43 protein-coding genes and 4 pseudogenes (1 of these 47 running past the window's edge) are annotated in these 57671 nt (G+C 41.2%); 14 read left to right on the top strand and 33 right to left on the bottom strand.

The window, feature by feature from the left end:
- The 3 genes from ACKTT2_RS27675 to ACKTT2_RS27665 all read left to right on the top strand — a co-directional run.
- Positions 1–706, top strand: partial view of a M16 family metallopeptidase gene (locus tag ACKTT2_RS27675; RefSeq protein ID WP_407892694.1) — the 3' end only. The gene continues 710 nt to the left of window position 1, outside the view; only the last 706 of its 1416 coding nucleotides appear in the window; its start codon lies beyond the left edge, outside the window; it ends in the stop codon at positions 704–706.
- 575 nt (positions 707–1281) lie between these two features.
- Positions 1282–1494 carry a hypothetical protein gene (locus ACKTT2_RS27670; RefSeq protein ID WP_407892643.1) on the top strand — a complete coding sequence of 71 codons (213 nt, stop codon included), beginning with the start codon at positions 1282–1284 and terminating at the stop codon, positions 1492–1494.
- 406 nt (positions 1495–1900) lie between these two features.
- Positions 1901–2104: a hypothetical protein gene (locus tag ACKTT2_RS27665; RefSeq protein WP_407892641.1), complete on the top strand. Its 204-nt coding sequence runs from the start codon at positions 1901–1903 to the stop codon at positions 2102–2104.
- A 229-nt stretch (positions 2105–2333) separates the two neighbouring features.
- Here ACKTT2_RS27665 and ACKTT2_RS27660 read toward each other — a convergent pair whose 3' ends face one another.
- The 4 genes from ACKTT2_RS27660 to ACKTT2_RS27645 all read right to left on the bottom strand — a co-directional run bounded on the left by ACKTT2_RS27660 (position 2334) and on the right by ACKTT2_RS27645 (position 8319).
- Complete coding sequence (locus tag ACKTT2_RS27660) at positions 2334–3116, bottom strand: peptidylprolyl isomerase (protein ID WP_407892639.1); 783 nt, start codon at positions 3114–3116, stop codon at positions 2334–2336.
- A gap of 186 nt (positions 3117–3302) precedes the next feature.
- Positions 3303–4841: a beta-barrel domain-containing protein gene (locus ACKTT2_RS27655; protein ID WP_407892637.1), complete on the bottom strand. Its 1539-nt coding sequence runs from the start codon at positions 4839–4841 to the stop codon at positions 3303–3305.
- A gap of 88 nt (positions 4842–4929) precedes the next feature.
- Positions 4930–7713, bottom strand: coding sequence for a peptidase domain-containing ABC transporter (locus tag ACKTT2_RS27650; protein WP_407892635.1), 2784 nt, complete (start codon positions 7711–7713; stop codon positions 4930–4932).
- Positions 7714–7725: 12 nt separating this feature from the next.
- Positions 7726–8319, bottom strand: a complete 594-nt coding sequence (locus tag ACKTT2_RS27645; protein ID WP_407892633.1) for a helix-turn-helix domain-containing protein — start codon at positions 8317–8319, stop codon at positions 7726–7728.
- Positions 8320–9447: 1128 nt separating this feature from the next.
- On the opposite strand from ACKTT2_RS27645, the pseudogene ACKTT2_RS27640 reads away from it, so the two are divergent.
- Together ACKTT2_RS27640 and ACKTT2_RS27635 are read left to right on the top strand one after the other, a co-directional pair.
- Positions 9448–9642: pseudogene (locus tag ACKTT2_RS27640) on the top strand (insulinase family protein); the annotation flags it as partial.
- A 550-nt stretch (positions 9643–10192) separates the two neighbouring features.
- Positions 10193–11050, top strand: a complete 858-nt coding sequence (locus tag ACKTT2_RS27635) for a hypothetical protein (protein WP_407892631.1) — start codon at positions 10193–10195, stop codon at positions 11048–11050.
- A 109-nt stretch (positions 11051–11159) separates the two neighbouring features.
- Here the strand turns inward: ACKTT2_RS27635 and ACKTT2_RS27630 are convergent, their stop codons facing one another.
- Positions 11160–12902, bottom strand: a complete 1743-nt coding sequence (locus tag ACKTT2_RS27630; protein WP_407892629.1) for a GNAT family N-acetyltransferase — start codon at positions 12900–12902, stop codon at positions 11160–11162.
- On the opposite strand from ACKTT2_RS27630, the gene ACKTT2_RS27625 reads away from it, so the two are divergent.
- Positions 12897–13304 (top strand): PEP-CTERM sorting domain-containing protein, encoded by a 408-nt coding sequence (locus ACKTT2_RS27625; RefSeq protein WP_407892627.1) that lies wholly within the window; start codon positions 12897–12899, stop codon positions 13302–13304. The two genes, ACKTT2_RS27630 and ACKTT2_RS27625, sit on opposite strands and share 6 nt — an antisense overlap.
- A 202-nt stretch (positions 13305–13506) precedes the next feature.
- Here the strand turns inward: ACKTT2_RS27625 and ACKTT2_RS27620 are convergent, their stop codons facing one another.
- The 26 genes and pseudogenes from ACKTT2_RS27620 to ACKTT2_RS27495 form a co-directional block, all read right to left on the bottom strand.
- Positions 13507–13866 (bottom strand): hypothetical protein, encoded by a 360-nt coding sequence (locus tag ACKTT2_RS27620; RefSeq protein ID WP_407892625.1) that lies wholly within the window; start codon positions 13864–13866, stop codon positions 13507–13509.
- 364 nt (positions 13867–14230) lie between these two features.
- A complete protein-coding gene (locus ACKTT2_RS27615) occupies positions 14231–14431 on the bottom strand; it encodes a hypothetical protein (protein WP_407892623.1) in 201 nt (66 codons plus the stop codon).
- 3 nt (positions 14432–14434) lie between these two features.
- Positions 14435–14659, bottom strand: coding sequence for a hypothetical protein (locus ACKTT2_RS27610; RefSeq protein ID WP_407892621.1), 225 nt, complete (start codon positions 14657–14659; stop codon positions 14435–14437).
- Positions 14655–14906, bottom strand: a pseudogene (locus ACKTT2_RS27605) (radical SAM protein); the annotation flags it as partial. The gene ACKTT2_RS27610 and the pseudogene ACKTT2_RS27605, both read right to left, overlap by 5 nt.
- Positions 14907–14932: 26 nt before the next feature.
- Entirely contained in the window at positions 14933–15268 is a 336-nt protein-coding gene (locus tag ACKTT2_RS27600; RefSeq protein ID WP_407892620.1) for a hypothetical protein, read from the bottom strand.
- Positions 15269–15304: 36 nt separating this feature from the next.
- Positions 15305–15760 (bottom strand): Nif11-like leader peptide family RiPP precursor, encoded by a 456-nt coding sequence (locus tag ACKTT2_RS27595; protein ID WP_407892618.1) that lies wholly within the window; start codon positions 15758–15760, stop codon positions 15305–15307.
- Positions 15761–15829: 69 nt separating this feature from the next.
- A complete protein-coding gene (locus ACKTT2_RS27590) occupies positions 15830–16276 on the bottom strand; it encodes a nitrogen fixation protein (RefSeq protein WP_407892616.1) in 447 nt (148 codons plus the stop codon).
- Positions 16277–16325: 49 nt separating this feature from the next.
- Positions 16326–16604, bottom strand: coding sequence for a hypothetical protein (locus tag ACKTT2_RS27585; RefSeq protein WP_407892614.1), 279 nt, complete (start codon positions 16602–16604; stop codon positions 16326–16328).
- Positions 16605–16960: 356 nt separating this feature from the next.
- Complete coding sequence (locus ACKTT2_RS27580; protein WP_407892612.1) at positions 16961–17866, bottom strand: ATP-grasp domain-containing protein; 906 nt, start codon at positions 17864–17866, stop codon at positions 16961–16963.
- 114 nt (positions 17867–17980) lie between these two features.
- Positions 17981–18319, bottom strand: a complete 339-nt coding sequence (locus ACKTT2_RS27575; RefSeq protein ID WP_407892610.1) for a hypothetical protein — start codon at positions 18317–18319, stop codon at positions 17981–17983.
- 149 nt (positions 18320–18468) lie between these two features.
- Positions 18469–18831 carry a hypothetical protein gene (locus ACKTT2_RS27570; protein WP_407892608.1) on the bottom strand — a complete coding sequence of 121 codons (363 nt, stop codon included), beginning with the start codon at positions 18829–18831 and terminating at the stop codon, positions 18469–18471.
- A gap of 217 nt (positions 18832–19048) precedes the next feature.
- Positions 19049–19276 (bottom strand): annotated as a pseudogene (locus ACKTT2_RS27565) (MvdC/MvdD family ATP grasp protein); the annotation flags it as partial.
- A 141-nt stretch (positions 19277–19417) separates the two neighbouring features.
- A complete protein-coding gene (locus ACKTT2_RS27560; RefSeq protein WP_407892606.1) occupies positions 19418–20395 on the bottom strand; it encodes an MvdC family ATP-grasp ribosomal peptide maturase in 978 nt (325 codons plus the stop codon).
- Between the two features lie 192 nt (positions 20396–20587).
- Positions 20588–20716, bottom strand: coding sequence for a hypothetical protein (locus ACKTT2_RS27555; RefSeq protein WP_407892604.1), 129 nt, complete (start codon positions 20714–20716; stop codon positions 20588–20590).
- Positions 20717–21098: 382 nt separating this feature from the next.
- Positions 21099–21389, bottom strand: coding sequence for a hypothetical protein (locus ACKTT2_RS27550; protein WP_407892602.1), 291 nt, complete (start codon positions 21387–21389; stop codon positions 21099–21101).
- 458 nt (positions 21390–21847) lie between these two features.
- Entirely contained in the window at positions 21848–22630 is a 783-nt protein-coding gene (locus ACKTT2_RS27545; RefSeq protein WP_407892599.1) for a peptidylprolyl isomerase, read from the bottom strand.
- Positions 22631–22741: 111 nt separating this feature from the next.
- Positions 22742–24301, bottom strand: coding sequence for a beta-barrel domain-containing protein (locus ACKTT2_RS27540; protein ID WP_407892597.1), 1560 nt, complete (start codon positions 24299–24301; stop codon positions 22742–22744).
- 141 nt (positions 24302–24442) lie between these two features.
- Positions 24443–27517, bottom strand: a complete 3075-nt coding sequence (locus ACKTT2_RS27535; RefSeq protein ID WP_407892595.1) for a peptidase domain-containing ABC transporter — start codon at positions 27515–27517, stop codon at positions 24443–24445.
- A gap of 85 nt (positions 27518–27602) precedes the next feature.
- Positions 27603–27758, bottom strand: a complete 156-nt coding sequence (locus ACKTT2_RS27530; protein ID WP_407892593.1) for a hypothetical protein — start codon at positions 27756–27758, stop codon at positions 27603–27605.
- Positions 27759–29096: 1338 nt separating this feature from the next.
- Complete coding sequence (locus ACKTT2_RS27525) at positions 29097–29852, bottom strand: peptidylprolyl isomerase (RefSeq protein WP_407892591.1); 756 nt, start codon at positions 29850–29852, stop codon at positions 29097–29099.
- Between the two features lie 281 nt (positions 29853–30133).
- On the bottom strand, positions 30134–30607 hold the full coding sequence (locus ACKTT2_RS27520) for a HetP family heterocyst commitment protein (RefSeq protein WP_407892589.1): 474 nt from the start codon (positions 30605–30607) through the stop codon (positions 30134–30136).
- 234 nt (positions 30608–30841) lie between these two features.
- Positions 30842–31597, bottom strand: coding sequence for a hypothetical protein (locus ACKTT2_RS27515; protein WP_407892587.1), 756 nt, complete (start codon positions 31595–31597; stop codon positions 30842–30844).
- A gap of 1053 nt (positions 31598–32650) precedes the next feature.
- Positions 32651–35812: a cysteine peptidase family C39 domain-containing protein gene (locus ACKTT2_RS27510; RefSeq protein ID WP_407892585.1), complete on the bottom strand. Its 3162-nt coding sequence runs from the start codon at positions 35810–35812 to the stop codon at positions 32651–32653.
- Between the two features lie 390 nt (positions 35813–36202).
- Positions 36203–38605: a GH116 family glycosyl hydrolase gene (locus ACKTT2_RS27505; protein WP_407892583.1), complete on the bottom strand. Its 2403-nt coding sequence runs from the start codon at positions 38603–38605 to the stop codon at positions 36203–36205.
- Between the two features lie 87 nt (positions 38606–38692).
- Complete coding sequence (locus ACKTT2_RS27500) at positions 38693–38887, bottom strand: hypothetical protein (RefSeq protein ID WP_407892581.1); 195 nt, start codon at positions 38885–38887, stop codon at positions 38693–38695.
- A 1500-nt stretch (positions 38888–40387) separates the two neighbouring features.
- Positions 40388–40933 carry a GIY-YIG nuclease family protein gene (locus ACKTT2_RS27495; protein WP_407892579.1) on the bottom strand — a complete coding sequence of 182 codons (546 nt, stop codon included), beginning with the start codon at positions 40931–40933 and terminating at the stop codon, positions 40388–40390.
- A gap of 215 nt (positions 40934–41148) precedes the next feature.
- Here ACKTT2_RS27495 and ACKTT2_RS27490 point away from each other — a divergent pair, with 215 nt between their 5' ends.
- The 6 genes from ACKTT2_RS27490 (at position 41149) to ACKTT2_RS27465 (ending at position 54279) form a co-directional block, all read left to right on the top strand.
- Positions 41149–42207: a threonine aldolase family protein gene (locus ACKTT2_RS27490; RefSeq protein ID WP_407892577.1), complete on the top strand. Its 1059-nt coding sequence runs from the start codon at positions 41149–41151 to the stop codon at positions 42205–42207.
- Between the two features lie 605 nt (positions 42208–42812).
- A complete protein-coding gene (gene rpsT, locus ACKTT2_RS27485) occupies positions 42813–43121 on the top strand; it encodes a 30S ribosomal protein S20 (RefSeq protein WP_407892575.1) in 309 nt (102 codons plus the stop codon).
- Positions 43122–43247: 126 nt separating this feature from the next.
- Entirely contained in the window at positions 43248–44033 is a 786-nt protein-coding gene (locus ACKTT2_RS27480) for a TatD family hydrolase (protein WP_407892573.1), read from the top strand.
- A 686-nt stretch (positions 44034–44719) separates the two neighbouring features.
- Complete coding sequence (rpoB, locus tag ACKTT2_RS27475) at positions 44720–48067, top strand: DNA-directed RNA polymerase subunit beta (RefSeq protein ID WP_407892571.1); 3348 nt, start codon at positions 44720–44722, stop codon at positions 48065–48067.
- Between the two features lie 132 nt (positions 48068–48199).
- On the top strand, positions 48200–50077 hold the full coding sequence (locus ACKTT2_RS27470; protein WP_407892568.1) for a DNA-directed RNA polymerase subunit gamma: 1878 nt from the start codon (positions 48200–48202) through the stop codon (positions 50075–50077).
- 89 nt (positions 50078–50166) lie between these two features.
- On the top strand, positions 50167–54279 hold the full coding sequence (locus tag ACKTT2_RS27465; protein ID WP_407892566.1) for a DNA-directed RNA polymerase subunit beta'': 4113 nt from the start codon (positions 50167–50169) through the stop codon (positions 54277–54279).
- A 75-nt stretch (positions 54280–54354) separates the two neighbouring features.
- Here the strand turns inward: ACKTT2_RS27465 and cofG are convergent, their stop codons facing one another.
- Together cofG and ACKTT2_RS27455 are read right to left on the bottom strand one after the other, a co-directional pair.
- Entirely contained in the window at positions 54355–55332 is a 978-nt protein-coding gene (gene cofG / locus ACKTT2_RS27460) for a 7,8-didemethyl-8-hydroxy-5-deazariboflavin synthase subunit CofG (RefSeq protein ID WP_407892564.1), read from the bottom strand.
- 33 nt (positions 55333–55365) lie between these two features.
- The gene (locus tag ACKTT2_RS27455) at positions 55366–55989 is read right to left on the bottom strand and encodes a helix-turn-helix transcriptional regulator (protein ID WP_407892562.1); all 624 of its coding nucleotides are present in this window, start codon (positions 55987–55989) and stop codon (positions 55366–55368) included.
- 271 nt (positions 55990–56260) lie between these two features.
- Between ACKTT2_RS27455 and ACKTT2_RS27450 the strand changes: the two genes are divergently transcribed.
- Both ACKTT2_RS27450 and ACKTT2_RS27445 read left to right on the top strand, forming a co-directional pair.
- Positions 56261–57304, top strand: coding sequence for a hypothetical protein (locus tag ACKTT2_RS27450; RefSeq protein ID WP_407892560.1), 1044 nt, complete (start codon positions 56261–56263; stop codon positions 57302–57304).
- 197 nt (positions 57305–57501) lie between these two features.
- Positions 57502–57671: pseudogene (locus ACKTT2_RS27445) on the top strand (photosystem II q(b) protein); the annotation flags it as partial.

Genomic DNA, 57671 nt, shown 5'->3' with positions numbered 1-57671 from the left:
AGCTAACCCCAAAATGACGAAACCTCAGATACCGCAAGTATCCCAAGCCAAACAAGGTGGTGTCTTTTTTGTCAACCAATCCCAATTGACTCAAAGCAATATTTTGATGGGACATTTGGGAGGGCTGTTAAACAGTCCCGATTATCCAGCATTAGATGTCTTAAACGGAGTGTTAACTGGGTTTGGCGGACGCTTGTTTAATGAAGTGCGTTCCCGTCAAGGTTTGGCTTATTCCGTGTATGGTTCTTGGAGTCCTCGCTACGATTATTCAGGAATGTTTATTGCAGGCGGACAAACCCGTTCCGATGCTACGGTACAGTTTGTCAAAGCTGTGCAAGCAGAAATCAAGCGATTGCAAGCAGAACCCGTGACACCGCAAGAATTGGCTTTTGCAAAAGAATCCACTCTCAATTCTTTTGTCTTTAATTTTGAAGATCCCGCTCAAACACTGTCGCGTCTCATGCGGTATGAATATTACGGTTATCCGTCCGATTTCCTCTTCCGCTATCAAAAAGCAGTTGCTGCAACAACAGCTGCTGATGTGTTGCGAGTAGCCAAGCAGTACCTCAAGCCTGAGAATTTTGTCACTTTAGTTGTAGGTAATCAAACGGCTATCAAACCACCTTTGACTCAGCTATCAGCAGAGGTGACACCGATAGATGTGACGATTCCCGGTTCGCCACGACCTCAAGCGGTTGTTAATTAATCGGAAGGCAAATTTCATCTCATCCGCCGTTTCCCCCTCCTCGATCCGGTGGCTCAGCCTGGGAATGCCTTACTTGAGGCTCCGCCTCCTGTATTAAGCTACCACTTGAGATAGCTTTGATGAAAGAAACCCTCACCCCCAACCCCCTCTCTCCCAAAGGTAGAAAAGGGGCTTTTTATTTAGGCAGGGAGTAAATAAGTTTTACGAACAAAAAATCCTGGATTTTTGTCTTAGCGGATGTTTCAAAAGTTTTAGATAAATATATGGCGCTTTTCAATTGGCTGTCATACATAAAAAAGTTATGGAACCGCAGCCTGTAGCTGACGAACGCAGATAAATTTGTACTTCATTCAAGTTTACTATGTAAACAAAATTCCCTCGTGCAGAGCACTCCAGATTTAATAGAACAAAAGACTTTATAAGAAAGAAATGACAGACATTCTTGCCTGGATTTGTGTCCAAAAACATAGTTTTTTAAACTTGATTTTATAGGTGAAATCATTAAATATATAAACAAGGGTTAAGCAAACGAGTGCTTGAGCCAAACAACAAGACAACTTAAGGAGAAAAACATTATGTCTAGAATCACAATTTCTGAATTGTCAGTAGAATCCCAATCTTTTATTAATGAAGTAGCTGAAACAGAAACTACTTGTGTTAATGGTGGTGATGCACTGACTTCTTTTGTACTAGGATACGGTGGCTTTGCAGTAGAAATAGCTAAAATTTTGCAAGATACCTTCTTAAAAGGAACAGGAATTTTAGCGATCTACCAGTTAGTCAAATAATTTGAATCGCATACAATTGGGAATGTTATACTACTTTGTCTTTTTGCTTACTAATTTTCAAACATAGCAATTTTATCCACAAATGGTATAACTTACCTTTTGATTAAATGAAGAAAGAAGAAAAAAGTTTGATTTTAGGTTGGGCAGTCTAACCCCAACCTAAAACAAGCCATCGCAGGCATTGAGATTTTGAAACCTTACAATTGGCTATTTTGAAGAAATTCTCATCACTTTTCTTCCTCCAATTTTATTCAAAGATAAGAGTACTCCCTTCCCTCTACAAGATTACCAATTTTCTTTTCTTCTTTCTTCATCTCCTTTGTGTCAAGTGCGGTTCATTTAAATAGGTAATCTTCAAGCGGGGTAGGAGTCGTACAAATATTTAATCATTAATTTAAGAACAGGAATGGCTAAAATTACAATTTCTGATTTACATCATGGTAATGACCGAGTTTTCTCTCGTTCCAATACTTTTCTAAATGAACTATCTGAAAACGAATCTGCATCTGTATTTGGTGGTAATCCTTTTCAAATATTTGCTACCACATTATTAAAAGCATTTGCAGCTTATCTGATTTACCTCATAGTCACAAATCAATCTTCAAAATAAAACAATGTAAAATGTCTAAGCCCGGTTTCTTTAATAGATAACCGGGTTTTTAAGCTGAGTTTATTTGAATCTTCTCGACTGGTCAAATGACTTCCTTTCTGCTAGAAAATTAACATGAGGTGTAGGACGAGCGATACCCATCAATATCAAATGGTGGGCATAGCCTTACCTACAATACTTTGTATAGACGCGAATTCTATTGCTTCGATTAACGCATGATAAACTACTTCTAAGCGAGTTTTAAAAGTTCTGGTAAGGTTTGAGGATAGGAGTCGGCTTCAAAGTTCGTAACAATTTCTAGTTCTGTAATTTGTTCCTTTAACCATGTAGAAAATAAATCAGCCATAATCTTAAAACGTAGCTGCTGATTTAATTCTGGTTGAATAATTTCTTCAACACTCAGGAGATGGACACCTTGAGAGGTGACAATTGGTTTGAGTAATTGCGGGGGATTTGCAGCAAAGACAAGAGCAGCAATTTCTGCTTGAAAATCGGTACGATATCGTACACCACGATACCCACCAGCACGACGTAGTTCTGGATTTTGGATATATTTGCGTGCAACTTCTTGAAAACTTATTTCGCGCTCTATTAGAGCATAAAAAATTTCACTCGCTACGTCTTCGTCGTCTAAGACAACTTCATAGGTAACGGCGGCGAGGTAATCAAGATGGTGTTCGTAAAAGAAAGGTTCAACTTTGTCTGCAAATAAGTAACTAGCTAATTTTGCAGACAACAAGTTTGTTTCTGCTAATTGTTCAAACTCCTCTAAGGTAAGATGATGTTTTTGCAGCCACGCCCAAGTATCTTCTGCTTTAAGTAAATTATTTGCTAACCGCAAGCTATCTGCTGCTTGTTGTAGTGAGCTTATATCAACTGTTATACCTGCTTTTTGAGCTGCATCCACAATGATTTTACGAGTAGCGATCGCTTCTACTAATCCTGGAATTTGATAAGAAACTTTTAATTGAAAAATGATGTCTTGTAGAGAGATATTCAAAAAGTTTAACATGATTTAATTCCTCAAAAAATTGTAATTTTGTTAGTTGTTAGTAGATAGTAGTTAGTTAGAAAGAACAATTATTCCCTTCCCGCCAGAAGATTACTTATAGGCGTAGGGTGGGCACTGCCCACCAAAGAGCGAACGGTGGGCAGTGCCCACCCCACTAACCCCTAACCCCTAACCCCTAACTAATGGCTACAGTTCTAACCCACCTTTTTGTAGCTTCTTAAATGGGTCTAAAATGAAATCAATCACTCGGCGTTGTCGAGTAATAACTTCTGCGGTCGCCGTCTGACCTGGGGTTAAAGGAATACGTTTATTCCCTACTTGGATCTCAGACGAATCTAGAGTAATATCCAATTCAAAAGTTTCCATTTTGCCTTGATTTGTATCCTGAAGTTTGGAGTCTGGTGAAATTCTACTGACCCTTCCGGATACAATTCCATAATCTTGGAAAGGATAGGCGTCAAACTTAATTTTCACTTTATTGCCCACTTTTAAGAAACCACTATTTTGGCTAGGTATAGAGGCTCTAAGTACAAAAGGAGTGTCTTTAGGTGCTATTTGGGCTATCATCTGACCTGGTTGTACTACGGCTCCTGGCTTTTCAATGGGTAATTCAAAAATGACTCCATCTACAGGAGATTTAACAACTCGCTGCTCTAACTGAAGCTTTAAAGATGTAATCTGGCTATTTGTTTGAGCAATCTCATATCCCAAGCTAGTTATCTGTGTTTGCAGATCTTTGAGTTGTTCTTGATTTTTTAATAGAGCCAACTTGCCAGTATGCAGTACACTTTTATAACTACCTTGTTGCTCAGCAAGTCTCAGTTTTGCTTGTTCAATGTCTGCTTGTGCTTGGCGCATAATCGTTTGATAGCGGTTGTGCTCCTCAGCTAAACGTAACTCGGCTTGTTTAATATCTGATTCAGTTTGCTCTTGCAATCGTTGGCTTTCTTCTGCTGCTTTTTCCAGTTCCACAATTTTAATTTCAGGAATTGCGCCTTTTTGTAAAAGTTTGCGATAGCGTTGGACTTCTTTTAAATCCCGATTCCAACGAGTTTTGGCTAACTTATAAGTAGTCTGGCTAGAAATTAGGTTTTGCTTTGCTTGGTTAACTAAAGCAAGTTTCTCCAATTTTTGTAAGTTATAAGTACTTTGTTTTGCATCTAAGTTTTGCTTTGCTTGATTAACTTGGGCAATCTTTTCTAATTCCTGAGATTGGTTTTGTTGTTGTTGGACACTAATAGCCAGTAGCAGTTGATTTTTGAGTAAATTCTGTTGCGCCAGACGATTTTGTTGTCCTTCGAGCTTTGCGCGTGTCTGTTGCAAATCAGTTTTTAGGACATCTGACTCCAGTTTTACTAAAACTTGTCCCGCTTTGACTGACTCTCCTTCTTTAACTTTAACCGCAGTGACACTTCCACTAACTTGAGTATCCAATCTTTGTGCTGCGCCTAGTGGTTCAATACGTCCTCTAGCACTTCCCGTCTCATCGACTTTTGAGAACATCACCCAAGGTAAAGCGATCGCACTAAAGACGACAAGCATATATAACAAAGAGCGAGTCCAACGTTTTGGTACAGCATCTAGAAGTTCCTCAGTAACGTAAAACCAATCGTTAGCATCTTCTACAGAATGATGTTCCTTAACTGAATTAAAAGTAGTGTCAGTTATATGTCGCTCGTCAGAAGGAGAGAATGTTGATGAAGAATTATTAGATGGATTAGCCATATGAAGGGGATAGGGGGTAGAGAGTGACCGTAGGTTGGGTTGAGGAACGAAACCCAACATAACTTATCAGTGACCAGTAACCAGTGACTTAACCTGCTTGAGAGAGTTGTTTTTGGTTGAGGTAGTAATAATGTCCTTTTTTTGCGACTAATTCGTCGTGAGTACCGCTTTCGATCGAAACCCCTTGGTCTAACACCAGAATCAAATCGGCATCGCGTATGGTGGAGAGGCGATGAGCAACGATCAGACTAGTACGTCCTTTGAGAATAGTCTTCAAGTTGTTTTGAATGATACGTTCTGATTCTGCATCTAAGTGGCTAGTGGCTTCATCAAAAATTAAGAACTGCGGATTACCTAACAATGCACGAGCGATCGCTAAACGTTGGCGTTGACCACCAGAGAGCATTCCGCCGCCTTCACCAATTTGAGTTTCGTACCCGAGTGGAAGTTGTCGAATAAATTCATCCGCCCCTGCTAAACGCGCCGCCTCAATAATTTCTTCTAAAGTGGCTTCTGGGTGAGCGATGCTGATGTTTTCTCGAATCGTACCGCCAAACAAGAAAGTCTCTTGGTCAACCACACCTATTTGAGAACGCAGCGATTTGAGAGAAATATTAGCCACATCGCGACCATCAATTAAGACTTTACCTGTAGTGGCAGGATATAACCCTAAGATTAATTTAGAAAGCGTAGTTTTCCCAGAACCACTACGTCCCACAACCGCTACAGTTTGCCTGGGCTGGATTTCAAAGTTAATGTTTTCAAGTACGTTTATGTCGCTTTCTGAATGGTAGCGGAAAGTGACATTCTCGAAGCGGATGTGACCGCGAAGTCTTGGCAAGGACTGGCGGGGTGATAAAAGTAAATCTTCTTCTGGTTCTGCATCGAGAACATCATTTATCCTCTCAGTAGCTACAACAATTTCTTGTAGTTGATTCCATAGTACTGTCAGACGTTGGAAAGGACGAATGACGTTACCTAACAGCATATTGAAAGCAACAAGTTGCCCAATGGAAAGTTGGTTTTGAATGACTAACCACGCTCCAAACCACAGTAATCCCGTCGTTGCTAAAGATTCGATGGTAGAACTGAAAATTTGTAGTTGGTTTGCAACTACCTGAGCGCCAAACATTTTTTTAATCAAATGATTCAAGAGTTCTTCCCAGCGCCAGCGCACTGTTTGTTCAATTGCCATTGACCGGATAGAACGAATTCCTGTGAGGGATTGAATTAGATAACTGTTCTCTTCGCTTAAGGCATTAAACACCTCACGGTTAATACGGCGGAGTAAAGGCGTGGTTATGAGAGTTAATAGGAAAAAGGGTGGTATGACCAATAGCACTAACAATGCCATTTGCCAACTATACCAAAACATCAATCCTATATAAATAAATACTGTCAGTAAATCGAGAATGATTGATAGTGCTTCTCCCGTAAGAAAGCGCTGAATTTTTTGATTCTCCTGAACGCGAGAAATAATATCGCCAACGTAACGAGACTCAAAAAAGGCTAAGGGTAAGCGGAAGGTATGTTTGATAAACCCCACTAACAAAGCGACTCCCACTCGATTTGCAGTGTGATCCAGCAAATATTGTCTTAATCCGTTCATGGCGACGCGGAATAATCCAAAAATCACCAAGCCTAGACCAACAGCAGTTAAGGTAATCGTGCTACCTTGAGTAATCACTCGGTCTAATAACAACTGGGTAAATAAAGGTGTGACTAGTCCAAAAACCTGAATAAACACAGAAGCCAAGAACACTTCGAGTAGTACCGTGGCGTGTGGTTTGACTAACGCAAACAACTGCCAAAAGGGCGTACTTGCTTCTTGGCTTTCTTTGAGTATTGCCGTAGGTTGTAATAACAACGCATAACCAGTCCATCCAGCTTTGAATTCTGCATGGCTTAGGTTACGTTGAGCGACGGCGGGGTCGCCAACAATTACCTGTTTGGAAGTGATTTCATAGACAACAATGTAATGTTTACCTTCCCAATGCGCGATCGCAGGTAGGGGTTGTTCGGCTAGTTTATCGAGACTCGCTTTTACAGGACGGGTAGCAAAACCAATGCTTTCTGCTGCTGCTGCTAATGCACGCAAGGATGCACCACTACGGTTGACGTTGGCTAATTCCCGCAACCGATTGACGCTCAAGCGTTTTCCCCAATAGCGAGCAATCATTACTAAACAGGCTACACCACAGTCCGCAAGGCTTTGTTGTTCAAAAAACGGATAGCGTCGCGTCAGTCGTCCCCATATTTGCCCCACTTTGACTTTGGGACTGGGAAAGTAAGGAAGCAGTCTTTTTTGTTTTGGTTGTGGTAGTGTCTGCGAGGGAAATGGAATGACTTTCCTCTGATTGGCTTTTGCAAAAGAGGCATTGCGATCGCTTGTTTGGTCATCAATCTTTGAATCAGAGGCGATTGATACTTGCCGCTCGAATGTGTCCGCCTGTTGTTGGGAAGAACGAATAAGCATATCCCAATTTTCTGCACGAGCCAACAGGTGAGCCTGTATACTGGGATATTTACTTATTAAAAGCTGCAAGATTTCTTCGTTAAGATAGCAAAGCTTCAAGTTATATGAGGCTCTAGCAACATATGAACTGAAATTCTCTTTTGGAAAAAGAGTCACTTCACCAAATGATGCTCCGACTGTAAGGGTGGAGATTAAATTACCAGAACTATCCAGCAGTCTCACTTTACCGCTAAGAATTATATAAATTCCAGCACGAGTGTTTGTTGATTGCCAAAACTGCTTTGCTGCTGCTGGTTCTATGATTTCTACCATTGCCAAATATGAAGCAAGCTCTTGTTCTGGTAGTTTTTCACCTAAAATACTGATGAGTTGTTGTGGAGAAAACTCTGATAGCATACTGCTTAGTTGTTAGTTGTTATTCTGAATTAAATTGAATGACCAATGGAAACTTGGCTCAAAGTTGGATTGCAAGTCACCGATCGCGATCGTTGTATTCTGAGACTGGTTTATTGCTGCTGTGTTAGAAGAGCTTTTTTGTTTCTTGGAAAGTCCCATCTTTTTCAGCAAGCGGTTGATGTGGCGATCGCTAATTTCAATACCCAATTCTTGAGCTAGGTGTTTGCTTAACCATTGAGCAGTCCAAGTATCAAATCCATAACCATACTCACGAGGGCTATATCTCACCAATTCTTTTAATCTTTCAATGTATTGGTCATTGACTGTCTTGGGTCTGCCTTTCGGTTGTTCTTGCCATTTATGTGCCAGCCCTGCTTTTGCTACAGTGCTCCAGTAACGCGCCATCTCTTTTGAACAACCTAATATTTCGCAGATTTGAGTTTGTGATTTACCCTGGTCTGCCAGTAACATAATTTCCAGCCTTCGACGGTGTTCTGGCTGTAAATTTGTTTGCAAATTCTTAATTAGAACCTTACGCTGAAAAGGTGTTAAAAATTTACTACACCCCTGACCGTTTGTTTCAAAATTATTGTCTATGTTGTTCATCTTTTACTAAGCAGTATCTTCTATTTTTTTGAAGATTTGAAACGGAAAATATTTCAAAATACACAAACCTTTCATTTATATTTGTAGCTAATTGGCTCTATGTAAAAACGTTGCATACTACGTTTCTACATACATGAAATTGTTACCAATCGCACTTAGTCTTACTAGTTTATAACAACAATTTACAGTTTGCAATTATCAATTTATCAATGATAATTGCTTGCTTAGTGTGATTACTCCTTTCCTGCCAAAATATTACTTAATGAATTAACCGCACAGGACGCCGAGAACGTAGAGGAATGAGCAGAGAATATAAGTAATTTTATAGCATCGAAGGGAGTAGCCGTTTTCTGGTATTGCATATTTGCTTGTGGGATGGGTGACACAAGCTGTCCCTTGTCTTGTGACAGCAGGCGGGACGCTAACCTTCCTATGTTGTGATAGTGTTTATTACATTTCAAATTAACTAAACAAGATACTCCTTGAATATGTTTGTCAACAAAATTACAAACAATTCGTTTGCAAAATTAAAGAATTGGTTTGAATACGCAGATTTTTCTGAAATCTGAAATTCTCTGAAAGACAATTTCAATGACCAAGCAACATTTCCTGAATCTATGTATCAAACTACTGCTCATTAATAGTAAAACTTCCTAGTGTTACGTCAAGACTTTATTTCTTAAAAAAAAGAATCTTTGTTGAAAATTTATATTTACTTTATAATATCTTCAAAATTAATTTTAGAGAAAAAAATATGTTTGTATAAATTGTATAAGAAGAGAGATAAAATCAAACAAATTAATTCTCTTAACGTTTTAGTAAAAATACGTATATCATAATTTACTATTTCAATAAGTATTGGATTCTTACAGATGTGGTTATTACCCTATTTTAGGTACAAAAAGAGTTACAAATATCATGGTTAACAGTTATTAATTACCAGTTGCCAGTACATCCCTATAGTATACAGCTAGGGAATTTTAACAAGGATAATTTTTCTTGTTTCCACAAATTCATTCGCAAATTTTATACCGAACGGATACAGTACTTCTCTTTATCGTTGTGATTTATCAGACCCCTCCCTGTGTCTCTTAAAAAGATAGGTTGACTGGTCATATGTATCAAACTCAGCAGAATTTATACCCCAAGAATTTTACTCTGAGCATTTTAGGGGATTTTCACTCTCAAAGGGTGCGATCGCTCATTCAAGCAAAGTTGGGCGATTGGAAATCTAACCCCAAAATGACCAAACCTCAGTTACCTTTGGTATCGCAAGCGAAAAAAGGTGGTGTCTTTTTTATCAACCAGCCCCAATTGACTCAGAAGTAACAGCCCCTTAGGGACTTTGTATGCAACGTCTCTACAATATAAGTTTTAAAGATAAATTTGCTCAGAGCCTCGACAAGGGACTTCCAAATAATAGAATATCCTAAAATTTCTTGTGGTGCGGGCGTCCCGCCCGCCACTAATATAGAACGGGCGGGGACGCCCGTCCCACAATCACCGGATAATTTATTTCTTGGAAATCCCCAACTTCTGCGAAGTTGAGGATCTAGCAGCCTCAGTAGTTCATTGTATGTTGACAATTAGATAAAAGTTTAATCAAGAAATTTTTGTGTAATTTTGACAGTATCTCATAGTAAGTTTATACGAGATATAGTTTGAGAAGAGTAGTATAGTTACGTAAGTAAAAATTGAGCTTTGACAAATACACAGTATTTACCACAGTTTTTTAGTCACAAAGACTGGCATAAGTATTGCTGAAAAAGGACTTTTTGGCAACACGTCAGGATGAGCTAGGTATTTTTCCTTGCTTACAAGTTGAGGTTATCAAGTTTTGCATTGATTCAAAATTACACCCAATAAGATACAGATGAGAACTATAAAGCCATACCTACAAAATGTAAAGTGCTTTTTGCTGCTTGCTTCTGCCATCACAAGCTCTGTGTTAGCACCATCACCTAGTGATGCTGCTACCTTTGCGACGTCTCAAGGCGAGTCACTCTATCTAAACTTTAGCCAAACACCCTTTTCGACTGACACTGTAGCTGATACTGAGACACTTGCCCTGTCCAAGGGGGGTTTTGCAGCTGCTTTTGCTGACGCACAAGCAGTTTTTGTGGTTAAACCATCATTTACATTCAGTTCATCTTTAAGTACAGCACTAGGTGAAACTAAAAATTACTTAGGATTAGCAGAAAGTGCAACTATAGTTCGCGGCTTTTTCAATGTAGAGGCAAATACACTCTTTCATTTTGACTTTATAGCTAATTTAGATCTGGTAACATCAATAGATCGTCCTAAAGAAAATGCAAGAGCTGCTGGAGATGTATTTTTAGCCTTAGTTGACACAAAGCAAAAGCGTGTCTTAGATTTCTTTAGCCTTGTTGGAAATTTAAACACTCTTGGAAATGACGATTTCGTTGCACTTGATAAAAGTGAAAATGTTACCTTCATTGAGCCAGAAAGTGAGTATAATTATAGTTTTGGAAGCAATAACGAATTTGTCACAGCGTCTGTCAAAGGTTCCCTAAACCGCGAGATAACTCAAAATACAGTTTTAGCGCTAGTAGAAATTAAGAGAAATCAGGCTAGAGTTCAAGCACCTGAACCTTCAAGTATCCTGGCTTTACTTGCTCCAAGTACAGTTATAAGCTTAGTATTAAAAGGTAAACGCAAAGAGAAATCTTTAGAATCCTCTTCGCAATCAAAAGTATTTACTGAGGTTTGATACCTTGTTTAGAGAATGTCAGTGCGATAAGCCAGGTACGGCTTGCGTTTCGCGAGCGCAAATTTTGTTGAGAAGTCAGAAAACTCCAGTAATCGCATTGACATTCAATTCAAATAACTGGTACTGATTGTTTAAATGTTAGCTTTTGTTCTTGTAGCACCAGATCCAAATTATATTGAGCTGCTGCCAAATCTGGATTCATAGAGATGGACTGCTGATAGTAGGCGATCGCAGTTTTGAAATCTCCTACCTGTTTACACTTGTTGCCTAAATCGTTGTTCAGCACGGCATAATGAGCTTGTTCATCTAGGGAGAGCTTTCTTTGAGCATGAAGTGCATTAGCTTTGTTAACTTCAGCTTCAATACACTCAGGCTGTAGTTCTAGCGCTTTTTGATAGCAGGCGATCGCTTGTTCCCATTTACCCAGCTGTTGTAGAGCGTAGCCCAGGTTATTATATGCGGCGCTTGCATCCGGCTGTAGAGCTAAGACTCGATTATAAGCTTCTATCGCTTCGGATAACTGACCTTGAGTTTGATATAAATTCCCCAAACTAAATAAAGCCTTGACAGAATGGGGCTGAACCTGAAGCAGGTTTTTCAGCAGATTTTCGGCAGTTTGGTATTCACCTTTTTGCCTCATCAATACGGACAGTCCATGAAGTGCTTCTGGATGATTCGACTCAACTTCCAGAATCTGACGATATCCCTGCTCAGCTTTGGCGAGTTGATTTGCTTGATGAGCCTGAACAGTGAGATGAAAGGCTAGAGGCAAAGCCCTGACATCCCATTTTTTATTCTGACAATTTTTGTATTTGACTATGATATGCTGAAGACGGCGCTCTTTCACTCCAAAAGAATATTTATATTCCTCATTCCCCCTTAAAAAGTCGTAGACTTTAAATCCATTTTGGATAGCATATCGGATCGTGTCAGCATGGAGAATAAGACCAGGAGGGGGATTGTTAAAAGTTTTATCACGACCTGTGATGACAAATAGCATGGATTTCTGCTGAACATCAACAAAGTTCGCGATCGCTCCTAAAGGTTTGTCCCCTTGCCACAGAACCGGAAAATACAGACATTTATGTTCAAAACAATGACGTAAATTAGCGCTAACGATACTCATGATTACGCCACAATTATCCCCTTTTTTCTCTCTCCATGTGGACTCCCATAACTTGAGTAGTATCTCAATATGAGACTCTAGATTGTCTGCGTTAACATGGGTGATATGAAACTCGTCAGAGTTTTCTATTTTCCTTAAAAAGCGCCTTATTTTTTGGCGAGTATTGGAACTGAGGTAGTTTTGCAGATATTGTTCCCAGTTATCCGATAATGAAACATAAGGGGCAATATAATTATCGGTATCTTCTCCAGAATTGTGAATTCGGTGTTGAGTGAACTCAAAACTATCTTCAGGAAAACTCTTCAAAAACCGGGACATCCGTGTATCTGTTTCTAGAATATTTTGTATGTTGAAACTAGACCATTCTAACTGCTGTAGGATGTAAGCTGCAAAAGCAGGAATCACCTTTTCTTCATAACTTGGCAGACAAATCATTCCCGTGTAATCTGCTACGCTATTTCCTGCCATGTAAAGTTCAGTATAAAAGCCACCGTCATCCTGCTGTTCTAGTACAATTTTCAAAGGGAAAAATGCAACATAGGATGAATCATGGGTATCTGGTTTAGCAGCTAGTATAAACCACTGCTCATACACCATCGGTAACCATCCAGATAGCCACACCCAGGATAAGAAGAATTGAGCTTGAGGATCTGCTGCATATACAAAATCCCAATTATTTCTTATTTTCTCGAATGTTTCATCGTCTTCAATTATATCAATTTGCATACTATTTTTACCTTAGTTGACACAACTCAAAAACGTGTTTTAAATTTCTTTAGTCTTGTTGGAAATTTCACCGCTCTTAAAAACGATGATTTTATCGCAATCGCTCAAAGCGAAAATGTTACCTTCATCGAGCCAGAAAGTGAGTATAACTATAGTTTTGGAAGCAACAACGAATTTGTCACAGCGTCTGTCAAAGGTTTCCTAAACCGCAAGAACGCTCAAAATACAGTTTTAGCGCTAGTAGAAATTAAGAGAAATCAGGCTAGAGTTCAAGTACCTGAACCTTCAAGTATCCTGGCTTTACTTGCTTCAAGTATAGTTATGAGCTTGGTATTAAAAGGTAAACGCAAAGAGAAATCTTTAGAATCCTCTTCGCAATCAAAAGTATTTACTGAGGTTTAATTCCTTGTTCAGTGATTGTCAGTGCGATAAGCACTCTTTCGGCTTGCGCTTCGCGATAAGCTGGGTACAGCTTGCGCTTCGCGAACGCAAAGTTTGTTGATAAGTTAGAAAACTCCAGTCATCGCATTGATAATTAATTCAAATAGCGAATCTGAATATTTGCGGGATGCACCTGTCTAAAGTCTGACTTAATTAAGCGCATTTATCCTTTAGGAAGATCTAATGCATATGCAAAAACAAAACCTCCAGCCTGAGCTCTACGACCAGTATCAATGGAATAATTGTTCCCAATCACAAAATTGATATCTCCTTCAGCAGTTCCAGAAACATTAGCCTTAGCACTAGCATCTTTTGCATCGACTGCAGATGCTTTAACATAACCAAAACCGAGAGACAGAGAACCACCATTACCCAGGGGTATACTATTGGTTTTAGTTATAGCCTTGACTTTGGTAGAGTCACCATAAGCAGTACCTTCAGTAGTAACTGAAGTCGCAGCGCCTCCTAATATTGCATTGTTTTCAGAAATGATGTCTAAATGGCTTAAGTCGGAGATAATCATAGCTAGAAACGCCTTTATAATTCTAATGTTTTGTCAATTTATTATTACATATTATGCCAGTCATCTTCTACTTATTTATAAAAAATTTACTTTTAAGACTCATTTATAAAAATTTTACCATCAATGATTTTTAGGAAATTTAAAATTAAAAAATATCTAACTTTTTGTGGAATGGCGCTCACATTTCATCCTATAAAATGAACGGGTGAGGAAGCCTACCTTACAAGATGAGGAATTTATTTCTTGGAAGTCTTTTATTTTATATTAAGAGGATATTTGTCAGCCAATTCATACTTGCTTTATCAATTAGAAATCGCACAGCAGATCCTACAACGGGGGAACCCCCAGCAACGAACTGGCTCGACTATTTGATATCCCTGGAATCTCTATTTCTCTGTTCTCTTTTATCTAAGGCTTGCTTTGCTTTCAAAACTTCTTTCAAATAGCTTAATTGCCTATTCCAAGCTGAACGAGGAAGTAGGGGAATCTTCGTTAATTCATCTTTTGATGAATCAACGACAGTTTTTTTCTCTTGAATTTTGGTAATTTCTAAATTTTCTACCACGATCTATTGCTCCGCCAATGAGTAAGAAACTTCGGGTTTGTTCTGCCAACTTTCAGACCACTGAATACGATCGGCACTAAAGTTTAATGGATCGTTTTCTGGTAAGGGAGTATTTATAGGCTCCACAATTAGCTCAAATTCACCATTATCAAAGGGGAATCCTTGCGCTCTCACTTTGGGAATAACGCGCTCCCTCACACCTTGTTCTTCATGAACAAGAGCTACCACATAACATACCAGCTGCGTTAATAGCTTTGGCAATTTCCAGCCAGTCTAGACGCAGAAACGCCTCACCGCCGATGAGGGTAACTTCTTTAATCCCAACTTCTGCCATTTGCCTGACAAGATCCAATGCTTCCTCGGTGGAGAGTTCTTTAGTGCGTGCATTGCCAGCACGGGAACCACAGTGGCTACAAGCAAGATTACATTTTAAGGTTATTTCCCAAACGGCGTAAGTTGTGCGGCTATATGACATGGCTAATTCTTCTTGTTTGGAGAGGTTTATTTGTTTGGTTTATCAATCGCTTTTATTTTCACAAGCTCATAATCAAAGTTCTCTCCATGTTTCTCGATAGTTTTTATCTTTACTTTATCAAAACCTTGAAGATCGTAATTGACATCAGCTACAGGATCTTCACCAATTGCAAGAGCCATTCCTGTACCCTTGAGCTTAGCACCACCGTTCTTCTTAGCTTTAAGTGTAAGAGCTGTAGCAGTAATAGTAGTAGCACCATATCCTGCAGCTGACGCATCAGCAGTTATAGTCCCACTAGCACCACCTACAATTAGTTCGTTTTCTGAAGCATTCTCTAAATGGGATAAGTCTGCAATCTTCATAATAATTAACCTTTTTGTTTTCAATTATTTGATGCGCTAATTTTGACTCGATTTGTCTATATACTCGTCATTTGGAACAACTACCCCATATAGTGCTTGTACGGGTGGATCGAGTGGATCGATGACTACGCCATACAGGGGCTGTGGGTCATTGGGATATGGTTTGGGGTATGGTTTTGGATGTGGTTTTGGGTAGGGTCTTGGATGAGGATGAGTGGGATATTCTTCTTTGGCAGGCCAAGCATATCTCAAACCACCGACAGCCCCCACTAATTCCTCTTCGCTGAGTTCGTAAAACTCACCATTATCTTTTAATTCCAATATTTTGATGGTGGCTTCTTCAAACTCATCTTGAGAAAATATATAGCCACTATCTGCCATTACCTTTCTCACTTCTTCGGCTTTCTCGCTCATGAGTTGGGTGCGGAAAGCTTCATCTTTAACTAGTTTGATAAGAAAGTCTTTGACTTTTTCAAAAATTTCTAGGGACATGATGATTACTTTCTCCTTGAGTACTACTCTTTGTCAGGATACAGTTAAATGAAGGTTTACTCCAATACATCAAGTTTGAAAATAAATAGAAGGATCTGCTACTTGACGTAACTGTTCAGATGAAGAATAGTTATCTGTGACAATTTGCGGACATCGCATACAAGCTGCCTTACCTTCTTGCTGCCACCAGCGACAATTTCGGCGGATAGAACAGGGTGGTAGTTCTTCTACTACAGCAGGTAATTGTTCCACAATCCGCATTGATAGACGACAGTCTTTGCCATCAAAATGCTGACAACCCGACTCCATACAGGATGCTGCGGTTCGAAAAATTTCAGCGGGTGTAACTGAGCCTACCTTTGCCATTAATTCATTTGTAACGGGTAGGGGTTGTTTGAGATAGGCTATACGGGGTGCAGTCGCCATTCCACCGACTATGCCAAAGACAACACCATCCGCTGATTCAGGTCTAGCACTAGGACAAAGGGTTGTTTGGGTGGGGATAATGTCTTCCATTAATTCAGCCTCCATTGAAAGAGCATCTTTAACACTTGAAGGCTAAAAATTAAGCAAGTTTATTGTAATCCTGTGCAATTAGTCCAACTATAAGTGGTGGACGAACTGGCTTAAACCCTGCTACTATAACCTCTGGAGTCTTCTTACTTAAAGCTTTTGTAGATTTATCAATTGTCAGACCACCTGCAACTTTCGCAGCTTCGTCATCAGATAAAGCTAAACAACCCTCTTCTTCTACTAGCCCCCTTCGTATCACTGCATTAGTAATGGCAAGATCGATTAGGTCATTAATTTCTATGTGATGGTTAGATTTTTTATTGCTTTCCATATGTTTACACTGGGTGATTGAATTATGTCAATTGTTTGGTACAAGATGTGAGTATTGTTCTAGAGCATCGATACAGTAATGCCAAAAACCAGGTTTCTTTGATTTGAGCCAACGAGATATCAAGTCATGCCACCCTTTTTCGGGTAACGAGATATCAAGTAACGCCTCTTTCAAGGAACGAAATATCAAGTAACGCCCCCCTTTTTAAGGGGGGTAGGGGGGATCTTCTTAGATTGATGTATTACTAACCAAGCAGTATCGGATGTGTAATATTCTCTAGAAGTGCAGGTAATTTCCCCTAATCTCGTGTTTTAATTTTCATTTAATCCTAACATAATTATGTTAGGATTTGCATATTAATTCATCAAAAGGTTTACTAAATTTTGTGTAATAGGGAAACCAGTTTCATTTTCAAAATGAATAAACATTGGACTGGGATTTGCTTCTAAAAAAATATATTCATTGTTTGGTTTAACACGCCAATCAATAGCAGTCCAATCTAGCATAAATGCTTTTGCGATCGCCAAAGATTGTTGTTGAACTGCTTCTGGTAATTCTCTAGGAATCAACTCAGCATCCGTATCTTCTCGAAAGTCTATAGCAGGGCTACGAATTTCAGCAGAATAGACTGATTCTCCAATAACATAACTGCGAACATTTGTACCAGGAATGTATTCTTGTATTGCGATCGGAGAAAGCATCAAAACTAAATTTAGACGTTTAGGTTCTAAATGTTCCTCTGTCAAAACTTGAGTATGAGCACCACCATAAACTGGTTTAAAAATGACTTTTTCGTGTATCTGAACAAATTCTAAAATTTCTTCTGGATGATTACCGATTAAAGTATCTGGAATTGTGACCCCTATTTGTTTTGCTTTGTTTAGTTGCAACGGTTTTTCTTTATGAAATTGGTATGCTTGCCAGGAATTCACCCAACGAGATGGACAAGCTTGCATGAATGAGCGTAGGGCACTCATAGAATCGTTAAATGCAATTTGCTGTTGGTATGAGTCTTTCAACTGAGGAATATAAACACCAGAGAAAGTACGCCAAAATATGCTGTGAATCTCCTGAAGCTTTAATCGCCGCCCTTCTGGTAGAGTCAAGCATCCTATTTGGGTATTAGGATTCCAAGACATTCGCAATTGTGTGGGAAAAAGGTTAGTATCTAAATAATCGACTCTTGCGCCTGCTTGAGTAAGAACATTTTTGAGATGGGCAGCATGGGTATCTGAAGAATTACCTAGAATTAAAATGTTCATTGGAAACGAAAAATTTAAACAGTTAGTAGTTAGTGGTTAATAGATAGTGGTTAGATATTAGGGTTTTTCTACCATCTACTAACCACTAACTACTAACTACTAACTACAACGAAATTACCAATCGATTGAACTTCCACCAGCTTCTAACCGAGTTTTAGTAACAGGATGTCCACCCTCTTCACCTAGAGCTAAAGTGGTAACCTCAGGAGGCTTAGTAGGATGTTGAGGCTTAGTGGGGCGTGGTTTGGGCCGAGGATCGTCTCCTCCTTCACTTCCGGGACATGGAGCAGAAATACACACTATTTCACCGCCGCCTTCTTCGCCGAAAGCTTTAGTAGTAGCAATTTTGAGTCCACCCGTGACTTGGTTGGCTTCTTCATCGCTGAGGTTTTCTTCAAAATTTAGTTCTAGCGCTTCTAAGTCAGAAATATCTAAAGCAAAAGGATGGTTCATATACTTTTCCTGGATGTTCTAATTCTTGAAAAGAATTTATTGTGCTTGAGAAATCGATAATAAAGTTATCCAGTGTCGTCGAGTCTTAATGAAGTGGGTTGCACCCAGTCAGAAGAATCTACGGGCTGGATAACAGTGGAATTGAGTTGTTACTGTGGTGAAGGGGGCGTGATGGCTTTAACCTTAATACGACCAATAGCTATAGCACTGGAACTTCCGTCAATAGAACGAACCTTACTCTTGACGAAAGTTTTTTTACCTTCAGCATCACCGAAAACACTAACCTCAGCTGTAGGATCATCTGCGTCAGAGGCTACTGCCACAACAAAACCTTTACCTCTAGCGATAAAACCATTGTGAGGTAAATTTTTAATAGAGGTTGTAACGAGCTCGCTAACGTCACTTGAGTCGCCATAAGCCGTTCCCTCAACAGTGACTATGACTCCGGTACCACCTATAATGGCAGTGTCTTCAAAAATGGTTTCCAGATGACTTAAATCGGAAATAATCATAGCGGAAATGAAAGTGTGAAACATCATTGAATTGAAATGTGCTCTAAAGTTCAAGTAGTGCCTGAACTCTTGAGTCTCTTTGCTTTTACTTTCTCCTAGCGCTATGTTTGGGTTAGTATCAGCAGCTAGGAGTAAAGAAAAACTTTAACTTACTCGTTGGCGAGAAAGATAGTTATTAAAGTTTGGTATCCTGTCTTCAGTTGGTAAATGCGATCGCAATCCGTCGATACCATACTGATGAAACTTCATTTAAATCTAGCTTCTTTTCATTATCAGTTAAGATGACCTGCTCATCCTTATTGCTGTAATAAATATCTAGTTGAACCTTTGTAGGAAAACGGTCTGTATCAAAGCGAAAAGCCCTTCCGCCTTTTGCTTCAATAGCATTCATGACTAAAGGTATACTTTCGTTGTCTTGGCTATAAGTAATTATTAAAACGGTCATACAATGAGTAGATTTTGGATTGACGATTTTAGATTGCAGATGAAAAATTGAGTAACAACTATAAATTGCATTGTCTTGGACTCTCGATTTAATCATTAGTCCACAATCTCCAATCTAAAATCCAAAATTTAGAATCTAAAATTAAGCAACTAGGGTGTCTGCAATAGTATTTGAAATAGGATAACCCAAGTCCCGTTCTAGCATCCCCCACTCTCCTGTAGGATTCACTTCTAAAAAGATGTACTCCCCAGATGGTGTTTGGATGAAGTCAAATGCTCCAAAGACTAGCCCAAAGCGAGCCATGAAAGTCTTGATATTTTGGATGAGTTGATTGGGAAGTTCATGAAATAACCACGTACAAGCCTCATCACTTGCTAGTCGCCAATCAAGAGTGGATGCTGCATACTTAGAAGCATCTAGCGCCCCTACAAATACATTACCATCTACAAACACCACCCGCAGTTCCCGTTGCTTTGGAATTTGCTCTTGAAAAACCATGGGACAAGAGCGTAGTGTTGCGGCATCGAACAAGTCTTTTTCTTTCACAGCACTAGTGTACATGAAGAAAGAAGAGCCTTTCATACTCTTGGAAAGAGGAGTTAACAACTTGGTTACTATTTTTCCTTGCACCTTATAGAAAAACTCTCGTGCTTCCTCAGCGTCATTAGTGACAAGAGTCTGAGGTATAGTTAGACCGACTTCACTCGCAACTCTCAATTGTCGTAATTTGTTTTTTGCAAAGTTTACTCGCTGCAAGTTATCAATCCAACGAGCCTCTCTGAGACTGTCCCAAAAGCCTTCCAAGGCAGCAAGTGACTCTCTAGCGCATGCTGCTTGAAAATGAGGTGCCATTTCTTCACTCACTTGTGGTAACCAAATACGCCGCATCCAGACAGAGCGTACATACTTGGTGCTAGTGGAGCAGTTACCATATTCCAACCGATGATGATTTCCAAAGTTATTCAGCTTGGCTTTGAGTTGCACAGCTAGAGGAAATTTATCTGTGTCTAGGCGAAATGGTTGTACACCCTTTTTTGATAAGGCTTCTGCCACTCTATCTACTGTGAAGAAATCACCACTATAAGTAACTAATAAAACAACATCACGTGATAGGTGCATAAGACATCGTTGGTATCCCTAAGTTGTTATCTTTGCATTTAGCTGCGAGCTAAAGTCATTTCTATATTTATTTGACTCGTTTATTTTACAAGATAACCATAGTCATCGCTGTCTGATGGATACTTTAGCGTAACTGCCTCATGTATATCGCTCCTTGGACAAGTGAATTTGACTTAAGTTATCACTTGCGATTTACACCCATTCATTTGGTACTAGAACTTGAGCTAGAACTTGAGCTAGAACTTGAGCTAGAACTTGAGCGGCTGGTACTATAACTACCATGAGAAGAAGTACTGATAAATACAGTTTGGCTAGTCTCACTTTCTTTGTCCTCAGATGTTGTCACTACGCTAGTTGCCTTTACAACATTTTCGCCATCATTTGAGACTACTTTTTTGATAATAACTTGATGTTCTGTCATAATTTTCGCTTTCAAAAGTATCAGAACTAATGCCTTTATACAACTAGGTTTCCAAATTTTCACCCAGCTTTTTGTAACTGGTAAAACGCTGAAAGCGCTTTAGAGCTTCCAGCGTTTCAATTCAAGCTTGAAAGAAATGTAACAAGTAAAGGTTTTCTCTATATAAGATGAAAAACTTTACGAGTAACCTCTTCAACAGAGGTTACTATATTAATTAGTAGCTAGAAACTTTTACTCACAGGAATGAAGCCTAGATGAGCAAGAGTATCTTACCACAACTTATTAACCGTTAGTTGCGGATACGGATGAGGAGTAAGCACCAGAGTATTTACTGTCGGTCTTAGTACCAGTAAAGGTTTCAGCAAGTGTGTCCTTACCGTATGCATCAGCTACAGCTTCAGCATCAGCTGCATTACCTTTGACATCTACGTCAGACTTGAAGCTCTTCTTGATGTCAACGTACTTCTTAACGTTAATCTTTTCATTTTTCTTGACATCAGCGTAGATTTTTGCTCCACCTACAACACCGTTTCCAACAACAACTTCTAAGGTATTTAAATCGGAAATAATCATTGGTTTTCTCCTGGGAATTAATTTTTTTGGGAATTTGTTTGTGAGCGACTTGTTTTTGTCTCTCACACTTTTACTATAGCTTATCTATTTTAAAAGTCAACATCTGTTTTCGGAATTATCCATTATTTTCATCAATCATTTTTATCAAAAAATTAGAAGACAATCTATTCATTAAAGTTATAAAAATAAAAACAACAAAATTAGGTAATACCAATATTTTTATTACCTAAATAAAACTTATAGCTATTGATTTTTCTAAAAATTAAACAGTTTACAGTATCTTAAAAAGAAAATAAGCAAAAAGCCTTAATACACTATAAAAGTGTATACTTACAATCCGATTGCCAGCAAATAAAATTTACAAAAAACATACTCTATCCATATAAAGTTGGGTTGAGCGTCAATAACAAATAAATTTCAATTTGTTAGCTGTTTGAATCTGCTTGATAACAAACTCCTTAAGCCTGTTTCAGCAAGTCTTCCTGTGTTGGTAAGTTGTTATGTACGTCCAACTGAGTTACAATTTCCATGCTTGTTATTTGTTGCTTTAACCAATCAGAAAACAATTCTTTAGTAATTTTTTGACGTAACTCCTCATCCAATTGGGGTTGAATTATATCCTCTACCCAAATTAAATGTACTCCTTTTGAAGTTGTCATCGGTTTCAGAATTTCTGGTGGATTGGCATTAAACACAGCGGCAGCAATCTCAGGGCGAAAATCGCGGCGCGAGCGAATACCTTGATACCCGCCTGCACAGCGAAGTAGTGGTTCTTGAATGTACTGGCGGGCTATTTCTTGGAAACTAATTTCGCCTTCTTGAAGAGCGTAAAATAACTCTAAAGCCAAGTCCCTATCATCTAAAACTACTTCATAAGTAGCTACTTCAACATAATCAAGTTTGTTCTCATAAAAAAACTGTTCAACACGATCCGCAAATAAGTGGTTTGCTAATTTTTTTTCCAGAATTGTGGCATAGACTAATTCTTCAAATTCCTTCAGAGTCAAATGATGCGTCTTCAACCACGTCCAGGTGTCTTTAGCTGTTACAAGTTTTTTCTCCAGTCGGAGCTTGTCTCCCTCCTGTTGTATTTCTGCTTCGTTCACAGTAATGCCAAGCTCAGAGGCAGTTTCAGCAACAATTTTCCGTGTTGCGATCGCTTCTACCACTTTCGGAACTTGAAAACCGAGCTTAATATTGTGAATTATGTCTTCGGGGGAAACAATCAGGCTTTCTAACACGACGCACCTCCTCAAACGATTTTGGATTTTGGATTTTGGATTTTGGATTCGGGGATTCTGGGTTTTAGAGAATATCTCAAGTGTTAGCATTTTGGTTCATTAAAACTTTGACTAAAAAGCTGCACCGTCTTTTTGCAATTTCTTGAATGGGTCTAACACATAGTCAATGACTCGTCGTTGACGAATAATGACCTCTGCAGTCGCTGTCTGACCTGCTGTTAGGGGAATACGCTTGCGACCAGATTGGATATAGGGCTGGGGTATAGTAATTTCCAACTCAAAGGTATTTACATCACCAAGACTTGTTTGTTGAACTCTTGAATCTGGCGAAATCCAATTGACTCGCCCTTGTACAACTCCATAGTCTTGAAAAGGATAAGCATCTAGCTTGATTTTAACAGGCATCCCCATCTTTAAAAAGCCAGTATGCTCCATTGGCATCTGAGCTTTAAGTACAACGCTCGAATTTTTAGGTGCTATTTGAGCCACTCTTTGACCGGGCTGTAGTACGGCTCCTGGTTTAGTAACTGGTAGCTCAAAAATCACACCATCGATGGGCGCTCGGACTCTTCTTTGCTGCAACTGAATCTTCAAAGACGTTATCTGGCTCTTTGTCTGAGCAATTTCTGATTGTATGGCGTTGATTTGTGATTGCTGTTCTTTCAGTTGTTCCTCAGTTTTTAGCTTTGCTAATCTACCTGTATGAATCAGGCTTTGATAACTGCCTTGTTCTTCCTGCACGCGAAGTTGGGCTTGTTGAATATCAGATTTAGCTTGGAGAAGTGTTCTTTCATAACTACTTTGTTGCTCTTGAAGGCTAGACTGAGCTTGAGAAATCTCAGTTCGAGCTTGTACAAGGCGTTCATAGTCTTCTTTTTTAGATTGTTCTACCTCTTTAAACCGATCTTGTGAAATAGCACCATCTTCATAAGCTTTTTTATAGCGCGGAACTTTTTCTTGAGAAGCTTGAAAACGTACTTCCGCTACCTTATAGGCTGCTTTACTTGACTCCAGTGCTTGTTTTATCTGGTTGACTTTAGCCAATTTTTCCTCTTTTTGGAGGTTATAGGCAGTTTTAAGAGCATCGAAATTTTGTCGCTCTTGCTCTACTTCAGAAAGTTTCGCCAATTCTTGAGCCTTATTTTGTTGTTGCTGCGTATTAAGAGAGAGTACTAGTTGATTTTTAAGAGTCTCTAAGTTTGCATAACGATTTTGCAAGCCTTCTAGCTTTAACTGTGCTTGTTGTAGTTCTGTTTTGAGAACATCTGACTCAATTTCCAATAAAGTTTGCCCTGCTTTTACAATTTCTCCTTCTTTGACATTGACAGCAATGACAGTACCGAGAGCTGGACTATCTAATTTTTGCGTTGCTCCCTTAGGTTCTATACGCCCTCTAGCACTACCTGTTTCATCAATCTTCGACAGAGTTGACCAAGGTAAAACAATAGCTGCAAAGCCTACTGCAACGTACAATAAAGAACGCGTCCAAACTCTAGGTAAGGCATCAAGAAGTTCTTGCGTACCGTAATGGAACTCTTGCTCCTTATCAGCTGTACTTTCATGCTGAAGTTCTTGAGGTTTTTTGCTATCCACCGGCGGGATACGATTCAAATACTCATCTTGCTCTGTCTGAGAGAGTGCAGATGATGAATTAGAAAATAGCTGTGGCATATTTTTGCATCTCTACTGAGATGTAAGGATATGGAGAAAAGGTAGAGAGTAGGGAGTGAGGGAGTGAGAGAGGGAGGGGGAGTAGGGGAAGTAATTACCACTAACCACTGTACGGGCGCAAGGCATTGCGCCCCTACTAACTCAACCCGCTTGAGCAAGCTGTTGTTGGTTGAGGTAATAATAATGACCCTTCTTAGCTATTAATTCCTCATGCGTCCCGCTTTCTACCAACACACCACGATCTAAAACCAGAATTAGGTCTGCATTGCGTATGGTGGACAAACGGTGAGCAATGATGAAACTAGAACGCCCTTTAAGAATGGTTTTTAAATTATTTTGAATGATACGCTCCGATTCAGTATCAAGATGACTGGTGGCTTCATCAAAAATTAACAAGCGAGGGTTACCAAGTAAAGCACGAGCGATCGCAACCCGTTGACGTTGTCCACCAGAAAGCAATCCACCACCTTCACCAATTTGGCTTTCATAACCCATTGGTAATTGTCGAATAAATTCATCGGCTCCAGCTAATCGCGCTGCTTCCATAATTTCTTCAAGAGTCGCTTCTGGATGAGCAATGCTAATGTTTTCCCGAATCGTACCACCAAAGAGAAATGTATCTTGGTCAACAACACCAACTTGAGAGCGAAAAGAGCGCAAGTAGATATAATTTAAATCTTGACCATCAATTAATATCTTTCCTTCTGTGGGAGAATACAATCCCAAAATTAATTTAGAGAGAGTTGTTTTCCCCGAACCACTGCGCCCCACAACCGCTACCGTTTGCTCGGGCTTGATTTCAAAGCTTAAATTTTGTAGGACGTTAGTGTCACTTTGTGAGTTATAGCGGAAAGTCACGTTTTCAAAGCGAATGTGACCGCGAAATTGTCCTAGAGACTGACGGGGATGATTTTCTAAGTCTTCTTCTAGTTTAGCTTCCAAGACATCATTGAGGCGTTCGGTAGAAATCATAATTTCTTGCAATCCATTCCATAGCAATGCCAAACGCTGGAACGGACCGAGCACATTACCCAACAACATATTGAAAGCAACAAGTTGTCCGATGGTCAGTTGTTGGTGAATCACTAACGATGCACCGTACCACATCAACACTGTACTGGATAGAAGATTAATTGAGGAACTGATAATCTGTAAGCGGTTACTAATAATCTGTGCAAAAAAGCCCTTTTTAACAACATTATTTAACAATTCTTCCCATTTCCAACGCACTGTCTGCTCTACCCCCATCGACCGAATAGAGCGAATTCCTGTCAGGCTTTGAATTAAATAACCGCTTTCTTCAGCTCCTGCATAAAATATCTCGTTAGAAATACGGCGGAGGATACCTGTACTAGAGAAGACTAAGATAAAAAATGGTGGTACAGTTAACAGTGCTACTAATGCCATCTGCCAGTTGTACAGGAACATGATGACTAGATAGATGGATAGTGTCAGCAAATCGAGAAGAACTGACAGTGTCTCTCCGGTAAGAAAGCTCTGAATTTTGTGATTCTCTTGAATACGAGAAGTAATGTCGCCCACACAACGCGACTCAAAAAATGATAAAGGCAAGTGCAATGTGTGCTTCATAAAACCAACTAGCATGGATACACTGATTCGGGTAGCAGTGTGATCCATGAGATACTGGCGCACCGCATTCACAAAGATGTTGAAAAACCCAAAAACTAACATCCCGAAAGCGACAGCATTTAAAGTCGCGATGCTTCCTTGAACAATAACTCGGTCAAGTAACATCTGGGTGAATATTGGTGAAACCAGTCCAGACAGCTGAATCAGCACTGAGGCAACAAATATTTCTGCCAGTACCCAGAAGTGGGGTTTCAGTAGCTCATAAAACTTCCAAAAGCCCTTAATTTCTTCCTTGGAGTCTTTTAGCAGGGCTGTTGGTTGTAGTAACAAAGCATAACCACTCCAATCTTTCTTAAATTCAGCAGCAGTTAGAGTGCGTATCCCAATAGCTGGATCGGCCATGATAACACGCTTGGGCGTGATTTCATAAATGACAACAAAGTGCTTGCCTTCCCAGTGAGCGATCGCCGGTAGGGGTTGCTGTGCTAACTTATCAAAACTGGCTTTTACCGGACGAGTTGTAAAACCAACACTTTCTGCTGCTGCTGCTAAGTTCTTTAGTGATACCCCATCTCGGCTTGTGTCAGCCAAATCCCGCAGTCGATTAAGACTAAATCGCTTACCCCAATAGCGACTAATCATGACAAGGCAAGCTGCACCACAATCAGAGGCGCTATGTTGTTCAAAGAACGGGTATTGCTTGGTAACGCGTCCCCACCAATGCTCTGCTTTTACTTTAGGGGTGGGAAAGTAAGGCTTGAGCCTTTTTTGCTTTGGTTGTGGCTCTGAACTTCTTTGCGGAAAGGGAATAATGTTTCCGACAGAAGCTGAGCGTTCCGATCTGGACTTTACAGGACGTTGTTTGCGATCGCTTGCACTGACTAGTCGTTCTTGAGGAGCGACAAACTCTGCTAATTGCTGCCAATGTTCTAGTGCAGGCAACCAATTTGCATCCCTCATAATATAAGCAATTGTTGGTTGCAAAATCTGCCAACTGTCTTGTTGTGAAGCTGGATAGATTTTGCCCGGAGTTAGAAGCTGTCCCTCAGAATGCCGCAGTTCTCCTTTAAGCAACACCAAACACTTACAATCTTTTGGTAGAGTAGCTTGTTGATGGTCACCTAGATCGTGCCGCTCAAACAACGATAAAGCTTTGAGCATTCCTGGCACATCTGATATATTGCCCATCTCTTGCCAGTTTTGGTGACATAACATGACCAAATCCCACAGTTGAGCCCGTTTCAAGAAGCGATCGCGAATACTTGGGTGGCGCTCTATTAAAGCTTGCAATATTTCTTGTTTGAGATAACAAAGCTTAAGATCGGTTGAAGCTCTAGCAGCGTATGGCTGAAAGTCGTCCGAAAACAGCGTTGTTTCTCCAAAGCAAGCTCCCGAACTTAGAGTTGCGATTAAATTTTCATCACTATCTAACAATCTGACTTTCCCTACAAGAACAATATATATTCCTGGGTTAGCCGATACTGTTTGCCAGAACTGCCTAGCTACTGGTGGTTCCACGATTTCTACCAATGCTAAGCATCTCGCCATTTCCTGCTCTGAAAGTGCTTCACCCAAAGCATAAGTGATACGTTCACCTAACAGGTGTTCGGAAAAAACTGATAGCATTACCTCGCCTCCGCGTAAAAGTACTTAGTTTTTGGTCTGGACTGGAAATGAACGCAAGAATCAAAAGTCCAACAGAAACTAGACTTTAAATCGGAAACTTGTCGATAGTAATACTCGTATCGCTAGCAAAAAGCTGGTTGCCAGCAGCTTTTATCAAAAACTTGCTCTGATTTGTTGTAGTTTTGCTTCTAACGAACTTATTGTGACTAAAACCTTGTTGTTGACTGGAATGGTGTGACATAATTATAGCCAGTTGCCGTCATGTACGATAAGGTGGACAAAGCGAGTCTGTTGCAGCTGATATCGTCCGGATGTAGTGGATTAACAGCTGCATAATTAGTTAGCCCTGGGAAGCTAATTAATTGGGGTATATGATGAGCATGACCTTGGAAGCAATCTCTCCAGTACCTGGGAATCTGGGGAGATACTCCTTGGTCGTTCGATTCTCTTTAACTCATCTCCGTAGTTACTGGGACTTAACTCAGAAGATTGTAGCCGTTGAAAAATCGTCCGTATAGAGCAGTTATTGAAAGTTTGTAAAGATTTGTTTGCATTAAGTAAGTAGAAAGCATCCTTTTTAAAAAGTATGGCTCCTGTGTCCATAGTTTAGATAGTGTTTTTTATGTTTTGGTGCTGCTCGAGCAAATGCTCCTAGTAATTTCAAGGATGCGGGTTTTGAGCGTTGGCTTACAGTTGCTTTATCTTGAAACTGACCAAGATCGAAACTACACACCGCCTGGTAACCAACAATTCGCTTTACCAGTTTGTAGGAGCAAGACGAACTCACCTGAGAAATCATTAAGCTCAAATTAATTAAATCTTGGTCAATTCACTTAAAAATAGTTTGCTGCTCTATAGCTCAATAATTCAAAGTAATAAAACACGGGTGTAGTTGCTATCCTCTCCCTCGTCACCTTACTAACATCCTTCTTTCGTTACGATATCACTATAAACCAACTCCTACCTCAGAAGCAATCTTGAAAACAAAGTTAAGCACTCCTTTGCTTAGGTGTACAAGACTTTATTAGTAAATTTACTGATATCTTGTCAAGAGGTTCACATAAAAAATCTCTTATTTTTCAAAAAACCCATTTAAGGTTCTTAAAAAATTTAAAATTCGCCTTGCTCTTTTGTGCTTATTCTTATCATATTTATAAGTTTTACTTATTTAAAAAGCTTTTAAAATAATAAACTTATATTTGAATTTTTATAGAGTTATTAACAAGTTAGATGATTTTTTGATTTCGAGCGTCAAATTTGCTAAATATTTCCCCCCTATTATAAGTAATACTTATAATTGCCTCGCCGACTATATTAGATAGTAATAATTTACACTATTTACAACACGCACCGCCCTCAAAAGAGGTATGGTGTATTTACTGAGGTAATTGCCCTCTAGCCCGAAACCACCAGAGCCAACTATAAAGAGCCAGATAGAAACCATAAGCTTTTCGACTGGTTAAAAAAATTATCCTCGTACATGAAAGGTTTATACACTCTGTAACTGATGTAAAACAGCGAATGAGGCAACAGAAATATCTATTGGTAAAAAAAATATTAAGTTTCTTTACTGACTTTGTCAATCCCTCGCTGATGATATTTGAGAAGAACGAACCAGACTTTTTGCTTCAGCTAAGAGCCATTGCTGAAACATATTGTTCAGAATTTCTTTATATCTCTGGGTTGTAAGTTCTGCAGGGAGCAAGCCCTCTACCATGAATAGATGGTACCCTTGTTCGGTCTTCAGAGGGCCGATTAACTCTTTTGCTGGTTTACTGAAGACAATAGCAGCTATGTTAGTAGGAATTACCCCACGCTCGATTTTTCCTTCGTAGCCACATCTTCGCCGGCGATTATCATCGATATCGTAGAGGTGAGCAGCGTCATAAAAACTAATTTCACCCTCTTCAATTTGATAGTAAAGTTCTTGAGCAAGTTTTTCATCGCTCACTATTAATTGGTAGAGAATAATTTGCTCAAATCCCAAACTATTTTGCCAGAAAAATGTCTCGACCTCCTTAGAAAATAAAGCAACAGCTAACTTTTGTGCTAACAATCGGTTCCGGATTCCGATTTCCCAATCATCAAAGCTTATAAGTTCGTCAGCTAACCATGCTAGCGTGTCGGAGGCTTTTTCCAAACGCTTCTCGCGACGTTGACGCTCAGCTTCAGCTTCAATTTCTTCTGTTGTAACAGCGAGCCCTCTCTCTCGAACTGCACGATTTATGACCCTCTGAAATAAAATATTTTGGCAGACTTCCTTATAATTTGTTTCACTTTTTAGAAAGCTAACAATCTCTTCAGGTACGATCGCAATTTTTAAGACATCATTCATGGATAATTAGTATAACAGTCTCAAATACTACTCTCAGCATAAATGTAGCAATTAGCTGTTTATTTTAATGACTTGTTCTGTAATTACTCTATATATTTTTATCGTAAAATAATAAAAATATAAATTGTTGAGAACACGGAACCTTTCTTGAAAATTTTGGTATACTACAATCTCAACTTTGCTTAAAATTGTTGATGGTTAGTAGTGGTAGAACGACTGTACGGGCGCAAGGCATTGTCTATTGTACGGGCGCAAGGCATTGCGCCCCTACTAACCCTTCTTTACTGAAACCCGCATATTTTGAAGGACAAATCTTGAGTGCTTTCTACTTCAGGTTCGGACTTCATAGATTGATATTTTTCAACTTGTGTTTTCAACCATTGCTGGCTTCCTCCACGGACTTCAGTTTGGCGCTTACCAACAACTTCAAGATAAGCTAAGTCTTTAATTTTACTCAAGCAGCTTGTGGGCGTCACACGATCGGTGGCTCTTTTCTCCGAAGGAAGCTTAGCAATTTTCAGACTTTCGTTAGATTGTGTATTAGTATTAGATCTCGAAACGTGAGAGTTCTCTTTAAGCAAACGATTATAGGTACGATAGGGAATGTAATGTAGAGGATTGTAGCCAGCGAAACGTAACATCAGAACACAAGCCCAAGAATACTTACCTGCAAGAATAGCTTCTACAACTTGGTCGAATTGTTCGGGGTTGATAGTCTTATTTAAATTGTTACTGCCAGAAATACTGTGGTTCATAGTTTTTGTTGTTTTGATAGATATAAACGAGTCTGTCGTCTTTGGTCGTTTGTAGTTCAATGAGTGTCTATATAATTGCTCTTGCTTTTAAAGCATATGTAAGATTTGATAGAGCAACATATCAGTTCAGTAATCAGCAACAAATGTCAAGGAGCTTTGTGCTAGCTTTTGAATCGACTTTTCATTTGATACTTCGATTGCTATCTGTAATCGAGGCAACAGAAGAATGCAACTCTAACTTCGATAGACCTGGCTTGATTTCTTAGTAGATTTTGCACTCGAAGCAGTAGATACAACTTTTTTGGAAAAGCTTTGAGTATTCCGCCGTAAATCGATAATATCTGTTGGCTTGTTATTCACAGCACTTGTTTGAGAAGCCCGATTTGCCATCTTTAGTGCTTTAATTGCTGTACGAGTGCGAGCTAGCAAACGAGAACTATGTATCATATTACGTACTTGACTCGATTGCATTTGGTTATTGACTAACTGTTGCCGTCGATCTTCAACTTCAGCCGGCGAAAATTCTCCGTTTAATTCCGTAACCACTTCGACTGGTTTCCACTCTCTGGCTGAAGTCACAACAGTATTGTCGAGTGAATGCAAATGGTTCGGCAGAATTTGAGATTGCTCTCCTAATGCTACAACTTTACCTCGAACTTGACTGACTTGTTCAATCCTTCCCGCCCACGACCAAACAACAACTGTTGTAAAAAAAGCTATACTCCTAACTGTTACTAGAAGAGAAAAGAATAATGGTGTTTTATTTTCTGTATTCTCAACTGCGGTTTCAGAGTTTTTTACCGTATTTGTATGAGCCTTTATAGGTGCTTTTAGTGTAACACCTATTTCTACACAAGCTACATTTTTTTTGTGGATGAGTGCCATTTCAGATACTAAATCTGTCTTGATAGAAGAGCGATCGCAATAACCCTTTGAGACATCTGATTGGCTTGAAATATGAGGTGCATTTAACCTGATGATTTTGTTCATGCTCTGTCCTGACGATCGGAAATCTGACTTTTTCTTCAAGTCTTTTTACTGCTAAGCCGGAATTTGTTAGTTACCCCTGAGATTTTAGTTATCAGTGTGTAAAGAAGTAGCATCTACACAAAAGATACTATGTAAAAAGGTAGTAGCTCCTGCAACTTTTCTTTGAATACCCATACACTGATATGGATTTTGACGATGTTTTTGGCTTAGCAGTGCCACAGGCAATTCTTTCCTTTTTCTCATGTCATATAAATGCCATGAAAAGTTCCTATTTAACTGTAGTAGACGCATTTTTGCCCTCTTCAAATTTAGCTTACTCCTAATTCTATTTCTTTCCCTGATAAGTCTATGCACTTATTTTATACCAAAGAATTAGGAGATAAGTAAAATCGCATACTGTTTAGGGGTGTAGAGAAAAAATATTCATCCCTAAGCTTTAAGAGTAACATTTGTATTTATACTATTTTTTTGCACAAATGTCATCTCTTCTTATGGCATTTTATCAATAATTTTTACTCTTTCCATTTTTCTCTTGATTTTCTAGACTTCTACTCAATTTTTGTTTCTTATTTGTTAGTTATTGGGGGGTGAGACCCCTCATTCAACCTTGCTTTAGAGCTTTAGTTGAATATCTTGTTTTACCATTACTATGGTTCCTAACATTATAAGAATATAACAGCACAAGTCGCATTTAGACAATCTTTACCACTACAAACCGCAATAGCGATTTTTACCAATTCTGCAAAATCTTCTACTGCCGTTCTTATGTTTATTTTTTGTTGAAATAAAAATCTGTAGTAGAACATACGATTGGCACTTTAGAACAAAATACTTGTAATAACTTCATGTATTAGTAAAGATATGAAGTTTTAACCTGACCATCTTATGGTATAATTTATCAGCTTTAATCAGTGAACAGTGACCAGTAATCATCTGACCAGTGACCAGTGACCAGTGACAAATGACCAGTGACCAGTGACCAGTGACCAGTGACCAGTGACCAGTGACCAATGACAAATGACCAATGACAAATGACAAATGACTGATAGAAAGTTACAAATTTAATGGCTGCTGAACTAGATTGTGATAAACACCGCAAATTGACATTAATTCATCATGTGTGCCTTGTTCGACAAGAAATCCTTGGTCTAGGACAAGAATCCGGTCAGCTTGTCGAATGGTGGAAAGACGATGAGTGACGATAAAAGTAGTACGATCGCAACTGTACCGAGTTAAATTCTCTAAAAATCGCTGTTCGGATTCAGCATCGAGGAAACTAGTCGCTTCATCCAAGATTAAAATACGAGGATTTCTCAAAAAAGCTCTAGCAATAGCTATTTTTTGTCGCTGTCCGCTAGAAAGCATCATTCCTCCGTCTCCGACTTGTGAGTTGTACCCAAGCGGTAAAGTTTGAATAAAAGAGTCTGCCTCAGCCATCTTTGCTGCTGCAATAACTTGGTCTAAAGTCCAATCCGAACTGTACAGAGTAATATTCTCCAAAATAGTCCCTGCAAATAAAAAACATTCTTGAGAAACTATCCCTAATTGACTTCTTAAAGATTGTGCAGAAACAACAGCAGTATCATGTCCATCAATCAAAATACTTCCCGTGTAAGGACGGTATAAACTTGCAAGCAGGTGAACTAGAGTGCTTTTTCCCGAACCACTGCAACCCACAATAGCAACTGTCTGTCCTGCTTTGACTTGAAAGGACACATTTTGTAGGGCGTTACGTTCTTCATAGGGATTAAAACGGAAAGTGACATTCTCAAAATGAACATCACCCTGAATGGGAGGCAATAATGGTAGAGGTTTTTGAGGATTTTCTTCTGGCTCAGTTGTTAAAACATCATTAAGACGCTCAACGGAAACAGTCACTTCTTGAAATTCATCCCACAGTTTTGCTATGCCAGTCACTGGCTTGACAGCATTATTGATGAGCATATTAAAGGCTACAAATTGACCGAGAGTCATCGAACCACCAATAACCGAAGTAGCTCCATACCACAATACATATGTGTTACAAAAAAGAGCGATCGCATTATTTGCCAATTGCAACGCATTAACCAGTTTCTGACCGCGTAAACGAGCTTTTAACGCATCTGTAAAACCTTCTTGCCACTGTAAATGTAATTTTTGCTCCGATACTGTCGTTTTTACACTAGCAACACCAGTTATAGTTTCTACTAACAGAGAACTTTGTGCAGACCACTTCTTAAGGAATTCTCGCGAAACAGTCTTTAGAAACGGGCTAGCCCCTAACGCGATCGTCGCAACAGGAAGGAGCGAACACAGTACTACAAGAGTCAATTGCCAGTTGTAATATGCCATCAATCCCAAGCAAAGAACTGCCATCAAAGTGTCTGAAGCAGTAGTCGCGATTTTTCGAGTGAGAAACACTTGGATATTTTGGTTTTCCCGAACACCAGAGATGATATCCCCAACTTGACGGGATGCAAAAAATTGTAATGGTAACTGCAAGGTACGGTTGACAAACTGACTAGTCAAAGCACCTTCTATCAGATTGGAAAAATAATCCAGCAGATGTTGACGGACTGTACTTAGAACAATTCGTCCCATACCCAACACAAATAAACCAACGGCAATCGTATTCACTGTCTTTAGGTTTTTGCCGGGGATCGCGTAGTCAAAAGCTATTTGGGCGAAAACTGGTGTCAAAACTCCAATAACACAAAGCAATATAGCCGTCAGGAAAATTTGCTTTAACAGCTTGCGATGAGGTGATAAAGCAAGCTCGATCGCACTGAAAGAGGTGTTCTCATCTTGGGCTGCCTTAAGACGTTCTGTAGGTGATAGAAGGAGAGCATATTCCGTCCAGCTTTCCTCAAACTTTTGACGCGAGAGCCATTGCTTTCCCACAGCAGGATCGGCAATCAAGACGCGATCGCCTTTGACTTTCCAAACTACCACATAATGAATTCCCCCTTGCCAATGAGCGATCCAAGGCAACGGATGCAACTCTAACTTACTCAGAGAAGCTCGTACAGGAACAGCATCATAACCCAAATTTTGAGCCGTATCTGATAAAGCCGCCAAAGATGCTCCTGTACGGTCTGTTTGAGTTAAATTACGTAACGTATTGAGACGGAAACGTTTGCCCCAATAGCGACTAATCATAGCCAAACAGGTTGCACCACAATCAGACGAACTTTGTTGTTCGATAAAAGGATAACGATGCCATAGGGACTGGGGAACTCGGGGTTCCCTCTGGGGATAAGGGGCAATGGGGAACTCGGGGCCCCCTCTGGGGATAAGGGGTAATGGCGATTGGGGACTAGAGATTGGGGAACTTGGGGTCTCCTCTGGGGATAAGGGGTAATGGGGACTAGAGATTGGATATTGGGGAGTAGGAAGTATCTCCCTTGTCTCCCTGTCTTCTTCCTCACATATACCTAAATCAAATCCGACGACCATAACCAATTCCCAGTATTTTCTGGGAAGGTGGTAGAGCAATAAATCCGTTTCAGCAGTCCAAGGGAGTGCTTCGGTATTGGGATATCCCCAACTTTCTCCTACACCGGGCGGATCGGCTTCTACACTCTGCGTTTCAATCGTTCCACTGAAAAGCCAAAAGCGCCCATTTCTTCCGGGAGTCATCTTCTCTAAAAGAGAACCAGCATCTAGCTTCTTTTGTTCTAAATAAGGCAGCAATTGCTGTAGATTGTGGCTTTTTTGAGAGCGTAACTCAGTACAAGTTTTGAAAAAAATTAATACTTGACGTTCGTGAGTAGAGCGATCTAAATTGGTTTGCAGATCAAGAAGCTGCTTCAACCACGGAACGACATCTGAAACTCTAATTCGAGCTACATAACCAGCACTAGCTGCTGTAGCTTTATAAGGAAGAGGTTCAGTGTAGAATAAGCGATCGCCTCCAAAAGTTTGTTTTGGTAGAAGTAATTGAGTTGACACTGAGCGCTTGAGAGTATTATCATACCCAAGCAGACGCACTCGACCTTGACAAATTAAATAAAGAAAATCACTTGTATCTTCAGAGTTTTTATCGGGCTCGCCGATGGTTAAATCGTCACCTAGCTGAAACTCTCGAACAACCCAAATTTTACTAAAATCGGATACTAGATCTGAGTTTCCTGCAATAAGTTTCAAACAGTTCAGGATAACTGTACTTGACATTAGGAATAAATGTTGACTAGTATCGGTTAGTTTTTGCACTCTTAACGACGAAAAAGAGTTCATCGTTCTATCTCTGATGTCTGGATAAGCTTGTTCGCCTTGTTTAAGGTTTGTATCAAATCTGCAAAATTACTGGCGTGTATGCAATAATTTTGCCTTAAAAAAGGTTGACAAGTGAAAAGCGAATAATGTATTAGCATCAATTTGTTTTACTAGATCTAAATTGTATTTAAAGATACAATTAATTTGACCGCAAAAAGGGATATCCTATCCCTAAGTCCTGAAAACTAGGGATTCATTAAAACTATTACATGACTCTCTACGAAAACTTTTTTCAGAGGTTAATAGTAGAAGTCCGGAAAAATATGTAACAGGTGAAAAAAATATTATACGACAAAGGAATATGATTGGCTAGAGGTTGGGGATTAGTTGAAATTAGTCACCGATCGCTGGTCACTGGTCACTGGTCACTGTTAAATACACTGCCCAAATCGCCATAGCCCGCAAGTAAACGCAAGCGCGGAACGTTCCCACAGCCGTTATAGCTTCGGGAGTTCGGAATTGTAGCCCATTATTGTAAATTTGGCTAACGACAGCTTGTGTTAACTGAAATGCTTCATCCCTCATATCCATTTGTACGAGAAATGCGGCTAGTCCAAAATTGATTCCCGTCCAAACTTCTAAGGGATGAGTAGCTTTGGGATTCTCTGGCGAACCATCAGGACGAAGACCATTAGCAGCCCCAAATTGACCGTTATGAAACTTGAGGAAGCAAGCTTCGTAAACAGTTTTTAGGGCAGAGGCGGCACAATCGGGTGGTACGATATTTGGTAATCCCAACAAGCGAGCATAAAATTGTCCGCAAAGTTGGTCTGCCATGACGACATCAGAACTACTCTGACTATCTAGCCGATAATATTGCCCGTTCCAAAGTTTTTCTTGGTACACAGGGCGAGATTGTGCTAACCACGCTTCATAGATTGATTTTTGAGCCACCGCATTGTCTTGAGTATCGGCTAAAATGTTACAAATTGCGATTGCAGCTTCTAGTGCAGCCAACCACAATCCACCACAGTAAGCACTCACTCCTTGCAAACGCCAATCATCAAAAGTTTGGTCGGGTGCGCCAGAATTCTCAGGAATGCCATCTCCATCTTTATCAAAAGTCTTGAGATAGTCTAAGGTTTGAACGATCGCATTCCAACAATCTGCTAAGAATTCTAGATCGTTAGCACCTGTCAGGAGAAAGTCTCGATATACCTGTAAAACAAAATCGCTACCTAAATCCTTCCACAAGTTGCAATCTTGATAACTCGTGTAATTGGTCTTTTCCCAAACGTGTTCGTTTGGTGCGCCTAAATCGTGAGGTGTTGCACCTTGAACTTTACGGACTGCCATTGGACTTTCTGCACCAATGGTGTAATAGTATCCAATAACACGGGGCGTACTGTCACTCTTGGGAATTGCTCGTGCAAAAGCCCGCATCACTGCCTTTTCTAGTTCTGGAAATAGCATCACTAGGGCAAAAGAACCGTAAAGCCGGACATCTAAACTTTCATACCAGCGATAGTCCAAACATTCGAGTACGGCAAACTGTCCGATGGGGTCGCTTTTTGAGGCTGCACTCCAGAGAGTTCCTCCACTTGTCAGGTCGTAAAGCTCATTGAAAAGAGCCATTTTAAACCAATCGGGCAAATCTTGACGCTCAACAATCGGGGTTTGCCATGCGTGAATTTGTGCTTGCCAAGTTTCATATTCTACCAAGGCTGCTGATGCGATCGCCCAAGCATTATTGCCATGAGTCCCAAAAAAGTCTGTATATCTACGGTAATATGTAATTCCTTCGGCAAATTCAGTTACAGGAAAATCCCAAGCGAGGACGAAAGGAAGTGTTAAAATTTCCCCTGGTTGAAGAGTGAACTTCAGAGCAAGTGCGACTCCAAGTTGTTCGCCCTCAGTTGCTGGAGTTTCATCTGTAGAGTTAGGCAAGGAACCATTTTGGGCGAAGCTTTGCCATATTTCCTCACCCGTCCCTATGGGATTCCATCGAGTGTTGTAATATGCTTCAACTTTCGGATGTTTTTGAGTGGCAATACACCACTGTCCATCACCTTCTTGTAAGGATTCACTACTGTTCGCCCGACTCATCAAACAACCAATAGACTCGCCTTTTTCTACAAGCTGATTAAAGTTACCTTGGCTTTCATTCAAACGCGATCGATACTCGTAAACTGGACTGCCATCATCTCGCACCCTGACTTCTGGAGATTTTAAACCATTAGTAAACCAACCCACCATATTTTGCCAAGTCAACATTATGCTCAGCGTAATAGGTGCGTTTGTATTATTTTGTGCAGTCCAGACGAATACGGCTACCGGATAACTAGTTTCCTTGTAGTTATTAGCCCAAATTGGGGAAAACTGTTTGCACTTTAGCTGTGCTTGAAACACCCCTTCATAAACAAACCAACTCTGGGGATATAAAGCGTGATAGTTTCCCGTCTTCCCTTCTCCACTTGCTGGATACCACTGCCAAGTAGAGAGGCTACCATCTTCTGGTGCTTGCGTACACAAAGCATAAGCTTTTGAGGAAGAACCATCTGACTCGAACAAGCTAAATTGACAAGCGGGAATATTTTTAAATACGTGTTCGCCACCATCAATGTGCCACAGATTGAAGTCTCCTCGTGAAGAGCGACCAATGCACCCCGCACCAAAGCCACCAAGAGGCATACCATGCCACGGTCCATCGTCTATGTTACTAGCGTAGCGGACTGTGTATGGATTATCCCAGCCTAAACCAATGGGACGGCTCCAAACGCAAGAAGGGATGACGGAGAAAGGCGTGTTACTCATTGGTCAATTATACGGCGTTTGGTACACACGAGTGAAACAAAAGTTTTAGCGAGCGCTTGACCAGTGACCAATGACAATTGACCAAAATTAATCTCGTTCCATGTCAAAAATCACTTGTAATTCAGCATCTGGCATAAGCCGACGCAAAACTGCCAAATGACCGTCGGCATCACTACGGCTGCGGAATCGACCGACAACAGTTTGTTGTGTGGGTGAAAGCAAACGGACAACGACCCAAGGTGCTAGGGCTGTGCGGTAACCTTTAGTTTGTCTATTTAACACTTTTAAACCTCCATTTGATTGCATTAAAAGAAAATAGGGCATTGAGGATTGGGTATTACCCGAAAGTCCTGGTAGGGGCGAAGAATGCCGCCGCGCCCTTACATCTTTTCCACGCCTAGGGCTTTTGCCCGTAGATGTGTAGTTTGAAAAATGCGATAGAGTCGTTAGGTGAGATGCCGCGTGAGGTTTTCTCAATCCAAAATCTAAAATCCAAAATTGGAGAGATTTAGTGTTAACGCATCTATACGCATACTCTGCTTGCAGTAAGACGAAGCATTTCGGATCTCTACATATCCATCTTGTGGAACGGGCGAGGACGCCCGTTCTATACTGGTAGCGGGCGGGACGCACCACAAGAGAAAGTTGTATTTTTTTATTTGGAAGTCCCTAATTGGAATAACTAGTTCGAGTTGCAGAACGTTAGTTCGCGGTGAGATGCAATTCGCCCTTATTAAAAACTGAAAAAAGGCAGATACTAACATACAGGCGTGACCTTTCGGTTACTACCTTTTTGTTATTTTGCTTACAGTATATGTAAGTCATTTAGTTATTGTAAAACCCTATTCCAAGGTGGTGACGAGTCACTACCCATCAAACTAAAGGTTTGAGTAACCAAGACTTTAAGTATTGGTTGACGATATGCAAACATGAAATATATGGCAATCTGCAAACTCAGTCGCTCCAGCTAACTTATTAACATCATTCTAAACCGAGATGTTTGCGAAAGGCAGAGGGGTCTCAACCCACATTTGCAAAATATCTGTCGATGATATCAAACAAGTCAATTGATTAATAAAGCCAGTAAATCTAGCATTGACAAACTGTTGAACAGCCTCAGACGCACATATTACAGCTTCAATCTTATTTGTGAAATCTTGTGTTGCTGATTCCAAAGTTTTGCAGTAGAGCCTGCCACTGCCGCGTTCATCACTCATATTCATACGATGCTACCCGAGTATTTAAATTTCTCACTTACATTTACATTCGTTAAAAACGAGAACAGGAAAGAAGGAACATTTATAACAAAAAGTTGTCATTGTTGCTAGTTGATTTCCACAAAATTATAGATGTGGAAAGAAAAGCCCCAGGTTCATGACCTGGGGCAAACATCACAAAGCGTAGCGGTTGGCACTGGAGTGTATTAAAACCGAATCGCAAACCAAAAAGAGGAGCTTCTAGCCTTATGTGATGCGTTTGTTGGTGCAAGAACGTATTAACACTCACAATACTAACCTAAAAATTAGTCTGGTTGCCAAAATGCCAAAATAAATTTACTAAATAAAATATTTAGTTCTAAATAAAATAAAGGGGAGTAACCCCACACCCCGTAATAGATAGAAGGCTTATAGAATAAGAGAAAGGGTCGCAAGATATCAATAGGGAGTGAGGGGACAAACCCCACACTTTCATATGTAATTTCAACCCATTTAATAATAAAAATAAAGAGTTTTAGATAGGGTATGGGGGGAGAAACCCCACACTTTTAAATTTAAAACAAACTTATTTTAAATCCAGCAAACCATCTTCTTTTAATTTCGGATTAAAACGAATTTGTGCTTGCAAACCACGTGCTTCTAGAAGGGCTGAAATTTCAGCCTCGACTCGCCGTGCCACATTTTTGATAATTTTAGTTTGCGTCAACTCATCATTTACAGGACTTTCATAATGAGTTTTTTCTTCAGGCGTCATGACGGTTCTAACATCAATTGGAGAAGTCCATGCCTCTTTGTTATCTGTATTACCCAAGGGAGTACAGCCATTTTCCGCAATCCAAGCCTTTTCGATATTTTCCAGCAGAGTTCGGCTCGGACGTTCGATGGTTTGGGCTTTCACCCAATAGCAGTGATGGGGTTGCCTGACCAAATGCTGCCTCAAACTAAGATAAACATCACGGGAATATCCCACAAATTGCAGCACCTGTTCTCGGTCGTAAATTGCATACACCCCGATTTTACCCTGCAACTGTTCGGGTAGTTGACCGCGATCGTCTATGTAAGGAATATATTCCAAACTTTTTAAAGAAGGAATGTTTGTTTCATCTATCATAAGTCAATTTACACAAGCTTAATTGCTAAAACTATTATCTGATAACCCGTCAACCTCCTGAAAAATAAGGCAGCAGTAGGTAGGGAAGACAGCCCACCAATGTCAAACGGTGGGCATTGCCCTACCTACTAGTCAAGATCGTCATTTGTCCTACCCCCACTCTTTACTGCCTATTTTCGCTACCATTTGGAATATATGTTTGCATTGTGTAACCAATGAACTTTTGTAGTGATAATGTTGTCGGGGCATCCCCAGAGATTATGGCAGCGCTTGTGGAATGCAATTATGGAGTTGCTATGCCTTATGGTAACGACGATCGCAGTCTATACCTAAATAATCTATTTTCTGAACTATTTGAGACAGAGGTATTAGTATTTCCTGTAGCCACAGGTACGGCTGCTAATGCACTTGCTCTATCAGTTATGTCAACTCCTTATGGAGCAATATACTGCCACCATGAATCTCATATTAATTGTGATGAGTGCGGTGCTCCTGAATTTTTTACAGGCGGAGCAAAACTGATAACCCTGCAAGGAGAGCATGGCAAGATAAATACCAAAGATTTAGCAGATGCGATCGCTCGTGCTGGTATTGGTATAGTACATCACGTTCAACCAGCTGCTGTCAGCTTGTCTCAAGCCACTGAAGCCGGTACAACGTACAGTATTCAAGAAGTTGCTCAAATCGCTAAAGTGGCACACTCTCATGAACTGCCACTACATATGGACGGTGCGCGTTTTGCTAATGCCGTTGCGACCTTGGAATGTACTCCCGCAGACATCACCTGGCGTGCTGGAGTTGATGTGTTATCCTTCGGTGCAACCAAAAATGGAGCATTGGCAGCAGAGGCTGTTGTCTTTTTCAACCGCAAGTTAGCCCATACCTTCAGTTATCGTCGCAAGCGTAGCGGACATCTATTTTCTAAAATGCAGTTTTTATCTGTGCAGTTAGAAGCTTACGTAAAAAATAAATTGTGGTTGAAGAATGCAACCCATGCCAATCAGATGGCAAAGAATTTAGCTGAAAAGTTAACACAACTGCCGCGAATTACCTTATGCCATCCTGTAGAAATCAACGAGATATTTGTTCAAATGCCAGAACAAGTCATTATCAATCTTTTAGCAGATGGCTTTCAATTCTACCGTTGGTATGACGAAGATTCTACAACAGTACGGCTGGTCACTGCTTTTAATACAGAAGAAAAAGATATTGCAGCACTGGTTGATGCGGTTCGGAAGTACTGTTCTCAGGATTTATCTTTAACTGTAGGATAATAATGTCAGCCCGAAAACCTTGTTCCCAGGCAGAGCCTGGGAATAGATTGCTTGAGGCAGAGCCTCATGAAACTTTGCAAGAATCTATATGTTCCCTCATAAACCAGAAAGCTGCACACTGCTTTGGTGAAATATAACTCCAGGTAAGCCAGATTTGCCGTACTTTGTAACAAGCATCTTCCACGACAAGTCCCACTCGATAGACTCATCTAAACTTAATCAAGCCTACGGTTTTCCGACCGATATTTAGTAATACTAAAGCACTATAGTTGATATAATATATAGATGTCCGCTAAACTGCGGAGTGTTACTGCTCATTTACTTTTTAGTGTTTGCCAAAGTCAGAGTCAGTATTTTGCTCTGGCTCAACTACTTTGCCATAATGTTTATGGCTTACAAAATTTAGCTCTCCGATGAGGATTTTTAGTAGAGCTACAACTCCTCCAAAAATGGACGAGATTGAGACTCTACAAGAGTCGAGGAGTCTGAATGAAAAGTTTTTTTAAAAAATTTTTCGTTTAGTTCTCAATATTGGTAGTGGAGATGCTATATTAGTAAGCCTAGTAGTGTGTGTAAATATTTAGATATTCTTTCTGGAACTGACTGTGGCGAATACAAAGTCTGCTCTCAAGCGTGCCAAAATCGCAGAACGTAACCGACTGCGTAATAAATCTTATAAATCAGCAGTGAAGACGCTGATGAAGAAATATTTTGCTGCTGTTGAAACCTATGCAGCTAATCCGAGTACAGAACAAAAAGAAGAAGTTATCAAGCATATGTCGGAAGCCTACAGCAAAATAGATAAAGCTGTAAAGCGTGGTGTTCTCCATCCTAACAATGGAGCTAGAAAAAAATCTAAACTAGCGCAAAGGCTGAAAGCTCATTCACAACCCGCAGTTGCTGCAGCACAATAGTCATTGGTCAAAAGGTCATTAGTCATTGGTCATTAGTTATTACAAAGGACCATTTCAGGGTTCGCCAGTCGCCTCCGGAGGGAAACCCTTCTACAGCGCTGGCTCACAAATGAGAAAGGACAAACAATGCAGCTGATTGACACCCACGTTCACATTAACTTTGATGTTTTTCAGTCCGATTTAGAAGCAGTGCGCGAACGATGGCAAGCAGCTGGTGTAGTACATTTGATACATTCTTGTGTAGAGCCATCAGAGTTCTCTGAAATTCAAGCAATAGCTCACCGCTTTCCCGAAGTTAGTTATGCAGTGGGACTGCATCCTTTAGATGCAGACCAATGGAATGAAAAAACGGCTCTTGAGATTTTATCGCTAGCTCGTTCTGATTCCAAAGTGGTAGCGCTCGGGGAAACGGGATTGGATTTTTACAAGGCAACTAACTACGAGCAACAACTGGTAGCTTTCGAGACTCAGTTGGAAATTGCTAGCGAACTCAAATTGCCAGTAATTATCCATTGTCGGGATGCAGCATCCGAACTCAAAGAGGTGTTGCAAAAATGGAAAAACATTAAAGGAGATAGTGTTCGAGGGGTGATGCACTGTTGGGGTGGAAACCCAGAAGAAACACAATGGTTTCTCGATTTGGGTTTCTACATAAGCTTTAGTGGAACGGTGACGTTCAAAAACGCGAAACAGATACAGGAATCTGCCACAATGGTGAGGAGCGATCGCCTGCTAGTGGAAACAGATTGTCCCTTCCTTGCTCCCGTTCCCAAACGGGGCGAGAGGCGAAATGAGCCAGCTTACGTCCATTATGTAGCAGAGCACGTCGCCAAATTAAGAGGGGAAACACTCTCGGATATCGCCTCCCTAACTACCCGCAATGCCTGTGAATTGTTTGGCTTAACGCTATAAAGGTTACCTTAGCTTGAAATAACGACAGAAAAATGAAAACACAAAAAGTTGCGGAGGGAAAAAAATGTGTTAGTATTAATTCCTCCAAAATCACTTTGTGTACGTCATAATGGTTAAAGAAGCAACAAACCAAATACAATTACGCGCTCGTTGCTTCGCTGTTCGCACTTACCATCCTTAATATCTCTACAAGCGGATGCTCCGATTCAATGAAAACCCCTTTCTGATAAGGATAACCTATCTTTTGTCTGAATAAGCGACTATAGAAATACCTATTGTTAAATGAAAATTGCCAAGGGCTTGAAACCCGCCAAAACAAAGCTATACCCATAGCAACCAGGCTCAGTAGATTCTTATTTACTGAGCACTAAATGCAATTGTCTCACTGTTGTTAAAGATATTTTGTTGCGGAAAGACCACGAGCGTAAAAACTTAGCTTTAGTGAAATAACGTGCTTGTTGGAGGGGGAAATGAGAAAAACCAAACACCTAAAAAAAATAGTCATTAGTCCTTTGTCCTTTGTCCTTTGTAAAAAGATAAGAACCAATGACAAATGACCAATGACTAGTGACAAAGAACAAATGACATATTTTGTTTGCCCGCATCTACAAAAGTTGTAGGTGGTATGAGGAGAAGTTCCCACACACGTAGTTGAAGTAAAAATTTAAGTTGACAAAGGTAGAGGCATGACTAACGAATCACTGATGGAACCAGCCTTTATGCTACCCGACTTGATAGAAATTCAGCGATCGAGTTTTCGCTGGTTTCTGGAAGAAGGGTTGATAGAAGAACTCAACTCTTTTAGTCCGATCACAGATTATACAGGCAAACTAGAGCTGCACTTTTTAGGTCATAACTACAAGCTCAAAGAGCCAAAGTATAGCGTTGAAGAAGCAAAACGGCGAGATAGCACTTACGCGGTACAAATGTACGTACCTACCCGTTTGATTAATAAGGAAACAGGGGAAATCAAAGAGCAAGAGGTATTCATTGGAGATTTGCCTTTGATGACAGACCGAGGTACCTTCATTATCAACGGTGCCGAACGAGTTATTGTAAACCAGATAGTGCGAAGCCCTGGGGTTTACTACAAATCAGAAATTGATAAAAACGGTCGCCGTACTTACTCAGCTAGCTTAATCCCTAACAGGGGAGCGTGGCTGAAATTTGAAACAGACCGTAATGACTTGGTGTGGGTAAGAATCGATAAAACCCGCAAATTGTCAGCACAGGTACTTCTCAAAGCTTTGGGATTATCAGATAACGAAATTTTTGATGCTTTGCGTCACCCAGAGTACTTCCAAAAAACCATTGAAAAAGAAGGGCAATTCTCAGAAGAAGAAGCCTTAATGGAATTGTATCGCAAACTCCGACCGGGGGAACCACCCACAGTGTTGGGAGGACAACAGTTATTAGATTCGCGCTTCTTTGATGCCAAACGCTATGACCTCGGTAGAGTGGGACGCTACAAACTCAACAAGAAATTGGGTCTGCAAGTGCCAGAACCAATACGTGTTCTGACGCCACAAGATATTTTGGCGGCTGTTGATTACCTAATTAACCTGGAGTTTGATATCGGGACTACTGATGATATCGACCACTTGGGTAACCGTCGGGTGAGAAGCGTGGGCGAATTGCTGCAAAACCAAGTGCGGGTGGGTTTAAACCGCTTGGAGAGGATTATTCGGGAAAGAATGACCGTATCGGATGCGGAATCGTTGACCCCGGCTTCTTTGGTAAACCCCAAACCCTTGGTAGCGGCGATTAAAGAATTCTTCGGCTCCTCGCAATTGTCTCAGTTCATGGATCAAACCAACCCTCTAGCGGAATTGACCCACAAGCGGCGTTTGTCAGCCTTGGGTCCTGGCGGTTTGACTCGCGAACGTGCGGGCTTTGCGGTACGAGACATTCACCCAAGTCACTACGGGCGGATTTGTCCGGTGGAAACTCCTGAAGGTCCTAACGCTGGTTTGATTGGTTCTTTGGCAACTCATGCTCGCGTGAACTTGTACGGTTTCTTAGAAACTCCTTTCCGTCCCGTGGAAAATGGCAAGGTACGGTTTGATATGCCCGCTGTGTATATGACAGCGGATGAGGAAGACGATCTCAGGGTAGCAGCGGGTGACCTACCTCTCGACGAAGAAGGTAGCATTCTTGGCCCCACCGTAACGGTGCGCTATCGTCAAGAATTTTCTTCGACTACGCCAGAACAGGTAGACTATGTAGCAGTTTCTCCGGTACAGATTGTGTCGGTGGCGACTAGCATGATTCCTTTCCTAGAACACGATGACGCGAACCGCGCCCTCATGGGATCGAACATGCAACGCCAAGCGGTGCCTTTGCTGAAACCAGAACGTCCTTTGGTGGGAACGGGTTTGGAAGCTCAAGGTGCAAGGGACTCTGGTATGGTGATCGTGTCTCGGACTGATGGCGAGGTGGTTTATGTTGATGCGAATAAAATTCGGGTGAGAGTGAGCGATCCCTCGCAATTGGCAGCCATCGGTAGAAGTCCAAATAGCAACCCTAACAAACCAGTGGAAATTGAGTACACAATTTCTAAGTACCAACGTTCTAACCAGGATACTTGTCTCAACCAAAAACCTTTGGTTTACATGGGGGAACGAGTGGTAGCAGGTCAGGTGTTGGCGGATGGTTCTTCCACCGAAGGCGGTGAATTGGCTCTGGGACAAAATATTGTAGTTGCGTATATGCCTTGGGAGGGATACAACTACGAGGACGCGATTTTGATTTCCGAGCGACTGGTTCAGGATGATATTTATACCTCAATTCACATTGAAAAGTATGAGATTGAGGCACGCCAGACGAAGCTCGGACCAGAAGAAATCACCAGAGAAATTCCGAACGTTGGGGAAGATGCTTTGCGTCAGTTGGACGAACAGGGGATCATTCGCGTTGGGGCTTGGGTGGAATCTGGAGATATTTTGGTTGGTAAAGTGACTCCAAAAGGGGAATCGGATCAGCCACCGGAAGAAAAACTCTTGCGGGCGATTTTCGGTGAGAAAGCACGGGATGTGAGAGACAATTCCTTGCGAGTTCCTAACGGTGAAAAGGGGCGTGTTGTGGACGTGCGTTTGTTTACTCGCGAACAAGGGGATGAGTTACCACCAGGGGCGAATATGGTTGTCCGGGTGTACGTGGCTCAAAAGCGGAAAATCCAAGTGGGCGACAAGATGGCGGGGCGTCACGGGAATAAAGGGATTATTTCCAAAATTCTGCCTCTGGAAGATATGCCTTACTTGCCAGATGGTTCTCCTGTTGATATCGTTCTCAACCCTCTGGGCGTACCTAGCCGGATGAACGTGGGACAAGTGTTTGAATGTTTGTTGGGCTGGGCGGGACACAATTTGGGTGTCCGGTTTAAGCTGACTCCGTTTGATGAAATGTACGGCGAGGAGTCATCCCGCAGCATCGTTCATGGCAAGTTGCAAGAAGCACGGGACGAAACAGGGAAAACTTGGGTCTATAACCCAGACAATGCGGGGAAAATTACCGTGTATGACGGTCGGACTGGGGAACCTTTTGACAGACCAGTCACCGTAGGCGTGGCTTATATGCTGAAGCTGGTTCATTTGGTGGATGACAAGATTCATGCTCGTTCTACTGGTCCTTACTCCTTGGTAACTCAGCAGCCCTTGGGTGGTAAAGCACAGCAAGGCGGTCAGCGATTTGGAGAAATGGAGGTGTGGGCATTGGAAGCATTTGGTGCGGCTTACACCTTGCAAGAATTGCTGACGGTGAAGTCAGATGATATGCAGGGGCGGAATGAAGCCCTCAATGCGATCGTCAAAGGTAAAGCAATTCCTCGACCCGGTACGCCAGAATCCTTCAAAGTCTTGATGCGAGAACTGCAATCGCTGGGATTGGATATTGCGGTTCATAAAGTAGAAACACAAAATGATGGTAGTTCCTTGGATGTAGAAGTCGATCTCATGGCAGACACTGGAAACCGCCGTACCCCCCCACGCCCAACCTACGAATCTCTATCACGCGATTCAATGGATGACGAAGAGTAAAAATGATGAATGATGAATTGTGAATTATGAAAAAATTGTGAATGAGAAAACTTTCAATTCATAATTCATAATTCATCATTCAGACTTCATAACTCCCAATTCATAATTCATAATTCATAATTCATAATTCAAATGAGAGCAACACAAAACAATCAATTTGATTATGTCAAAATTGGGTTGGCTTCCCCCGACAGGATTCGAGCTTGGGGAGAAAGAACCCTACCAAACGGTCAAGTCGTAGGTGAAGTGACCAAACCAGAGACAATCAATTACCGGACTCTCAAGCCTGAGATGGATGGCTTGTTCTGCGAGCGAATTTTTGGTCCGGCAAAAGATTGGGAATGTCACTGCGGAAAATATAAGAGAGTCCGTCATCGTGGAATTGTGTGCGAACGATGTGGTGTTGAAGTTACCGAATCTCGCGTTCGCCGCCACCGCATGGGCTATATTAAGCTGGCTGCTCCAGTGGCTCACGTTTGGTATCTCAAAGGGATTCCGAGTTATATCGCTATCCTGCTAGATATGCCTTTGCGGGATGTAGAACAAATTGTTTATTTCAACTCCTATGTCGTTCTCAATCAAGGGAATGCAGAAACTTTAAGTTACAAGCAACTCCTGAGCGAAGACCAGTGGTTGGAAATAGAAGACCAAATTTATGCTGAAGATTCTACCCTCTCTGGGGTGGAAGTAGGTATTGGTGCGGAAGCACTTTTACGGTTGCTAGCCGATATTAACTTAGAGCAAGAAGCAGAAACTTTACGAGAAGACATCACGACTGCTAAAGGACAAAAGCGAGCAAAGTTAATCAAGCGCTTGAGGGTGATTGATAACTTTATTGCGACGGGTTCTAAACCAGAGTGGATGGTAATGACGGTGATCCCCGTGATCCCACCTGACTTGCGCCCAATGGTACAACTCGATGGCGGACGATTTGCAACGAGTGACTTAAACGACCTTTATCGCCGAGTCATCAACCGTAACAATCGTTTGGCTCGTTTGCAAGAAATTTTAGCTCCAGAAATTATTGTTCGGAACGAAAAGCGGATGCTGCAAGAAGCAGTGGATGCTTTGATTGATAACGGTCGTCGGGGACGCACTGTTGTTGGCGCAAATAACAGACCTCTGAAATCTTTATCTGACATTATTGAAGGTAAGCAAGGTCGTTTCCGTCAAAACTTGTTGGGTAAACGGGTTGACTACTCAGGACGTTCTGTCATTGTGGTGGGACCAAAACTCCACATTCACCAGTGCGGTTTGCCCAGAGAAATGGCAATTGAGTTATTCCAACCGTTTGTGATTCATCGGCTGATTAAGAGCGGGATGGTGAATAACATCAAAGCGGCGAAAAAGTTGATTTCTCGTTCCGATCCCAGTGTTTGGGATGTTTTGGAAGAGGTGATTGAAGGACATCCCGTTTTACTCAACCGCGCACCAACACTACACCGTTTGGGTATCCAAGCTTTTGAACCAATTTTGGTGGAAGGACGGGCGATTCAATTACATCCCCTTGTGTGTCCGGCATTTAACGCTGACTTTGACGGCGACCAAATGGCGGTACACGTACCGTTATCTTTGGAATCTCAAGCAGAAGCGCGGTTACTGATGTTGGCATCCAATAACGTTTTGTCACCAGCGACTGGTAAGCCAATTATCACACCCAGCCAAGATATGGTGTTGGGATCGTATTATTTAACTGCAGAAAACCCCAATGCTAAAAAGGGCGCGGGGCGTTACTTCGCTTCTTTAGATGATGTGATTATGGCTTATGACCAGAAACAAGTGGAACTGCACGCTTATATTTATGTGCGGTTTGATGGCGAAGTAGAGAGTGGCGAACCAGATACAGAACCGGAGGAGGTACAAACTAACGAAGATGGAACCAGGACATTGCTGTACAAGTTCCGCCGAGTTAGAGAAGATGCTCAAGGTCAGATGATTTCTCAGTATGTTCGTACAACTCCAGGTCGCGTTATTTACAATAAGGCGATTCAAGAAGCATTAGCAAGTTAGGGGATTGGGGATTGGGAAACATATAACTTCCATTACCCTAGTCCCCAGTCCCTAGTCCCCAGTCCCTATTCCCTATTCCCTAATAACAAATGACAGAAAAAATGATTTTCCGGAACCGCGTCGTTGACAAGGGTCAACTGAGAAACCTGATTGCTTGGGCTTTCATACATTACGGCACGGCGCGGACAGCAATGATGGCGGATAAATTAAAGGATTTGGGTTTCCGCTACGCGACAAAAGCAGGGGTTTCTATTAGTGTTGACGATTTGATGGTTCCACCTTCTAAAAAAGCACTTTTGGAAGCTGCAGAAGCTGAAATTCGAGCGACTGAAGAACGCTATCAACGCGGTGAAATTACTGAAGTAGAACGATTCCAAAAAGTTATTGATACTTGGAACGGTACGAGTGAAGCTCTTAAAGATGAGGTTGTTTCTTACTTTAAGAGAACGGACCCTCTTAACTCTGTATACATGATGGCATTCTCTGGAGCGCGGGGTAATATCTCCCAGGTGCGCCAGTTGGTGGGAATGCGGGGACTGATGGCAGATCCTCAAGGGGAAATTATTGACCAGCCTATTAAAACGAATTTCCGTGAAGGACTGACCGTAACGGAGTATATTATTTCTTCTTACGGTGCGAGAAAAGGTTTGGTGGATACAGCACTGCGGACGGCAGACTCTGGTTATCTAACCCGCCGTTTGGTAGATGTGTCTCAGGATGTGATTATTCGGGAAATTGATTGCGGCACCATGAGAGGGATTCCTATGGTGGCGATGAAAGAAGGTGGTAAAACTTTGATTTCCTTGTCAACTCGCTTGTTTGGGCGGGTTCTGAATGAGGATGTGGTGCATCCCACTACAAGTGAAGTTATTGCCGAGCGGAATACTGCTGTTTCTGATGAATTGGCTAAGAAAATAGAAAAAGCTGGCATCACTGAAGTTATGGTGCGATCGCCACTCACTTGTGAAGCAGCAAGATCTGTGTGCCAACATTGCTATGGCTGGAGTTTGGCTCACGGTGAATGGGTAGATTTGGGTGAAGCTGTAGGTATTATTGCAGCGCAAAGTATCGGGGAACCGGGTACACAGCTGACAATGCGTACATTCCACACAGGTGGTGTCTTCTCAGGTGAAGTAGCAAAACAAGTCCGTGCTGATAGTGATGGCACCGTTCGCTATGCCAAGAAATTACGTCTGAGACCCTACCGTACCCGCCACGGAGAAGACGCTCAGTATGTAGAAATGAATGGTAACATTTCTTTAGAAGTAGCGACTGGGCAAATTTCGTCCCAATCCCCAACCGCCAATCCCCAATCCCTCATTGACATTCCCGTCACCCAAGGTTCAACCTTATACGTTCTTGATGGGCAGAAAGTTAAGAAAGGTCAATTGATAGCGGAAGTTGCACTGGGTGGACGTACAACTCGTGGGAACACAGAAAAAGCGGTAAAAGATGTAGCTTCTGACTTAGCTGGGGAAGTGAAGTTTGCTGATGTGATTCCAGAACAAAAAACCGACCGTCAAGGGAATACCACCACAACAGCCGCAAGAGGTGGTCTGGTTTGGATTCTGTCCGGGGAAGTTTATAACTTACCTCCTGGTGCCGAGTTGGTTATCAATAATGGCGACACGATAGAAAGCAATGGAGTTTTGGGAGAAACTAAGTTAACCACATTGCATGGTGGTGTAGTGCGCTTACCCGAAGCAACTCCTGGTAAAGGAACGCGGGAAATTGAGATTATCACTGCTTCTGTGGTGTTAGATAACGCAACAGTCACCGCTCAAACCAGCCAAGGTCGCAACAACTATTTGGTGAAGACTGGTAATAACCAAGAATTTCACTTGCGAGCTACCCCAGGCACAAAAGTTCAAAACGGTCAAGTTGTAGCGGAGTTAATTGACGATCGCTATCATACTAAGACTGGTGGATTGCTGAAGTACGCGGGTGTAGAAGTTCAGAAAAAAGGCAAGGCGAAGCAAGGTTACGAAGTCGTACAGGGTGGTACTTTGCTGTGGATTCCTGAAGAAACCCACGAGGTGAACAAAGATATCTCCTTGTTGATGGTAGAAGACGGTCAGTTTGTAGAAGCTGGTACTGAAGTTGTGAAAGACATCTTCTGCCAAAACAGCGGTGTCATCGAAGTGACCCAGAAAAATGACATTCTCAGAGAAGTTGTCATCAAACCAGGGGAATTCCTCATGGTAGACGACCCAGAAGCAGTGATGGGCAAAGACGGTACGTTTGTTCAACCTGGTGAGGAATTGCTAGGACAAGTGAAGGAAGAGCTGCGCTACATTGAGTACGTAGAATCACCAGAAGGTCCAGCCCTGTTATGCCGTCCGGTGGTTGAGTTCCCCGTACCAGATAACCCCGATGTGCCAGCGACAACATCAGTGAGTCAGCAAACTGGTCGTTCGATTCAGTTGCGGGCGGTACAACGTTTGCCTTACAAAGACTCCGAACGTGTCAAGACTGTTGAGGGTGTAGAATTGCTTCGGACTCAACTCGTGTTAGAAATCGAGACTGAGGGAGAACTTGACCACAATGCCTCTCCGTTGGCAGCTGACATTGAATTACTAAACGATCCCGAAGACCCAGACATTCAGCGCTTGCAATTGGTGATTCTGGAATCCTTAGTCATCCGTCGCGATATTACGGCTGATGCGACTCAAGGTAGTACTCAAACATCGCTTGAGGTAGAAGATGGACAAACCATTGTGCCTGGGGCTGTTGTGGCACGTACCCAAATCTTGTGTAAAGAAGGTGGTATGGTGCGGGGCGTACAAAAAGGAACGGAAACAGTTCGTCGTTGTTTGATTCTGCGTCACAGCGATTTGGTGAAAATCAATAACATCACTGGAGTTCCCAAGGTAAAACCCGGTGACTTAATCGTCGAGGGTACAGAAGTTGCTCCTGGTATCTTTGCTGAAGAGTCGGGACAAGTTATTCAGGTGAAGGGACCGGGGAGCGATAAGGGACAAGGTACCGGTGCAACCTCCCAATCCCTAGTCCCCAATTCCGAATCGCCATACACTGTGACTATACGTGCTGGTCGTCCTTACCGAGTCAGTGCTGGTGCAGTGTTACAGGTGGATGACGGTGGATTGGTACAGCGCGGTGATAACTTGGTACTGTTGGTGTTTGAACGGGCGAAAACTGGAGACATCATCCAAGGTTTGCCAAGGATTGAGGAACTTTTGGAAGCTCGTAAACCAAAAGAAGCGTGTGTTTTAGCACGCCGTTCTGGAGAACTTAAGGTGGTTTACGGTGATGGCGATGAAGCGATCGCTGTTAAAATCATTGAGTCCAATGGTGTGGTGAGTGATTATCCCATTGGTCCCGGACAAAACTTGATTCTTTCCGATGGACAAACAGTCGAAGCAGGACAACCAATTACTGATGGTCCGTCAAATCCTCACGAAATTCTCGAAATTTTCTTTAATCTCGGTTCTGAGGATGGAACTTATGCTTGTGCAAGCCTAGCTTTACAGAAAGTACAGACGTTCTTGGTGAACGAGGTGCAGTCGGTTTATCAATCCCAAGGTATTGATATTGCTGACAAACACATTGAAGTGATTGTCCGCCAGATGACATCTAAAGTACGGGTAGATGATGGCGGTGACACGACAATGCTTCCTGGAGAATTGGTAGAATTGCGCCAAATCGAACAGGTCAACGAAGCGATGGCAATCACTGGCGGTGCCAGAGCAGAGTATACTCCCGTATTATTAGGGATCACCAAAGCATCTTTGAACACCGATAGCTTCATCTCCGCCGCATCCTTCCAAGAAACAACAAGGGTGTTGACTGAAGCAGCTATTGAAGGTAAATCTGACTGGCTGCGCGGTTTGAAGGAAAACGTCATCATTGGACGACTGATTCCTGCTGGTACTGGTTTCAATGCTTATGAGGAACCAGGTACAATTGAAGACTACTCTACCGACATGAGTAGCAGTGTCTTGGATGAAGTTGACGATCCGCTCGATATGGTTCTTGACGATCGCACTGCCCGTGCGTATCAATTAGAACCTCCATCTACTTTAGGAGGAGATGGATTCAGACGGACTCCTGATAAAGACATTTTGGATGACGACGATTTGTTGCTGACAAATGCCACTGCGATCGATCCTGAAGACGACCTCATAGACGAGGACGAAGATTACGGCGATGATGACGAAGATGATGATGAAGATCTGTACTAGATAAATTGCTCTCAGAATTCTGTTTTGAGGTGACATTTATTTCTAGAATGTGGGACGGGCATCCTTGCCCGTCCTTTAATTTTGATTCTTTAGTATTTTAAACACATCTCGCCATCTCTTCACCGGTGCTTGCAACTCCACCGATAACCAAGCATCAAACTGTGGATAAATAGGTAAACGCGGAACCAAATGCCAACCACCAAGTTCTAATATTTCTTGCAATCTTTGATACTGAATATGAGGATAATCAGGATTCACTTCATCCTTTGGTCCAATACCACCTAAATCCCTAGCACCAGCTTCCACACATTCCAATAACCATTGTGAATCTCGAACTAAATTTGGTGGAATTTGAATCGTAATATCTTCCGGTAATATTTGACGTGCTTGAAAAATAACTTCAGGAAATTGACGTGGATTAAAAGGTGGAGCATTTAAAATTTGTTGACTTCCTGGGCTGTGAGGTTGCAAAATAACTTCCTGTATGTTGCCATATCTTTGTTGAAGAGTCGATATAGCCTCTAAACTTTCCCACCAATCTTTTTCTGTTTCGCCAATTCCTAAAAGCAGCCCGGTTGTAAACGGTATCTTTAATTCTCCCGCCCACTGCAATTGTTGTAATCTGACTTCCGGTAATTTACTTGGCGCGTGTTTGTGAACAGTTTCTAATAACATAGGGGTTAACTGCTCCAACATTAACCCCATAGAAACATTAACTTCCTTGAGCTTTTGCATTTCTTCAAAACTCATTGGTCCTGCATTCGTATGTGGTAAAAAACCCATAGAAAATGCCAATTGGCATAGATCGTAAATTCTCTGAAACCAAGCTTGACGTTGTGAAGAAAGGGGATGCACTTCCCCACTCAAAATTAATATTTCACAAACATTTTGATTCTGTAGTTGTTGTAAAAGTTTTTCTGCATCCGATATGGTCATCCAGGAACCTTCACCTGGATTGGTACGAAAATTGCAATACGTACAGCGATTAAAACACTCATATGTTGGCACAATTGTATAAGCAGAACTATAAGTAATATTTCGGGAAGTAGACATAAAATATCCTCCTCTTCCCTTCATTTTCCTTTATTACATACACAAAGTCTCCTGTTGTTTGGCATAAATATTTTTTAGATGCTTTTTAACTGTGTTGATGGTAATATAAAGCCTCTCTGCAATCTCCCTATAGGAGAGATTGGCTTGACGCAATAACCAAACCTCTGCTTCCCGGTCAGTCAGACCGTATTTTTTAGCATCAAAGAACGCCAGACTTTGATGAGTTTGATTGCGATCTTCCAAAATAACTAACATCATATTTCGTTCGCTCGCATCTATCGCCAACCATCTCGCTCGAATCCGTAGTTTTACACCTTTATTGGTTTCCATCTCAGATTCGATAACAATCCGTTCTTCTGGAAAAAGTTCGCGACTATCTATTAAAGATTCACATACACGCCAAATCTCTTCTGGTATAGTCTCTACAAATCTTCTACCGCGCATTGTCTGTTTACAAATTTGACGGGCGCATTCATTCGCTTGAAGCAATTCTCCTTGAGTGGTCAGAATTAAAATACCGTCTACAAAGCTTTCAATGACGGCTTGTAATAGGTAAGTCCGTGACTCAAGTTTTAATTGCTTACTATTATAATTTTGTTTATTCAATTTTTCTTTTTGGTGAGAAGTGATATATTTGTGTTCTTCTGCAAAGCACATGATAAATCTCCTCTATGAGACAGCACGCATAATAACAAAACCCTAGTCGCGATCGACCAGTTGTATAAACTGATTGTCATTTTTTTGGTTCTGTAGTGTCCATACCGTAACCTGTAGGTTAAGCAATATCTCTGAAGCTAATGTTTTTTGCTGGAAACGTCCTGAAAAGCACTGAAGCAAGGTGAAGTTTTTCACAGTGAGTGACCAGTAATCACCTGACCAGTGACCAGGGACCAGCGACCAGTGACCAGTGACCAGGGACAAATGACTTATGAATATAGCTAGTATCGACCAATGGTTTCCAGTTGAGCAACAGCACCAGTACATTTCTCTTCTTAAAGGAAGAGTTGGTGTCACTCGCCGACGAGCAGAGTATTTCGTTAAATTGTGGGCATATCTATTACTTAAGCAAAAGCAAGAACTTGGCAAGCGTATACAATCGCCTCTGTCTCAATTAGAGATACCAGATGGATTTGTTTCCTGTACGCATCGCGAAGCTTATGAAATTTTCTACGGTCAACAAAATAATGGGCGAGGAAGCGAACGTGCTGCAGGTATGATGATCGATCGCCTTGTATCTTTGGGATTGATTGAAAAAGATTTTGATGGCAATAGTACCTGCATTCGGGTTAAGTCATTACTATCCCATCTGTCAGAAGGTGTCCGCGCTGTTAAATCTACACAACTTGTAACAGATAGTTATAATCCTCGAACAGATACCATTCCTGTTGCTAGTTTTTTGGCTCGTGACTTTAACTTTCTTAACAAAAAGACAACTGTCGATCCTCATAGAATCGTCCAAATCTTGCGAGTTTGGGCTGAGCAGTATCCTACTGGTATGCGAGTTTTGCGTCGTCGCGATAACCAACATCCCGTTGGCTTTTACGCTTTGCACCCAATTGCTAGGGAATCTGAGAACAATTTCTTTCTCCTACCTCGCAACAGTCTTTTCTTGTTGGATAGTTCCAAAGACACCGACCCCTTTAAAATTGCTCTTTCACGAGACTCAAGTTGTACATCTATATGTATAAGAATCTGGCTCATTGATTCTCCCTACAAGCAACGAGAGCATATTTGCCTGTTTTTAGAGGATTTACAAAAAACTATAGTTCAGATGCAAAGGGAGTTTCCCAACCTTTGCGATTTGCATACGATCGCAGTCCTTCCTAGAGATGAACAACTCGGTTCGGCTTTGGGATTCCAGAAAAATAGCTACAGTTCGCAATTTTCCTCTTGTTGGTGGATGTATGCTCCTGTTGACAAATTTTTAGCTCTGAGTATAGAGCGATCGCTATTACCTCTAAAGTTTGATTAATGTCCTCAATTAAGTTACACTTTCTGCGGTAAAAGGCTAAAATCCTTTGTCTATCTTTGTTGCAGCCTCTTTTAAAAAAAATCCTAAAATACTTTACAAATCGACACATTATATTTAATATTGTAATCAGTAAGTAGAGATTTCTACCTCTACTTCTGAAACATACATACCAAACACTTACAGCACTTATATCAATCATGACAGCAACCTTACAACGTCGCGAAAGCGCAAGCGTATGGGGGCAGTTCTGTAACTGGATTACCTCAACCGAAAACCGCCTTTACATCGGTTGGTTCGGCGTGTTGATGATCCCCACACTGCTTTCTGCAACAATCTGCTTCATCATCGCCTTCATCGCTGCTCCTCC

Source organism: Scytonema hankhaensis NUACC26 (assembly GCF_045865695.1).
Lineage (GTDB): Bacteria > Cyanobacteriota > Cyanobacteriia > Cyanobacteriales > Nostocaceae > Scytonema.
Note: the sequence above shows the minus strand (reverse complement) of the source record. Positions and strands in the feature narration are given on the sequence as shown.

What these genes read in the sequence shown, in the direction of transcription:
- ACKTT2_RS27480 (WP_407892573.1), top strand. Translation starts at nt 43,248, where the DNA reads ATGCAGCTGATTGACACCCACGTTCACATTAACTTTGATGTTTTTCAG.
- ACKTT2_RS27600 (WP_407892620.1), bottom strand. Translation starts at nt 15,268, where the DNA reads ATGAAGATTGCAGACTTATCCCATTTAGAGAATGCTTCAGAAAACGAA.
- ACKTT2_RS27550 (WP_407892602.1), bottom strand. Translation starts at nt 21,389, where the DNA reads ATGATTATTTCCGATTTAAATACCTTAGAAGTTGTTGTTGGAAACGGT.
- ACKTT2_RS27455 (WP_407892562.1), bottom strand. Translation starts at nt 55,989, where the DNA reads ATGTGCTTTGCAGAAGAACACAAATATATCACTTCTCACCAAAAAGAA.
- ACKTT2_RS27575 (WP_407892610.1), bottom strand. Translation starts at nt 18,319, where the DNA reads ATGAACCATCCTTTTGCTTTAGATATTTCTGACTTAGAAGCGCTAGAA.
- ACKTT2_RS27630 (WP_407892629.1), bottom strand. Translation starts at nt 12,902, where the DNA reads ATGCAAATTGATATAATTGAAGACGATGAAACATTCGAGAAAATAAGA.
- ACKTT2_RS27470 (WP_407892568.1), top strand. Translation starts at nt 48,200, where the DNA reads ATGAGAGCAACACAAAACAATCAATTTGATTATGTCAAAATTGGGTTG.
- rpoB (WP_407892571.1), top strand. Translation starts at nt 44,720, where the DNA reads ATGACTAACGAATCACTGATGGAACCAGCCTTTATGCTACCCGACTTG.
- ACKTT2_RS27530 (WP_407892593.1), bottom strand. Translation starts at nt 27,758, where the DNA reads ATGTCACACCATTCCAGTCAACAACAAGGTTTTAGTCACAATAAGTTC.
- ACKTT2_RS27660 (WP_407892639.1), bottom strand. Translation starts at nt 3,116, where the DNA reads ATGTTAAACTTTTTGAATATCTCTCTACAAGACATCATTTTTCAATTA.
- ACKTT2_RS27670 (WP_407892643.1), top strand. Translation starts at nt 1,282, where the DNA reads ATGTCTAGAATCACAATTTCTGAATTGTCAGTAGAATCCCAATCTTTT.
- ACKTT2_RS27535 (WP_407892595.1), bottom strand. Translation starts at nt 27,517, where the DNA reads ATGCTATCAGTTTTTTCCGAACACCTGTTAGGTGAACGTATCACTTAT.
- ACKTT2_RS27645 (WP_407892633.1), bottom strand. Translation starts at nt 8,319, where the DNA reads ATGAACAACATAGACAATAATTTTGAAACAAACGGTCAGGGGTGTAGT.
- ACKTT2_RS27490 (WP_407892577.1), top strand. Translation starts at nt 41,149, where the DNA reads ATGAACTTTTGTAGTGATAATGTTGTCGGGGCATCCCCAGAGATTATG.
- ACKTT2_RS27665 (WP_407892641.1), top strand. Translation starts at nt 1,901, where the DNA reads ATGGCTAAAATTACAATTTCTGATTTACATCATGGTAATGACCGAGTT.
- cofG (WP_407892564.1), bottom strand. Translation starts at nt 55,332, where the DNA reads ATGTCTACTTCCCGAAATATTACTTATAGTTCTGCTTATACAATTGTG.
- ACKTT2_RS27580 (WP_407892612.1), bottom strand. Translation starts at nt 17,866, where the DNA reads ATGAACATTTTAATTCTAGGTAATTCTTCAGATACCCATGCTGCCCAT.
- ACKTT2_RS27590 (WP_407892616.1), bottom strand. Translation starts at nt 16,276, where the DNA reads ATGGAAGACATTATCCCCACCCAAACAACCCTTTGTCCTAGTGCTAGA.
- ACKTT2_RS27510 (WP_407892585.1), bottom strand. Translation starts at nt 35,812, where the DNA reads ATGAACTCTTTTTCGTCGTTAAGAGTGCAAAAACTAACCGATACTAGT.
- ACKTT2_RS27515 (WP_407892587.1), bottom strand. Translation starts at nt 31,597, where the DNA reads ATGAACAAAATCATCAGGTTAAATGCACCTCATATTTCAAGCCAATCA.
- ACKTT2_RS27525 (WP_407892591.1), bottom strand. Translation starts at nt 29,852, where the DNA reads ATGAATGATGTCTTAAAAATTGCGATCGTACCTGAAGAGATTGTTAGC.
- ACKTT2_RS27520 (WP_407892589.1), bottom strand. Translation starts at nt 30,607, where the DNA reads ATGAACCACAGTATTTCTGGCAGTAACAATTTAAATAAGACTATCAAC.
- ACKTT2_RS27655 (WP_407892637.1), bottom strand. Translation starts at nt 4,841, where the DNA reads ATGGCTAATCCATCTAATAATTCTTCATCAACATTCTCTCCTTCTGAC.
- ACKTT2_RS27650 (WP_407892635.1), bottom strand. Translation starts at nt 7,713, where the DNA reads ATGCTATCAGAGTTTTCTCCACAACAACTCATCAGTATTTTAGGTGAA.
- ACKTT2_RS27635 (WP_407892631.1), top strand. Translation starts at nt 10,193, where the DNA reads ATGAGAACTATAAAGCCATACCTACAAAATGTAAAGTGCTTTTTGCTG.
- ACKTT2_RS27620 (WP_407892625.1), bottom strand. Translation starts at nt 13,866, where the DNA reads ATGATTATCTCCGACTTAAGCCATTTAGACATCATTTCTGAAAACAAT.
- ACKTT2_RS27540 (WP_407892597.1), bottom strand. Translation starts at nt 24,301, where the DNA reads ATGCCACAGCTATTTTCTAATTCATCATCTGCACTCTCTCAGACAGAG.
- ACKTT2_RS27495 (WP_407892579.1), bottom strand. Translation starts at nt 40,933, where the DNA reads ATGATAGATGAAACAAACATTCCTTCTTTAAAAAGTTTGGAATATATT.
- ACKTT2_RS27570 (WP_407892608.1), bottom strand. Translation starts at nt 18,831, where the DNA reads ATGATTATTTCCGATTTAAGTCATCTGGAAACCATTTTTGAAGACACT.
- ACKTT2_RS27505 (WP_407892583.1), bottom strand. Translation starts at nt 38,605, where the DNA reads ATGAGTAACACGCCTTTCTCCGTCATCCCTTCTTGCGTTTGGAGCCGT.
- ACKTT2_RS27465 (WP_407892566.1), top strand. Translation starts at nt 50,167, where the DNA reads ATGACAGAAAAAATGATTTTCCGGAACCGCGTCGTTGACAAGGGTCAA.
- ACKTT2_RS27595 (WP_407892618.1), bottom strand. Translation starts at nt 15,760, where the DNA reads ATGTCCCTAGAAATTTTTGAAAAAGTCAAAGACTTTCTTATCAAACTA.
- ACKTT2_RS27560 (WP_407892606.1), bottom strand. Translation starts at nt 20,395, where the DNA reads ATGCACCTATCACGTGATGTTGTTTTATTAGTTACTTATAGTGGTGAT.
- ACKTT2_RS27450 (WP_407892560.1), top strand. Translation starts at nt 56,261, where the DNA reads ATGAATATAGCTAGTATCGACCAATGGTTTCCAGTTGAGCAACAGCAC.
- ACKTT2_RS27585 (WP_407892614.1), bottom strand. Translation starts at nt 16,604, where the DNA reads ATGGAAAGCAATAAAAAATCTAACCATCACATAGAAATTAATGACCTA.